The 57,671-nt window shown below is 57.1% G+C and carries 48 protein-coding genes, 1 other RNA gene and 2 pseudogenes (2 of these 51 only partly in view); 28 read left to right on the top strand and 23 right to left on the bottom strand.

From position 1 onward, the window contains the following. The 4 genes from HB393_RS14725 to ppk1 form a co-directional block, all read left to right on the top strand. Window positions 1–1,680: the 3' portion of a sodium:solute symporter family protein gene (locus HB393_RS14725; protein ID WP_255551143.1), read on the top strand. The gene continues 54 nt to the left of window position 1, outside the view; 1,680 of the gene's 1,734 nt are visible here — the last part of the coding sequence; its start codon lies off the left edge, out of view; it ends in the stop codon at window positions 1,678–1,680. Between the two features lie 30 nt (window positions 1,681–1,710). After that, window positions 1,711–1,935 (top strand): hypothetical protein, encoded by a 225-nt coding sequence (locus HB393_RS14720; RefSeq protein WP_213805927.1) that lies wholly within the window; start codon window positions 1,711–1,713, stop codon window positions 1,933–1,935. 57 nt (window positions 1,936–1,992) lie between these two features. Then, window positions 1,993–3,405: an L-fucose/L-arabinose isomerase family protein gene (locus HB393_RS14715; protein WP_213805926.1), complete on the top strand. Its 1,413-nt coding sequence runs from the start codon at window positions 1,993–1,995 to the stop codon at window positions 3,403–3,405. Window positions 3,406–3,499: 94 nt separating this feature from the next. After that, window positions 3,500–5,764: a polyphosphate kinase 1 gene (gene ppk1 / locus HB393_RS14710; protein WP_213805925.1), complete on the top strand. Its 2,265-nt coding sequence runs from the start codon at window positions 3,500–3,502 to the stop codon at window positions 5,762–5,764. An 83-nt stretch (window positions 5,765–5,847) separates the two neighbouring features. Here the strand turns inward: ppk1 and HB393_RS14705 are convergent, their stop codons facing one another. The 5 genes from HB393_RS14705 to HB393_RS14685 form a co-directional block, all read right to left on the bottom strand. Then, the gene (locus HB393_RS14705; protein ID WP_213805924.1) at window positions 5,848–8,733 is read right to left on the bottom strand and encodes a protease pro-enzyme activation domain-containing protein; all 2,886 of its coding nucleotides are present in this window, start codon (window positions 8,731–8,733) and stop codon (window positions 5,848–5,850) included. A 279-nt stretch (window positions 8,734–9,012) separates the two neighbouring features. Then, on the bottom strand, window positions 9,013–11,988 hold the full coding sequence (locus HB393_RS14700; RefSeq protein WP_213805923.1) for an Ig-like domain repeat protein: 2,976 nt from the start codon (window positions 11,986–11,988) through the stop codon (window positions 9,013–9,015). 188 nt (window positions 11,989–12,176) lie between these two features. Beyond that, entirely contained in the window at window positions 12,177–13,970 is a 1,794-nt protein-coding gene (locus HB393_RS14695; RefSeq protein WP_213805922.1) for an acyl-CoA dehydrogenase family protein, read from the bottom strand. Window positions 13,971–13,994: 24 nt separating this feature from the next. After that, window positions 13,995–15,176 carry an acetyl-CoA C-acyltransferase gene (locus HB393_RS14690; protein WP_213805921.1) on the bottom strand — a complete coding sequence of 394 codons (1,182 nt, stop codon included), beginning with the start codon at window positions 15,174–15,176 and terminating at the stop codon, window positions 13,995–13,997. Between the two features lie 13 nt (window positions 15,177–15,189). After that, entirely contained in the window at window positions 15,190–17,658 is a 2,469-nt protein-coding gene (locus HB393_RS14685) for a 3-hydroxyacyl-CoA dehydrogenase/enoyl-CoA hydratase family protein (RefSeq protein ID WP_213805920.1), read from the bottom strand. Window positions 17,659–17,782: 124 nt separating this feature from the next. On the opposite strand from HB393_RS14685, the gene HB393_RS14680 reads away from it, so the two are divergent. The 7 genes from HB393_RS14680 (at window position 17,783) to HB393_RS14650 (ending at window position 25,451) form a co-directional block, all read left to right on the top strand. After that, window positions 17,783–18,403 carry a hypothetical protein gene (locus tag HB393_RS14680; protein ID WP_213805919.1) on the top strand — a complete coding sequence of 207 codons (621 nt, stop codon included), beginning with the start codon at window positions 17,783–17,785 and terminating at the stop codon, window positions 18,401–18,403. 103 nt (window positions 18,404–18,506) lie between these two features. Then, entirely contained in the window at window positions 18,507–20,039 is a 1,533-nt protein-coding gene (locus tag HB393_RS14675; protein ID WP_255551142.1) for a pitrilysin family protein, read from the top strand. Between the two features lie 8 nt (window positions 20,040–20,047). Next, a complete protein-coding gene (locus HB393_RS14670; protein WP_255551141.1) occupies window positions 20,048–21,529 on the top strand; it encodes a pitrilysin family protein in 1,482 nt (493 codons plus the stop codon). Between the two features lie 109 nt (window positions 21,530–21,638). Then, window positions 21,639–23,051: a bifunctional UDP-N-acetylglucosamine diphosphorylase/glucosamine-1-phosphate N-acetyltransferase GlmU gene (gene glmU / locus HB393_RS14665; RefSeq protein ID WP_213805918.1), complete on the top strand. Its 1,413-nt coding sequence runs from the start codon at window positions 21,639–21,641 to the stop codon at window positions 23,049–23,051. Window positions 23,052–23,142: 91 nt separating this feature from the next. Beyond that, window positions 23,143–24,252, top strand: coding sequence for an HD domain-containing phosphohydrolase (locus HB393_RS14660; protein WP_213805917.1), 1,110 nt, complete (start codon window positions 23,143–23,145; stop codon window positions 24,250–24,252). A 33-nt stretch (window positions 24,253–24,285) separates the two neighbouring features. Continuing rightward, window positions 24,286–24,567: a 4a-hydroxytetrahydrobiopterin dehydratase gene (locus HB393_RS14655; RefSeq protein WP_213805916.1), complete on the top strand. Its 282-nt coding sequence runs from the start codon at window positions 24,286–24,288 to the stop codon at window positions 24,565–24,567. Between the two features lie 446 nt (window positions 24,568–25,013). Further along, entirely contained in the window at window positions 25,014–25,451 is a 438-nt protein-coding gene (locus HB393_RS14650) for a CYCXC family (seleno)protein (RefSeq protein ID WP_255551140.1), read from the top strand. A gap of 607 nt (window positions 25,452–26,058) precedes the next feature. Here the strand turns inward: HB393_RS14650 and HB393_RS14645 are convergent. After that, window positions 26,059–26,868, bottom strand: coding sequence for a rhamnogalacturonan acetylesterase (locus HB393_RS14645; RefSeq protein WP_213805915.1), 810 nt, complete (start codon window positions 26,866–26,868; stop codon window positions 26,059–26,061). Window positions 26,869–27,064: 196 nt separating this feature from the next. On the opposite strand from HB393_RS14645, the gene HB393_RS14640 reads away from it, so the two are divergent. The 3 genes from HB393_RS14640 to HB393_RS14630 all read left to right on the top strand — a co-directional run bounded on the left by HB393_RS14640 (window position 27,065) and on the right by HB393_RS14630 (window position 29,234). Next, a complete protein-coding gene (locus tag HB393_RS14640; RefSeq protein ID WP_213805914.1) occupies window positions 27,065–27,484 on the top strand; it encodes an EamA family transporter in 420 nt (139 codons plus the stop codon). Between the two features lie 91 nt (window positions 27,485–27,575). After that, window positions 27,576–27,929, top strand: a transfer-messenger RNA (tmRNA) gene (gene ssrA / locus HB393_RS14635). Window positions 27,930–28,097: 168 nt separating this feature from the next. Next, a complete protein-coding gene (locus HB393_RS14630) occupies window positions 28,098–29,234 on the top strand; it encodes a tyrosine-type recombinase/integrase (RefSeq protein ID WP_213805913.1) in 1,137 nt (378 codons plus the stop codon). A gap of 377 nt (window positions 29,235–29,611) precedes the next feature. Here the strand turns inward: HB393_RS14630 and HB393_RS14625 are convergent, their stop codons facing one another. The 4 genes from HB393_RS14625 to HB393_RS25265 all read right to left on the bottom strand — a co-directional run bounded on the left by HB393_RS14625 (window position 29,612) and on the right by HB393_RS25265 (window position 31,088). After that, a complete protein-coding gene (locus tag HB393_RS14625; RefSeq protein ID WP_213805912.1) occupies window positions 29,612–30,169 on the bottom strand; it encodes an HD domain-containing protein in 558 nt (185 codons plus the stop codon). Between the two features lie 106 nt (window positions 30,170–30,275). After that, on the bottom strand, window positions 30,276–30,542 hold the full coding sequence (locus HB393_RS25275) for a helix-turn-helix domain-containing protein (RefSeq protein ID WP_255551137.1): 267 nt from the start codon (window positions 30,540–30,542) through the stop codon (window positions 30,276–30,278). Continuing rightward, window positions 30,539–30,838, bottom strand: coding sequence for a hypothetical protein (locus HB393_RS25270; RefSeq protein WP_255551135.1), 300 nt, complete (start codon window positions 30,836–30,838; stop codon window positions 30,539–30,541). Before HB393_RS25270 ends, HB393_RS25275 begins: the two co-directional genes overlap by 4 nt. Then, the gene (locus HB393_RS25265; RefSeq protein WP_255551133.1) at window positions 30,819–31,088 is read right to left on the bottom strand and encodes a DJ-1/PfpI family protein; all 270 of its coding nucleotides are present in this window, start codon (window positions 31,086–31,088) and stop codon (window positions 30,819–30,821) included. The genes HB393_RS25270 and HB393_RS25265 overlap by 20 nt, the downstream gene beginning before the upstream one ends. A 609-nt stretch (window positions 31,089–31,697) precedes the next feature. On the opposite strand from HB393_RS25265, the gene HB393_RS14615 reads away from it, so the two are divergent. The 3 genes from HB393_RS14615 to HB393_RS14605 all read left to right on the top strand — a co-directional run bounded on the left by HB393_RS14615 (window position 31,698) and on the right by HB393_RS14605 (window position 33,363). After that, window positions 31,698–32,234 carry a tetratricopeptide repeat protein gene (locus HB393_RS14615; protein WP_213805911.1) on the top strand — a complete coding sequence of 179 codons (537 nt, stop codon included), beginning with the start codon at window positions 31,698–31,700 and terminating at the stop codon, window positions 32,232–32,234. 501 nt (window positions 32,235–32,735) lie between these two features. Next, window positions 32,736–33,065, top strand: coding sequence for a hypothetical protein (locus HB393_RS14610; RefSeq protein ID WP_213805910.1), 330 nt, complete (start codon window positions 32,736–32,738; stop codon window positions 33,063–33,065). Window positions 33,066–33,069: 4 nt separating this feature from the next. Beyond that, window positions 33,070–33,363: a hypothetical protein gene (locus HB393_RS14605; protein WP_213805909.1), complete on the top strand. Its 294-nt coding sequence runs from the start codon at window positions 33,070–33,072 to the stop codon at window positions 33,361–33,363. Between the two features lie 45 nt (window positions 33,364–33,408). Here HB393_RS14605 and HB393_RS14600 read toward each other — a convergent pair whose 3' ends face one another. The 3 genes and pseudogenes from HB393_RS14600 to HB393_RS14595 all read right to left on the bottom strand — a co-directional run bounded on the left by HB393_RS14600 (window position 33,409) and on the right by HB393_RS14595 (window position 34,267). Further along, on the bottom strand, window positions 33,409–33,801 hold the full coding sequence (locus HB393_RS14600) for a hypothetical protein (protein WP_255551131.1): 393 nt from the start codon (window positions 33,799–33,801) through the stop codon (window positions 33,409–33,411). 66 nt (window positions 33,802–33,867) lie between these two features. After that, window positions 33,868–33,957, bottom strand: a pseudogene (locus HB393_RS25700) (type IV toxin-antitoxin system AbiEi family antitoxin domain-containing protein); the annotation flags it as partial. Window positions 33,958–34,078: 121 nt separating this feature from the next. Beyond that, window positions 34,079–34,267: a hypothetical protein gene (locus tag HB393_RS14595; protein WP_213805908.1), complete on the bottom strand. Its 189-nt coding sequence runs from the start codon at window positions 34,265–34,267 to the stop codon at window positions 34,079–34,081. Between the two features lie 249 nt (window positions 34,268–34,516). On the opposite strand from HB393_RS14595, the gene HB393_RS25260 reads away from it, so the two are divergent. Further along, window positions 34,517–35,044 (top strand): helix-turn-helix domain-containing protein, encoded by a 528-nt coding sequence (locus HB393_RS25260; RefSeq protein ID WP_255551130.1) that lies wholly within the window; start codon window positions 34,517–34,519, stop codon window positions 35,042–35,044. Further along, complete coding sequence (locus HB393_RS25255; RefSeq protein ID WP_255551129.1) at window positions 34,960–35,676, top strand: integrase core domain-containing protein; 717 nt, start codon at window positions 34,960–34,962, stop codon at window positions 35,674–35,676. The genes HB393_RS25260 and HB393_RS25255 overlap by 85 nt, the downstream gene beginning before the upstream one ends. A 247-nt stretch (window positions 35,677–35,923) precedes the next feature. Here the strand turns inward: HB393_RS25255 and HB393_RS14585 are convergent. From HB393_RS14585 to HB393_RS14575, 3 genes and pseudogenes are all read right to left on the bottom strand, one after another. After that, a pseudogene (locus HB393_RS14585) lies at window positions 35,924–36,265 on the bottom strand (IS5 family transposase); the annotation flags it as partial. Between the two features lie 172 nt (window positions 36,266–36,437). Continuing rightward, the gene (locus HB393_RS14580) at window positions 36,438–37,058 is read right to left on the bottom strand and encodes an acyloxyacyl hydrolase (RefSeq protein ID WP_213805906.1); all 621 of its coding nucleotides are present in this window, start codon (window positions 37,056–37,058) and stop codon (window positions 36,438–36,440) included. A gap of 16 nt (window positions 37,059–37,074) precedes the next feature. Continuing rightward, window positions 37,075–37,725: an Ig-like domain-containing protein gene (locus HB393_RS14575; protein WP_213805905.1), complete on the bottom strand. Its 651-nt coding sequence runs from the start codon at window positions 37,723–37,725 to the stop codon at window positions 37,075–37,077. Window positions 37,726–37,766: 41 nt separating this feature from the next. On the opposite strand from HB393_RS14575, the gene HB393_RS14570 reads away from it, so the two are divergent. Further along, a complete protein-coding gene (locus HB393_RS14570; protein ID WP_213805904.1) occupies window positions 37,767–38,222 on the top strand; it encodes a PEP-CTERM sorting domain-containing protein in 456 nt (151 codons plus the stop codon). A gap of 424 nt (window positions 38,223–38,646) precedes the next feature. After that, the gene (locus tag HB393_RS14565) at window positions 38,647–40,107 is read left to right on the top strand and encodes an energy transducer TonB (RefSeq protein WP_213805903.1); all 1,461 of its coding nucleotides are present in this window, start codon (window positions 38,647–38,649) and stop codon (window positions 40,105–40,107) included. A 104-nt stretch (window positions 40,108–40,211) separates the two neighbouring features. Here HB393_RS14565 and HB393_RS14560 read toward each other — a convergent pair whose 3' ends face one another. After that, window positions 40,212–40,745 carry a hypothetical protein gene (locus tag HB393_RS14560; protein WP_213805902.1) on the bottom strand — a complete coding sequence of 178 codons (534 nt, stop codon included), beginning with the start codon at window positions 40,743–40,745 and terminating at the stop codon, window positions 40,212–40,214. A gap of 26 nt (window positions 40,746–40,771) precedes the next feature. Beyond that, window positions 40,772–42,304, bottom strand: coding sequence for a di-heme oxidoredictase family protein (locus tag HB393_RS14555; RefSeq protein WP_213805901.1), 1,533 nt, complete (start codon window positions 42,302–42,304; stop codon window positions 40,772–40,774). A 246-nt stretch (window positions 42,305–42,550) separates the two neighbouring features. Between HB393_RS14555 and HB393_RS14550 the strand changes: the two genes are divergently transcribed. Further along, window positions 42,551–44,905 carry a winged helix-turn-helix domain-containing protein gene (locus HB393_RS14550; RefSeq protein ID WP_213805900.1) on the top strand — a complete coding sequence of 785 codons (2,355 nt, stop codon included), beginning with the start codon at window positions 42,551–42,553 and terminating at the stop codon, window positions 44,903–44,905. 105 nt (window positions 44,906–45,010) lie between these two features. Here the strand turns inward: HB393_RS14550 and HB393_RS14545 are convergent, their stop codons facing one another. Next, complete coding sequence (locus tag HB393_RS14545) at window positions 45,011–45,829, bottom strand: glycerophosphodiester phosphodiesterase family protein (RefSeq protein WP_213805899.1); 819 nt, start codon at window positions 45,827–45,829, stop codon at window positions 45,011–45,013. Between the two features lie 48 nt (window positions 45,830–45,877). Next, window positions 45,878–49,255 carry a TonB-dependent receptor gene (locus HB393_RS14540; protein ID WP_255551126.1) on the bottom strand — a complete coding sequence of 1,126 codons (3,378 nt, stop codon included), beginning with the start codon at window positions 49,253–49,255 and terminating at the stop codon, window positions 45,878–45,880. 271 nt (window positions 49,256–49,526) lie between these two features. Here HB393_RS14540 and HB393_RS14535 point away from each other — a divergent pair, with 271 nt between their 5' ends. The 4 genes from HB393_RS14535 to HB393_RS14520 all read left to right on the top strand — a co-directional run bounded on the left by HB393_RS14535 (window position 49,527) and on the right by HB393_RS14520 (window position 53,303). Further along, window positions 49,527–50,294, top strand: coding sequence for a DeoR/GlpR family DNA-binding transcription regulator (locus HB393_RS14535; RefSeq protein ID WP_213805898.1), 768 nt, complete (start codon window positions 49,527–49,529; stop codon window positions 50,292–50,294). A gap of 44 nt (window positions 50,295–50,338) precedes the next feature. Next, entirely contained in the window at window positions 50,339–51,778 is a 1,440-nt protein-coding gene (locus HB393_RS14530) for a galactokinase family protein (RefSeq protein ID WP_255551125.1), read from the top strand. Then, window positions 51,778–52,716: a DMT family transporter gene (locus HB393_RS14525; RefSeq protein WP_345945207.1), complete on the top strand. Its 939-nt coding sequence runs from the start codon at window positions 51,778–51,780 to the stop codon at window positions 52,714–52,716. The genes HB393_RS14530 and HB393_RS14525 overlap by 1 nt, the downstream gene beginning before the upstream one ends. A gap of 113 nt (window positions 52,717–52,829) precedes the next feature. Continuing rightward, window positions 52,830–53,303 carry a GNAT family N-acetyltransferase gene (locus HB393_RS14520; protein ID WP_213805897.1) on the top strand — a complete coding sequence of 158 codons (474 nt, stop codon included), beginning with the start codon at window positions 52,830–52,832 and terminating at the stop codon, window positions 53,301–53,303. Between the two features lie 108 nt (window positions 53,304–53,411). Here the strand turns inward: HB393_RS14520 and HB393_RS14515 are convergent, their stop codons facing one another. Both HB393_RS14515 and HB393_RS14510 read right to left on the bottom strand, forming a co-directional pair. Next, on the bottom strand, window positions 53,412–54,239 hold the full coding sequence (locus tag HB393_RS14515; protein ID WP_213805896.1) for a hypothetical protein: 828 nt from the start codon (window positions 54,237–54,239) through the stop codon (window positions 53,412–53,414). Further along, window positions 54,236–54,835: a sigma-70 family RNA polymerase sigma factor gene (locus HB393_RS14510; RefSeq protein ID WP_213805895.1), complete on the bottom strand. Its 600-nt coding sequence runs from the start codon at window positions 54,833–54,835 to the stop codon at window positions 54,236–54,238. The genes HB393_RS14515 and HB393_RS14510 overlap by 4 nt, the downstream gene beginning before the upstream one ends. Window positions 54,836–54,943: 108 nt before the next feature. Between HB393_RS14510 and HB393_RS14505 the strand changes: the two genes are divergently transcribed. Further along, entirely contained in the window at window positions 54,944–55,969 is a 1,026-nt protein-coding gene (locus tag HB393_RS14505) for a metallophosphoesterase (RefSeq protein WP_213805894.1), read from the top strand. Beyond that, window positions 55,966–56,757, top strand: a complete 792-nt coding sequence (locus tag HB393_RS14500; RefSeq protein ID WP_213805893.1) for a heme-binding domain-containing protein — start codon at window positions 55,966–55,968, stop codon at window positions 56,755–56,757. Before HB393_RS14505 ends, HB393_RS14500 begins: the two co-directional genes overlap by 4 nt. A 158-nt stretch (window positions 56,758–56,915) precedes the next feature. On the opposite strand, the gene HB393_RS14495 is transcribed toward HB393_RS14500, so the two are convergent. Then, window positions 56,916–57,671, bottom strand: partial view of a diguanylate cyclase gene (locus HB393_RS14495; RefSeq protein ID WP_213805892.1) — the end only. Its footprint extends 840 nt past the window's final position; 756 of the gene's 1,596 nt are visible here — the last part of the coding sequence; the start codon falls outside the window, past its right edge; it ends in the stop codon at window positions 56,916–56,918.

Raw genomic sequence — 57,671 nt, 5'->3', positions numbered from 1 at the left:
CTAGCTCCGGTCGATATTCTGATTCTGGTTCTGTACTTCGTTCTGGTGGTCTTCGTTGGCTTCTACGCCAAGGGCAAGGCCAATACTAGCGAGGACTTCTTCCTCGCGGGACGCGAGATGACGGCGTGGATCGCCGGATTGAGCTTCGTCTCGGCCAACCTCGGGTCGCTCGAACTGATGGGCTGGGCGGGAGCCGCCTATCAGTATGGAATTCTCGCCGCACACTGGTACTGGATCGGCGCGATTCCTGCCATGCTCTTCCTGGGCATCGTAATGATGCCCTTCTACTACATCTCCAAGACCCACTCGGTGCCGGGCTACCTGCAACTGCGCTTTGGAGAAGGGGCACGGGCGCTCAGTGCCGTCTCCTTCGCCATCATGACCATCCTCATGAGCGGCGTGAACATGTACGCCATGGCCGTGGTGATGCAGACCGTGCTGGGATGGAATATCACCTTCAGCATCTGGGTCGGCGCAGGCACGGTGGCTCTCTACGTCATGCTGGGCGGTCTGCGGTCGGCGATCATCAACGAGGTTTTGCAGTTCGTGTTGATCTGGGCTGGCGCGGCGCTGATTCCTATCCTGGGGCTGATCGAGGCAGGCGGTTGGACCAACCTCAAGGCGCAGATCGCGACCAATCTCGGAAGCAGCGACTACACCCACATGTGGACGACGCTGGGCAGCTTCAAAGACAACCCGATGGGCGTGCACTGGACCGGCATCGTCTTTGGTCTGGGATTTGTAATCAGCTTCGGATACTGGACAACCGACTTCCTCGTCGTTCAGCGCGTACTCAGCGCGAATAACCTGCGCGCCGCCAAGATGGCCCCGGTGATCGGAGCGGCCTTCAAGATGGCTGTTCCCTTCATCGTCATCCTGCCCGGACTGCTGGCGCTCGCGGTGTTGAAGAACCCCGATGGCAGCACTATGCACCTGGTCGCAGGCAGCGTTGCGAAGGCGACCGGCCAACATGCCTACGATGAAGTGCTGCCGCTGATGCTGATCCGCTACTGTGGACCTGGCCTGCTGGGGCTTGGAATCACGGCTCTGGTGGCAGGCTTTATGAGCGGGATGGCGGGCAACGTGAGCGCCTTCTCCACCGTCTGGACCTACGACATCTACGGCGCCTTCTTCAACAAGACGGCCAGCGATAAGCACTACGTCGCGATGGGCCGGTGGTCGACCGTAATCGGAATGCTGGTGTCGATCGGAACGGCGTACCTGGTCATGAACGCATCCTCCATCATGGACTATGTACAGGCGCTCTTCAGCTTCTTCATAGCGCCGCTGTTCGGTACGGTCATCCTGGGAATGCTCTGGAAACGCGCCACCAAGGCGGGTGGCTTCTGGGGTCTGCTGGCGGGCACGGCTGCATCCATCGGGATGTGGGCGTGGGTGCAGCGGAGTCCCGACGCGCTGCGCTTCATCGCACTGAGTCCGAATGCGCAGAGCATGGCCGAGAATCTGTATCGCGCGCTGTGGAGTTGGCTGATCTGCGTTGTGGTAACGGTCGTCGTAAGCCTGGTGACTAAAGCGACGCCCATTGCGGAGCTCTCCGGGCTGGTCTACGGCGCAACTCCGATTCCCGACGACGGCGCGACCACCCTCTGGCAGAAGCCATTGTTCTGGGCTTGCGTCGTAATCACCGTCTTCTTCGTACTGAATCTGATCTTCTGGTAAAGAGTGGAAATGGATGGGGGCAAAGCTGTTATGAGTGAGAAAACTGAGATATCGATCTGGTTCTTCTGCGGCATCCTGATGCTGGCATACGGAGTCGTATTGATCGCTACGGGCATTATGGAGTTCAATCACCCGCCTGCGAATGAGGTGCTTCTTCCCTTCTTAAAAGAACTCCATCCGACTCTTTGGTGGGGTGTGTTCCTGACGGCGGTAGGTGGCTTTTACTCAGTCGTCTTCAGACCGGGCAAACAATAACTACATTCAGATCTCGCAAGATTGAATCAACAAAGACCCGCAGGGCGATGGAGCGAAATGGCAAAGCAGATGACGATGGGCGTAATTGTTGGCAACCGTGGATTCTTTCCCAGCCACCTGGCGACCAGTGGAAGACTGGAGATGATTGCGGCGTTGGAGGCAGTAGGGATCAAACCGATCGTGCTGACCCCGGAGGAGACGGCGCACGGAGCGGTCGAGACCTACGAAGACGCGAAGAAGTGCGCGGCTCTCTTCAAGGCACATGCAGCCGAAATCGACGGCATCATCATCACGCTGCCGAACTTCGGCGAAGAGCGTGGACTTGCGGATGCGCTCCGGCTGGCCAATCTTCGGGTGCCGGTCTTGATCCAGGCCACTCCGGATAACGCCAGCAAGATGAGCATCGCGTTCCGGCGCGACAGCTTCTGCGGCAAGATGTCCATCTGTAACAACCTGAAGCAGTATGGAATTCCCTACTCGTTGACGCGGCTCCATACTGAGGCGCCGGACTCGCCAGAGTTCAAGGCGGATCTGCAGTGGTTCTCAGCGGTCTGCCGGGTCGTGGACGGACTGAAGAATCTGCGCATCGGCGCAATCGGTGCTCGTCCAACGGCGTTCAACACCGTTCGCTACTCCGAGAAGCTCCTGGAGAAAAGCGGCATCACCGTCGAGACGCTGGACCTGAGCGAAGTAATGGGCCGGATCGGCCGCATGAAGGACAACGACGATGCGGCGCAGGAGAAGCTCGCTGCCATTCGCAAGTACATCCCCGTCGGCGAGACCCCCGAAGCAGCTTTGATGAAGATGGCAAAGCTGGGAGCGGTGATCGACCACTGGATGAAGGCCAGCGAACTGACCGTGAGCGCGGTGCAGTGCTGGACCTCGATCGAGGAGTTCCTGGGCATCGTTCCCTGCACCGTCATGAGCATGATGAGCGAGAACCTGATTCCCTCGGCCTGCGAGGTGGACGTCCTGGGCACCCTCAGCATGTACGCCCTGACCCTCGCCAGCGAGACGCCCTCCGCGCTGCTCGACTGGAACAATAACTACGGCGACAACCCGGACAAGGCGGTCTGCTTTCACTGCTCGAACCTGCCGAAGCACTTCTTCAACGAAGGCGTGAAGATGGACTATCAGTTGATCATCGCCGGAACGGTCGGCAAGGAGAACACGCACGGCACGCTCGACGGAACAGTAAAGGCCGGCGCCATGAGCTATGCGCGCTTCTCGACGGATGACTTTGGTGGGCAGATCACCGGTTACGTCGGAGAAGGAGCCTTCACCAACGATCCGCTGAACACCTTCGGCGGAGCGGGCGTAGTCGAGATCCCCAAGATGCAGGAGCTGCTGCGCTATATCTGCGAGAACGGCTTCGAGCACCACGTCGCGGCTAACTTCTCGACCACCGCGGCGCCCGTATACGAGGCAGCCACCAAGTATCTGGGCTGGAAGATGCACTGGCATAAATAGCGGATGAAGTGAGAGTTAATCAGAGGCGGTCATCCATCCCGGTGGCCGCCTCTTACATCTGTCATTCATAATGAGCAGGTAGTCTCGTTTACCTATGCCAGTGAAACGCGCCACTCCCGTAAAGCGTTCCGCAGCGAAGAGAGCTGCTGTTAAACAGCATCCTGCGCCCATCGTAGAGAACCGCTTCTTCAGCCGGGACGAATCCTGGCTTCGCTTCAATCAACGCGTCCTCGAAGAGGCACAGGATCCGACCAATCCAGTGCTGGAGAGAGTAAAGTTCCTCGCCATTACGGCCAGCAATCTCGACGAGTTCGTCGAGATTCGGGTGGCGAGCTTCCTGCAGCGCATCGAAGACGGCTACGATCAAGCCCAGCCCCTCGACGAGGGCGGCCTGAGACCTCAGGAGCGGTTGGACCGGCTGAGCGAACTCATCGAGGCGTTCGTCGAAGCCCAGTACCGCTGCTGGAACGAACAGCTTCTGCCGGCCATGGCCGCGGAAAAGATCCGTGTCCTCCGTTGGGAGGAACTGGGCGATGCAGCCCACACGCACGCCTTGAAGTTCTTCGAGAACGAGGTCGATCCGTTGCTGACACCGGTCACGATCGATCCATCCCATCCCTTTCCACGGGTCTTGAACAAAGCACTCTGTATCGCGCTTCTGCTCCGCCACAAACGAAGGACGACCGCCGGCACCAAGCCGAATACGATCCTCGGAGTAGTTACGGTGCCTCGATCGCTGCCCCGTCTGGTGTGCTTGCCATCCGAGACGGGCCACTGCGACTTCATCTTCCTGCATGAACTCATCGAGTCGCAGTTAGAGCGGATGTTTCGCGGCTACGAGATTATGTCCCGCTCGGCGTTCCGGGTCACGCGCAACAGCAACCTCTACATGCAGGAGGAGGAGTCGCGGTCGGTCCTCGAGAGCGTCCGCGCCGAGCTGCATAACCGCCGCAAGGGCGATGCCGTGCGGCTGGAGATCGAGAGTTCGGCCACCGAGGAGATCGTCGAAAGACTGCGAACCAACTTCGAGTTAGAGCCATCACAGGTCTTTCGGACCAACGGTCCGGTCAATCTCTCCCGCCTGATGAATTTGTACTCCGAGGTCAAACGTCCGGAGCTGAAGTACGAGCCGTTCGTAGCCAAAGAATACAAGTTGGAAACCAAGTCCGCCGATCTCTTTGAAGAGTTGCGCAAGAAGGACGTGCTGCTGCACCACCCATTCGACTCCTACAAAGCAGTCGAAGACTTCATTGAAGCAGCGGCTGTCGATCCCGCAGTGATCTCGATGCGCCAGACTCTCTACCGGACCAGCAAGGATTCGCCGATCTTCCGCGCTCTGATCGAGGCAGGCCAAAGCAAGGAAGTGACAGTAGTAGTAGAGCTGATGGCGCGCTTCGACGAAGACTCGAACATCCGGTGGGCACGCGAGCTGGAGGACGCCGGAGTGGGGGTCTTCCACGGCATCTTTGGCCTGAAGACGCACTGCAAACTGGCTCTGCTGGTACGCCGCGATCCAGACGGCGTGCTACGTAGATACGCTCATCTCGGCACCGGCAACTACAACCCTGTGACCGCCCGCTTCTACACCGATATCAGCCTGATGACCTCGCGGCCCGAGCTCACCGCCGCCGCGCATCGCGTCTTCAACTACCTTACCGCCGAGACAGATACCGGCTCCTACAGTCCTCTAATGGTCGCGCCATTGACTCTGCTGGATGGCCTATTTAAGTTGATCGAACGCGAAGCAACTCACGCCCGTGCAGGCAAGCCGGCCGCAATCGTCGCCAAGATGAACGGTCTGCTGGACCGCAGGGTCGTAGAGGCTCTCTACGAAGCCTCGCAGGCCGGGGTGGAGATCGATCTGATCATTCGCGGAATGTGCTCGTTGCGGCCCGGGGTCAAGGGGCTCAGCGAACGGATCCGCGTGCGAAGCATCGTAGGCCGCTTCCTCGAGCATAGCCGCATCTTCAGCTTCTACAACGGAGGCGACGAGGAGGTCTACTGTGGCAGCGCAGATTGGATGCCGCGCAACCTCGTCGAGCGCTGCGAGGTCGTCTTCCCGGTGAAACAACCAGAGCTGGCGAAGCGGCTGCGTCACGAGATCCTGGGCGCATATCTGAAGGACAACACCAAGGCCCGGCTGCTACGGCCAAACGGAGAGTACGTACGCGCCCCCCAAACCGGCGCACCGTTCAGCTCGCAGGAGTTCCTGATGGCCGTAGCCACAGGTACCGAAGCCAGCGCGGTAACAGTTGCCCGAACCGTCCCCAAATCTGCTTCTAAAAAGCCAAAGCTGCCGGCGAAGATCGATGATGAGGCAGAGACGGCGGACGCCATCGAAGCAGCCAACGTCGAATAGCCTTACAAAACCCTTTGGAGAGAAGAAACGTTCTTAAACGAAGCAGGCCGAGCCAAATGGCTCGGCCTCTTTCGTTGTAACGACTACTGCACCTTGAAGGTTACATTCGCGCTGTGGACGACAGTCCCTGTAGCAGTGGTCGAGGAGGCAGTAACCCGAATGGTGTAAGTCCCCGCCGTAGCGTTTGTCACCCCACCAGTCCCGGTCCCCGTACCCGTGCCACCCGTGCCCGTACCAGGAGCACTGACCGCCCCCGAACCGCAGCCGAGCGCTCCGAAGGCCGCCACCGAAAGCACTGCCGCTAACAGAGCCCCCCAGCGCCGGCGACGCGGCAACACAAGAAGCAGTGCCGAAGCCAGAGCCGCTCCAGAGCCCGCCACATACCACGGAGCAGGATGAGAAATCTGCTTCGTAGAGTTCACTTGCTTCGAGAAACCACCGGCAGTCGATGCAAAGGCGGTTAGTACAAAGTTAGTCGTGGCGCTGGTGCCCGAACTGACGACGACCGGGGAGACTGAAAACGTATATCCAGCCGCCAGGTCGGAGTCAGCCGTCGATGCACTCAAGGTAACCGTTCCCGTGAATCCATTGACCGGTGCAATCGTGAAGACCACGGCGGGAGCAGTCCCGCCCGACGCGACCGTCGTGGAAGCTACGCAAGGGGTAAAGGAAAAATCAGGCTTAGTCGCGGAGACCACATCGATCCCGCCAAGCAATCCCGCAGCCTCCGAATCCGCTGGGCCAAGCAGCGATGCCTTCGATCCGGCATACACACTATCGCCCGAGTAGACCGCCGAGACAGTATGACCACCCGAAGCCAAACCAGAGGTCGCCAAAGTGTAGCTGGCCGTCCCTCCGGAGAGGGCGACCGGAGAGCCATTCGCCACGCCGTCGACGAAGATCTGTACGGTTCCGGTCGGAACGGTCGCCGACGTCCCGGCAACCTTCACGGCAAGAACGATGTTCGCTGCAGTCCCGCACACGGGATTGGCGGTAGAGAGGGTCGTAACACTAATCCCCTGACCGGCGCCGGCGGTCGCGCTGATAGGAGTGACAACCTTCCAGTTGTTGGCAAGGTTGAAGGCGTCGACCGAACCCCAACCTGTCGCCTGATCGTAACCAGTGCCGGCGCTATAACCGATCGTGCCACCCGTGGGGCAGTTCTGAGTTCCGGCAGTGCAGGCGCTGCTGTTATTTCCGCTCGTGATGTCGTGGAAGACCGTAGCGCTGGAACTGCTGTTCGCCAGCGCATAAAGAACCGGCCCGGCGTTGCCGATGCGAGCTCCGATCTTCTGCTCGACCAGGGCCAGGATGCCGGCAAAAGAAGGCGTGGCAACCGAAGTTCCGCCCACTACCGAGAGGGATTGCCCGTCCGCTGCCCGGAAGCCGGTGACGCAGGAGCCCGAGGAGCAGTAGAGCGAGCCGTCGTGACCAGAGGCCGAGTTGAGCGAGATATCCGGAGTATCACGAGCGGAATCCTGCGGAACGGTAGCGCCGATCTGCCAGTAAGGTTTGCTGAAGAAGGAGCTCGCACCGCCTCCGCCCGCACCCAGACCGTTAGCGGCGCTGGATTCGTTCCAGACCATCTCGGGGATATAGCTCAACGCCGAGCCGCCGTTAGTGTTGTTCGTTGTGCTCCAGAAAGCGCTATCGGCCGCGATAAACATCGAGCCACCCGCCGCGGTGACGTAGGGCGAGCTGGCGGGAAAGTCCACGGCCAAGCCAGCCACGGCCGGATAGTTGCCTGCATCGCAATCGGTCGCGCCCGCATCTCCCGTAGGACCGACGACCGTCAATCCCTGGGCGTTGGCTTGCTGGAAGTATTGGTTCATGGTCGTCATAAGAGACGTCCCCAGAGCGCCCTCGCAGTTGCCGTAGCTGATCGAAAAGATCGGTGCCAGATTATCGCTGATCCCGCTGATCAACGACGTGAAAACATCGGTCGAGTTGACGTAGATAATATTGGCGCCAGGAGCGACCGCACCCGCCCACTCCACGTCGAGCATCGCCTCGGGCACGTCTGGCGTCGAGGTGCCCGGGCTAGTTCCATAGAGTTTAGTGGCAAAGATCGGAAGAGCCTGCCCCGTACAGGAGTTCTGCGAGATCGTCTGCCCAGTCGTAAGGGTCGCAAAACAGTATCCACCCAGGCCCGACGCAGTACGAAACGCGGTAACATCTGCCGTGGCGATATTCGTCTGTCCTACGATCGCGACCGTGACACCCGCTCCGTTAATCGAGCTCGTCAAAAGCGGCTTTACGTCGTAGATCGTGTAGAAGTCCCCTGGGGCGATGTAATGGCTTCCAGAGACCGAGGAGGTAAACTTCGGCTGCAGTCCTGTCGTGTCGGCGGCCTCGGGTGTCACTACCCGTGTGCGCGCGCGAGACTTGAGCTTAAGGTCGTTCAATCCCACGACATCGGTGACGACAGCCGCGATGCCCGTGGGAAGCACTGGATCGGTCATATTCGAGATATGCTGTTCGCCGTCGACCATCAGGCTGTGAATCGTAGTCCCGAAGGCCGTCTGGGCCTGAGCGACGGTCCCCTTGAAGGAGATGAAGTTCGAGCTACGGGACGTCCCCGTCACCGTGAAGCCCTGTGAGGTGAGCCAGGCAGACACCTTGGCAAGATCGGCGGCGCTGAGCCCAAACTGAGCGCCGAACTGCTCTGGGGTGACCCACTCTTTATATCGGGAAGAGCTGGGGTTCTGAAGATCGATCAGAAGCTGGTTCAACGCAGCCTGTTGGGCATCGGTCCTGCTAAAGGTCAGCATCATGGAATCGAGCAGACGGTCGGCTGGAGCCGCGCCAAGATCGCCTCCCGTAAGGGCCCGGGGTGGAATCGTATGCTGTAAGGCGACTTTGGAGCTTCCCACCGAGGAGATCCGGTTTTGAACGGCGGCAAAGGTAAAGGGGGCGGCAAGAAGCAAAAGTGTGGCGAGGACTGGACGAAACGACAAGCGTCGAAGCATGGGGAGTGTTTCCTGCCTTACTGAAAAGTGGAGTCGCAGACCTCGGGCAGGACGCAAGTGGCCCGAAGCAAGTTTGTTACGAATCTTTGGAACAAAACATTCCGACTCGTGAGACGTGCTTTTTCAAATCGAGTGTTACAAACTTGTCTCAATTACAAAGTTGTCTCATTAGACCTGAAACTGGAAAAAAGGTTGCGATTGGACAGGAATAGTCTTGTTGATGGATCGGTTACAAAATCCAGAATAGGAAAATGACATCTTGGGACCTCACTGGATGCACTATTGGATCGTGACTTGGTACTGGTAGGTATGGCGTACCGTGTTCACCCCGTCGCTACCTGCGGTAGTGATATTGAAGACCTGCGTGCCCAGTGGTGTACCGGGATCGCCCGGAGTGGCCGTAGTGGAGCCGGCTGGCGCATTAACGCCATCCCCGCAGCCAAGACCGGGTAAGAGCAACACCACCACGAAAGCAGTCAGGAGGAGCGGCAGGGCCCGGCGCCGGCGGGGCAGCCCAAAGCAGAGTAGGAACGCAAGCGCTGACCCCGCCCCTAGAGACCACGGAACTCCCCCACCTCTCGCACCAGCCTGCTGGACCGGTTTAGCCTTCGCGGCGGTCGTCGTAAGGGTCATGGTGGTCGAGCCTCCCCCCTGTAGCGACGCTGGGCTGAAAGCGCAAGTGATCTCCGTCCCAGCAGGAGGGGTGCAGCCAAAGCTGACCGTGCCGTTGAATCCCCCCAACAGACCCACTAACATCACCGCCTGACCACCCTGTCCAGCCTTCAAGGTCAGCGTCTGGGGAACCATCGTCACGGTGTAGTCGGCCAGGGTCAGTGGCAAAGTGGCGGAGGTCACGGCTGCGAAGTTGGCATCTCCGCTATAGACCGCGTTAACAGCGTGAGTCCCGCCAAGCAGGCCGGTAGTGGTAAACCGGGCGATCCACTGGTTGGGACCGTTGGGGGTAAGACCAACCGCCCCGGTAAGTCCACCCAACTGGACCATGTTCGCGCCATAAGTATCGTAAAAGCTGACCGTCCCGGTGGGGACCACAGCATTCGTCGCTGCAGTAAAGACGGTAGCCGTAAAGATGATATTCACTCCGGCAAGGGCGCTGGAGACGTTCGAAGTGAGCGAAAGCGTCGACAAAAGCAGGGTAGGCGTGACTGCCAGCGGAGTAGAGGTGCTCCCGGCCCAGCTCGCGTCACCGTCGTAGGTGGCAACGATGCTATGCGAGATATTTCCAGCAAGGATGGCACTGGCCGTAGCCCGGTTGGAGCCGACGTCCACAGCGCTAATCACCTTGCCGTTATCGTAGAAGGTCATCGTGCCAGTGAAGCTATAAGGCCCCGGACCGTTTCCCGCGGAGGAGATATTCGCCGTGAGGGTGACCGGTTGACCGGCTAGAGGAACAGCCGGCGTAGCCGTGACATTGACAACGCTCTTCCCCTTGACCGTCACAAGAGAGAGATTGACCGGTGTCTGGCAGACAAAGTTGGAGTTCCCCACACACGTCACCTGAACCGTATAGGTTCCAGGTAGCGGTGCAGCCACAACGATATTGGCAGTCCCGCTATTGCCACCCGAGCTCGCTGTCATGGTCGCACTGTAGACACCCCCAGCGACGCCCTGGACCGAGGCCGTCACCGCCCCCGTCGGAGGAACACTGGCGCCGGTAAGTGTAACCGTGGCGACGACCGTAGCGATGCTGCCATAAGGCACATTTACACCGGGAGAGATGCTGGCGGCGATGGTTCCATTGGCGGCGCTGACCGCAAGGATCACTGCGCTGGCGTTGCTGCTGGAGGCATAGTTCGTGTCGCCTTCGTAGGTCGCCGTAACCGAGTAGGTTCCAACGTTAAGCACCGTGCTGAGGTTCAAGGTAGCCGTGCCCGTACCGTCAATCGTGGCGCTGCCAAGAGTCCCCTGCGTCGCGGAGGTAAAGGTCACCGTCCCCGTCGGACTGGCGTTCGTATACACCGGAGCCAGTACCTTCGCGGTAAGGATCACAGACTGCCCAGAGGTCAGCGTATAGCTGCTCGAAGTGAGCGTGGTGGTCGTCTCGAACGATCCGGTAGCGCGCGGAAAGACCTTCGCCAGCACCCCCAGGTCGACCACCCCGAGCCCCGTAGCAGGCTCCCATGTCCCCGCGGCAGCCGCGTCCGGCTGCGTGTAGAGACCCGGCGTGGTAGCCAACGAGTAGAGGATAGAGTTGATGTTTCCCTGCCGGCTGCCCGTCTCACGGAATAGAGTCGTCAGCGTCTGGGTAAGCCCGGCAACCGAGCCGACAGTGAGATCCGGCTGATGGCGCAGCGTATCCTGCGGCAGGCCGGCAGCCACCTGCCACTCCGGACGTCCCTCTTCCAGTGCAAGACTTGCATCCGGAGCGGCGGCAGCGCTCGCGTTCAGCGCCGTAACCTCCGGAAGGCTCATCAACAAGCCCGGCTGTCCCGTAGTAGCGTCTCCCGACGTGCAAGTGTCCGTAGCAAGAACCGTAATCCCCTGCGCGCTCGCCTGGCGAAAGAGCGCATGATAGGCGTCTACATCGGCGGAAGATAAATCCATCGAGCAGGAGGCCATCGCAAGGCTGAGAAGAGGCGATGCATTCGCGTCAATCGCAGCAGCAGCCGTCGATAAGGGATCGGAGTCGGCCGCAATCACTAGCGCCGAAGCTCCATTCATTGAAGCGGCGATCAAGCTCGTCGGCACAGTGGGAAGATCGTCCAGACCCGAGACACTCGCAATCATCGGCGCAACGGAGACCGGCAGAGAAGGCGCGGAGGAGTTAGAAAAATGTAACTTCCCAGCGACCACATAGCGATGTAACGAAGCGGCAAAAGCACGCTGCACCTGATCCGCCGTCCCGGAGAGCGTCACTCGAGTCTTCGCAGACGACACCGACGCAACGGCAAGCCCCTGCGTCTGCGCCCACGCCGTAAGACTCACCAGTTGCTCGTCCGTAGCCCCATAATCAGCGGCAAACTCCTGCGGCGTAATCCACTTGTGATACCGGTTCGAAGTGCGAGTCGTCTGGCTCGCGAGTAACTCATCGAGCGCGGCAGCACGCTCCGGCGTGAGCGCAATCCGAAGCGTCACAGCGACAGACTGCGAGGCAGGCAACGGCCCGGCATCGGTAATAGCGTCACTATCAAGAGTCGAGACAGCAAAAGCACGGGCCGCAACGACAGATCGTTGTGCCTGGAGAGAACCCGGAGAACAGATGAGCAGCGCGGACAGCAAACAGAGCAGGATCGCCAAGGACGGAAGCTTCCGGTGTCCGCGGAGAAGAGACTGCAAAATCGACATAGGTATGAGCACGATGGTTACAGAGCGATACCTAAAAGGCAATACGAAACGCCATTCTTTAGAGGTACTGTGGCTGGTGCTTTTGTGGGATGGTTCCTTACAAAGCAAGCCTCGCAGAGGCCGAACGAAGAGATATCTCCCTAAAGCGAATACTTCCCTGCCTCGATAAAGTGCCGTGCAACCTGCCGGCGAAGCGCGATAGTATCCTCCCCATCGTGCTTCGAGAGTCGTCGCAGAATCGCCGCCTGCGTCCGCAGCATATCCCCCTCAGCCACCGCCGCAATAATCTTGCGCGCAGCCAACTCGGTCCTCTCAAAAGCTGTAGCCGCATAGACGCGAGCCATAGCCACCGGAACATCCCCGCCCATCTTCTCCGCCCGCAAAACAGCCGACTCCATAGCAAAGACCTCGATGATCATATCCGCAAGAGTGCCCATCACCTCCTGCTCATCGGCGATCTTGGTCATGTATCTCTGCGTAGCCCCTCCAGCAGCAAAGAGGGTAAGCTTCTTCGCCGCAGCCAGCAGATGAAACGCCCCCGCCAACGCGCCATCCAGATCCTCCTTGAGGATAGGACCAGCCATCACCTCATCCATCAGACTCTTGATAGCGGGTATTAAAGCCAGCTTGCCAGACATCGCAGACTTCATCATCCATCCCGTAATAATCAGCCGATTAATCTCGTTCGTCCCCTCAAAAATGCGGTTGATACGCGAATCGCGGTAGGCTCGCTCCGCCGGATACTCCTCGACGTAACCGTAACCTGCAAAGATCTGAAGATTCTCATCTACGACCATGTCGAGCATCTCCGAGGCCCACACCTTCACAATCGAACACTCCACCGCGTAGTCCTCGATGCGCCTCTGAATCTCTCTCGTGTCGTCCTTCTCCACACCCGTCAGCGCTGCGTCGATAAGCCCAACCGTTCGATAGCACACCGCCTCACCGACAAACACCCCGATCGCCATATTGGCCAGCTTCTCTTGAATCAACCCAAACTCGCAGATAGATCTTCCAAACGCCTTGCGATCCTTCGCATAGCGCAGCCCGTTATTGAACGCCCCACGCGCCGCACCAATGGCTGCATTGCCCAACTTATAACGTCCCACATTCAGAATATTGAAGGCAATATGATGCCCCTTCCCAACCTCGCCAAGCAGATTGCCCACAGGAATCTTGCAATCACGAAAGATCAGCGGAGTAGTAGAGCTCCCACGAATGCCGAGCTTATGCTCCTCCTTGCCAGGAGTGAAGCCAGGCGTGCCCTTCTCCACCAGGAAGGCCGTGAGCCTCTCCTTCCCCGCATCCTTGCCTTCCGTCACCAGGCACTTCGCAAAGACGGTGAAGATATCCGCGAACCCACCATTCGTGATCCACATCTTCTCGCCGTTCAAGGTGTAGCTCGTCCCATCGGCCGAGAGCACCGCCCGCGTGCTCGCATTCACAGCGTCCGACCCCGAAGAAGACTCCGAGAGCGCATACGCTCCCACGTAGCTGCCATCCGCCAGCTTGGGAAGATATCTCAGCTTCTGCTTCTCAGTGCCATACCAGACCAGCGGCAGAGTCCCAATACCAGTGTGCGCAGAGAACGACACCGAAAAGCTCCCCTGCTTGGAGATATTCTCCGCAATAATCGCAGAGCTCGCCTTGTCCATCTCCATGCCGCCATACTCCTCCGGAATATCCGCCGCAGTAAGACCCAGCCCCGCGGCCTCCTTGATCAAACGCCGCGTAACGGAGAAGTCCTTCGCCTCAATCGCATCGGAGTTAGGAACGACCTCATGCATCGCAAAGTCAGCCGTAGTCTGCGCGATCTGGCGATGCTCCTGCGTAAAGTCCTCTGGAAAGAAACAATCCGCAGGGCTAGGATTGCTGATGAGAAAACTGCCGCCTGCAATCCGAAGAGCAGCGGTCGGTGCGATGAGTGTTGCCATGGTGTGGCTCCTGACTTCTGAACTTTAGTGAATAGCCTCGAAGATCCCCGCTGCGCCCATCCCCCCACCCACGCACATCGTCACCATCCCATACCTCGCCTTGCGGCGAGGCATCTCGCGTAGCAGAGTCGCCGTAAGCTTCGCCCCCGTGCACCCCAGCGGATGCCCAAGAGCGATAGCTCCTCCATTGACATTCACCTTGGCCGGATCGATCCCCAGCACCTTCAGCACAGCAAGCGACTGCGCGGCAAAGGCCTCATTCAGCTCGAACAGATCAATTTGGTCCAGCGTAAGACCCGCAAGCTTCAGCGCCTTGGGAATCGCATACACCGGCCCAATCCCCATCTCCTCCGGCTCGCAGCCCGCATAGGCAAACGCGACAAACTTCGCCATCGCCGGAATCCCAAGCTGCGCAGCCCGCTCGGCAGACATCACCACCGCAACCGCCGCACCGTCTGAGTTCTGCGAAGAGTTCCCCGCTGTCACCGTCCCCTTGGCATGAAAGACAGCCTTGAGCTTCGCCAACGCATCCAGAGAAGTATCCCTCCGAGGTCCCTCATCCTCCTCGAAGATCGACTCCAAAGACTTTGCCCGATCCTCTCCTTCAACGGTGGTCCTTGTAACAGGAACCGGCACAATCTCATCCTCGAACTTACCCTCCGCGATCGCAGCCAGCGCCTTCTGGTGCGACTCATAGGAGAACTGGTCCTGCTGCTCTCTCGAGATGCCATAGTGAGCCGCCACACGCTCCGCGGTCAGCCCCATCGACATATAGCTACAGGGATGGTTCTCCACCAGCCATGGATTCACCGAGATCTTATTACCACCCATCGGCACATACGACATACTCTCCGTGCCCCCCGCGAGGATGACCTCTGCCCCGCCCCCACGAATGCGGTCCGCCGCAAGTGCGATCGACTGAAGACCCGAAGCGCAGTAGCGGTTGATCGTCATCGCAGACGTCGTAACCGGCAGCCCCGCCCGCAAGCTGGCGATGCGGGCGACGTTCATTCCCTGCTCCGCCTCCGGCATGGCGCAGCCCAGGATTACGTCCTCCACCTCCGCCCGGTCGAGCTGCTGCAGACGCGCAAGCGCTCCATTGATCGCGACCGCCGCAAGATCGTCAGGACGCGTCGTCCGAAGCCTCCCTCGTGGCGCCTTGCCAACAGCAGTACGAACAACGGATGCAATAACGACGTCTCTCATGGATGCAGCCCTTCTAATTCCGCAAAGGTTTACCCGTCTTCAGCGTGAAAGCAATCCGTTCCTGTGTCTTCTTCTCTCCGCAAAGCGACAGAAACGCCTCGCGCTCCAGATCCAGCAGATATCGCTCGCTGACCAGCGTGCCGGCGGTAACCTTGCCTCCACACAACACATGCGCAATCCTGTCGGCAATCTTGGCGTCATGGTCGGAGATGTACTGCCCCTCGCGCATCGTCCACACCGCCAGCTTCAACGTGGCGAGCACCGACTCACCCGGCGCAGCAATATCCGCTCGCACAACCGGCGCGGAGTAACCTCCATCGGCCAGATCGCGAGCCTTATGCTTGGCATCCGTCACCAGCCGTTCGCGGTTCATCGTAATCGCATCACCTGCACAAAGAAATCCAAAGCCCCGAGCCTCTACCGCGGAGGTAGAAACCTTGGCCATCGCAATCGTCTCGAAGTTCTTCTTCAACGCCTCGAAGCTCTCCACCCCTTCGCCCCGCGTGTCCGGCCGAATGCTCGAGCCCGCTGCAATCGAGCGCAGCACCATCTCCTTGCAGCCTCCTCCGGCAGGAATCAAGCCGACACCAGCCTCAACCAGCCCCATATAGAGCTCAGCATGCACCTGCCGGGCTGCGGCATGAATCGCAATCTCAACGCCTCCCCCCAGACACATCCCATACGGAGCAACCACCACCGGCCTGGGGCAAAACTTGATCGCCTGCGTCATGTTCTGGAAACCCCGAACCATCAGGTCGACCTCGTCCCACTCCTCCTCTTGCACAGCAAGCAGCAACTGCATCAGGTTCGCGCCCACCGAGAAGTTCACCGAATCACCAGTAATCACGAAGGCTTCAAAGTTCGCCACCTGCTCACTCGTCGGCCTCAGCGTCTGCGTGATCAGAGAGACGATGTCCTCCCCCAGCGCATTCATCTTGGAGTGAAGCTCAATCGCGGCAACACCATCGCCCAGGTCGATCACCGACGCGCCAGGGTTCTTCCTCACCACACAATGCGTCTTCTTCATCAAGGCAAGTGATGTCACACCCACTACGGCAGGCACAGGTTGATAGCTCCGCGTACCCGGATCGAAGTACCGGCGTCCACTAGGCGTAGTGGAGTCGTCCTGGTACCAGCTCTCCCCCGCTGACAGAAGCGCTTCAACGTTCGCCGATACAGGCGCTCCAGCAGCCCGCATCTTCTCCGTCGTCGTCCGAACACCCGCCGCATCCATCATCTCGAAGGGGCCAAGCTCCCAGTTGAAGCCTGTCTTCATCGCCGTATCGATCTCGACGATGTTGTCGGCAATCTCAGGAATCCGGTTCGCCGCATACGTGAACAGCTCCGTCAACAGAGGCCAGTAGAAGGCCGCAGCCTTATCGCCCTGCGTATCGGCATGGAGCATCTGCGGAATGCGCGTCGCTGTCGAGTCGATGTTCTTCGCCATCTCCAGAGCGGGAAACTTCGGCCGCACGCTGGGCTTATACTCCAGCGTCTGCCAGTCCAGCACTTGGCGAACCTCGCGCCCCTGCTCGTCCTTGCCTTCCTTCTTATAGAAACCCTGCTTCGACTTGTCGCCAAGCCACCCTTTATCGAGCATCTGCCCAATAAAGGCAGGCAACCTCACTTCGGCGCGCTCATCGCCTATCTGCTCTGCCTGCGCAGCAAAATTCTTCGTAACATGCGCCAGAATATCGATCCCCACCATATCGGCGAGCCGAAAGGTCGCCGTCTTCGGCCAGCCCAGGGCAGAGCCCGTTAGCGCGTCCACCTCTTCCACCGTTAGGCCTTGCTCCACCATCAGGCGTACGGCGTTCGTCAGGGTAAAGGTGCCGATGCGATTGGCAATGAAGTTCGGCGTATCGTGCGAGTACACAATCGCCTTACCCAGCCGCCGGTCGCAAAACTGCGCAATCAGCGCGACGTCCGCCGCATCGCTATCCGGAGTAGAGATGATCTCCAGCAGCCGCATATAGCGCGGCGGATTGAAAAAATGCGTGCCGAACCAGTGATGCCGAATCTCGTCCGGCCTGCCTTCAACAATCTTGTGCACAGGCAGGCCGCTGGTATTCGTGGTCAGGATAGAACCCGGACGGCGATGCTTCTGAACTCTATCGAGCAGAGCTCGCTTGATATCCAGATCCTCAGCGACCACCTCGATGGTCCAGTCGCAATCTCCGATCAACGCCAGATCGTCCTCGAAGTTGCCCGGAGTCAGCAGCCTGACCGCGTCGGGAGTATAGAAAGCGGCAGGTTTGGATCTCTTTAACCCCTCGAGCGCTGCCAGGACAAATCTGTTCCGCTCCGCGCGAGGCGCATCGGACGCCACTCCCAGCGGAACCATATCCAGCAGAACCACCGGCACTCCAGAATTAGCGATGTGCGCAGCAATCCTCGAGCCCATCGTTCCGGCTCCCAGCACAGCCACCTTGCGGATCTGCCTCGACGTTCTGGACGGTCTGGAAGTGGTGCTGGGTGGCATCTTGCGAACCCCGGCGGACGATTCTTCTGAACGTCCAGAAGCCTACTGAATGGTTATTCATTTCGTCAAGTTAATGATTGGTGAATCCTCCTCAAGTCATCTCTTCCGTGCTACGTTGAGCTTTATGGCGACATATCTTGAGCAATCGCTAACCAAGTTGAAGCACTTCGAGGGCAGTGTCCCATGGATGTATCGCGACACCGTAGGCAAGGTCACGGTAGGGGTCGGGCTGATGCTGCCGAACGTCGAAGCCGCCCTCGCCCTTCCCTTTACCCTCTCCGGACGGGCAGCCACCGCTGCGGAGATCAGGGCCGACTTTGCCCGTGTAACCGCCATGGTCGAAGGCAAAACCGCTGCATATTACCGAATACCCGAATCCCCTCAACTGGGCGAGGAGACCATCGATACCAAGCTCCTCAACGTACTACGTCAGTTTGAAACCAGGCTCCAGACCGCATTGCACGGCTACGACCAGTTTCCCGATGCCGTAAAACTGGCCCTGCTGGACATGGCGTATAACCTCGGACCCGCGGCGCTACTCTCCGGCTATCCGCACCTGATTGCAGCCGTGGAACAAGGAAACTGGGTGCGAGCCGCCGCGGAATGCACCCGCCAGGGCCCCAGTGCAGAACGCAACACCTGGACTCGCGGGCAGTTCCTCGCTGCCGTCGTCACTACCATCAAGGCCGAAGCGGAGAGCTGGTGGGCAAGGCTCGTCCGCCGTCTGCGCGACCTTTGGCGCTGAACCGCGTCCCAGAAAGACCGGTCTCTTTTCGTGCCGCTCAGGACAAAGCAGCGCACCAGACGAGAATCCGTTATTGTTAAGGCTCTGTGTGGAGGGAAGTCGATTGCGGCTATTTCGTGTAATTCCTTGTTTGATTGCCTTGAGTCTTGCGGCGGTCTCTGTGACGGCGCAGGATCTGGCCAGTTTTGAGAAGCGAACCACGGTCAAGGTGCTTCCCAACGGTCTGACGCTGATCGTGTGCGAGCGCCCTGAAGCTCCTGTCTTCAGCTTCTATACCTTGGTGGACGCTGGCTCCGCGGACGACCCTCAGGGCGACAGCGGCCTCGCCCACATGTTCGAGCACATGGCCTTCAAAGGCACCAACGAGGTAGGCACCACCAACTTCCCCGCCGAGAAGGTCGCGCTGGCCAAGGTAGAGATCGCCTACGCCGCCTACAACGGCGAGCAGCGCAAGCTCGTCGGCCAGGATCCAGCCAAGCTTGCCTCACTCAAAAAGACCTTCGACGAAGCAGTAGAAGCAGCAGGCAAGTACGTCGTGCCCAACCAGTTCTCCGAGATCGCCGAGGAGAACGGCGCAGTCAACCTGAACGCCTCCACCAGCGAAGACTCCACCCAATACTTCTGGAGCATGCCGTCCAATCGTCTCGAACTCTGGGCCTACCTTGAGAGCGGCCGCATCGGCCACCCGGTCGAGCGCGAGTTCTACAAGGAGCGCGACGTGGTACAGGAAGAGCGCCGCATGCGCATCGACTCCGCCCCCATCGGCCGCATGGTCGAGCAGTTCCTCGCCACCGCCTACGTCGCTCACCCCTACGGACGCAGCGGCGTCGGCTGGGAGAGCGAGATCAGCCAGGTCACCGCCACCGAGGCCGAAGCCTTCCACAAGAAGTACTACGTACCCGCAAACATCGTCGTCGCAGTCGTCGGCGACCTCAAGGCCAGCGAAGCCATGCCCGTCCTGACCAAATACTTCTCGGCGATCCCCGCGGGCCCCAAGCCCGAGCCGATGACCACCATCGAGCCCAAGCAGTTCGCCGAAAAGTCCGTCGTCATCACCGAGCAGAGCCAGCCCTTCTACATCGAGGGCTACCACCGCCCCGACTATCGCGACCCCGACGACTCCGTCTACGACGCCATCACCGATATCTTCTCGAACGGCCGTACCGCCCGCCTCTACCGCAGCCTCGTCCGCGACCAGCGCATCGCCGCTGCTGCTGAAGGCTTCAGCGGCTTTCCCGGAGTAAAGTATCCTGGCCTCTTCGCCTTCTACGCGGTCCCCTTACCCGGCCACACCCCTGAAGAGATGCGAGTCGCGATCCAGAAAGAGCTCGAACGCCTCAAGACAGAGGACATCACCGACGAAGAACTGGCCCGCTACAAGACCCGTACCAAGGCCGATCTGCTTCGTGGCCTCGCCGACAACGAGGGCCTCGCCCATCAACTCGCCGAGTACCAGACCCGCTTCGGCGACTGGCGCGAGTTGTTCAACCAACTCAAGAAGGTGGACGCCGTGAGTAAGGCCGACGTAAGGCGCGTAGCAAACCAGACATTCGTCCCAGCCAACCGGACCAGCACGCGAATCGAATTCGCGGACGCCCAACCGAAGACACCCAAGAGCGCTGGGGGTGCGGAATGAGAACCTCCTTGAAAAACTTTGAACTCCTCGCCATGGGATTGCTGCTAAGCGGCCAGATAGCCTTCGCCCAGACCGCCGAAAAGCCCGCCAAGCCAGCCACCACAAAACCTGTAGTAGAACAATCCTGGAAGAAGATTCCCATCCCTCCGCTCCACGCCTTCAAACCCGTCCAGCCACGCCGCATCCAACTGTCCAACGGCATGGTGATCTTCCTTCAGGAAGACCACGAGCTCCCCTTCATCAGCGGAAGCATCCTCATCCGCGGCGGCAGCCGCGACGAGCCCGCAGACAAGGTCGGCCTCGTAGGCCTCTACGGTCAGACCTGGCGCACCAGCGGAACAGCAGCCACCAACGGCGACATCCTCGACGACCGCCTCGAAGCCAAAGCCGCAGGCCTCGAGACCGGCGGCGGCAGCGCATCCACCTCCCTCAGCTGGAACAGCCTCAAGGGTGACTTCGACTCCGTCTTCGCCACCGCCGTCGACCTCCTCTTGCATCCGGCCTTCAGCAAAGACAAGCTGCAGCTCGCCAAGCGTCAGATGGAAGCCGGAATCGCCCGCCGCAACGACGACGCCAACGGCATCGCAGGACGCGAAGCCGCACAAGTCGTCTACGGCAAGAACAGCCCCTACGCCCGCCACGCCGAGTACGCCACCATCGAAGCCGTAACCCTCGACGACCTGAAGTCCTGGCATGATCGCACCGTCGTCCCCAACAACATCATCCTCGCCGTCTCCGGCGACTTCGATGGCGCGACCATGGAAGCCACCCTGCGCAAGACCTTCGAGCCTCTCCAAAAGGGCACGCCCTTCGAGACCTCCAAATCCGAATTCCTCGGCCCCACCCCCGGCGTCTACTTCGTCAATAAGACCGACATCAACCAGTCCAACGTCTTCATCGTCGGCCTCGGCACCGAACGCAGCAACCCCGACTACTACGCCCTCAATGTCATGAACGAGATCTTCTCCGGCGGCTTCGGCTCGCGCCTTACGCAGAGCGTCCGCACCAAACTCGGCCTGGCCTACAGCGTCGGCGGCAGCTACGGCTCAGCCTACGACCATCCCGGCATGTTCCGCGTCGGCGCCGGCACCAAGAGCACGAACACCGTCGCCACAACCCAAGCCATGCTCGACGAGATCGGACGCCTCAAGACCGTCCCTCCCACTGCCGACGAGCTGCGCAACGCAAAAGAGCAAGTCCTCAACTCCTTCATCTTTAATTACGACTCACGCGACAAGACCCTGAACGAACAAGTCACCCTCGCCTTCTACGGATACCCAACCGACTTCCTGGAAAAATATAAGGAAGGTATCGAGAAGGTCACCGCAGCCGACGTCTCCCGCGTCGCCAACAAATACATCGTCCCCTCGAAGCTCGCAATCGTAGTCGTAGGCAACGAGTCCGAGTTGACTCCGCCCTTATCCAAGCTGGGCAAAGTGACCACGCTGGACATCACCATTCCCCCACCGCCCGGCAGAGCCAGCCAATAGCCTCAAAGAGAAGGGCAGGGTTTATTCCCTGCCCTTTTGCTTTGGGATGTACCTTCCTGCACCCAATCGGCAGTCACCTTCGCCCCTCAGGCGTGAGAAGATAGCGACCATGGAAGAGACCGGCTTTGCAATTGCAATCATGGCAGCGGGCAAGGGCACGCGGCTCAAAAGTAAGCGTCCGAAGGTCCTGCACGAGATCGGCGGACAGGCACTCCTCCTGCACGTCATCGCCGCCGCTCGCAAGGTAGTTCCTGCGGATCGAATCTACTGCATCGTCGGTCACGAAGCCGACCGAGTGAAGGCCGCCGTCGAACCCACCGGCGTACGGTTCGTCATGCAGGAGGAGCAGCGCGGCACCGGCCACGCCCTGCGGATGGTTAAGGCCTACTTCGCCATCACCGGCACCGCCGTCCCGAAGCATCTCCTCGTACTCTCCGGCGACGTCCCGCTGATCCGTCCCGAGACGATCACCGCCATCTGCGACCTCCACCTCGCCGAGCATGCCGCGATGACCATCCTCACCGCCGTCCCCACCGATCCCACCGGCTACGGCCGCGTCCTGCGGCTACGCGACGATGGCCCCGAAGTCACCGCCATCGTGGAACAGAAGTCCCTCCAGCCCGAGCAACTCAGCGCACCCGAGATCAACTCCGGCATCTACTGCTTCGAGACGCAGCAGCTCTTCAATAAACTCGACCTCCTCTCCACCGACAACGCCCACGGCGAGTACTACCTCACCGACGTCGCCGCCATGCTCGTAGCCGATGGAAAGCGCGTCGTCGCCGTCAAGGCCGACAGCGTCGACGAGGTCCTCGGCGCAAACACCATCGCCGAGATGATGCACCTCGACGCCGCCATGCGTCTCGCCACCGCGCGTCGCCTCATGGCCCAGGGCGTCACCATCTTCCGCCCCGAGACCTGCGTCATCGACGCCCAGGTAACCATCGGCGCGGACACCGTCATCGAGCCCTACGTGCAACTGTTAGGTACAACACACATCGGCAGCGAGAGCCGCGTGCGCTCCTACTCTGTCGTGCAGAACACCATCCTCGGAGACCGTGTTCTGGTCCGCAACGGCTGCATCTTGGACAGCGCGGAAGTCAGTAACGATGCGGTTCTAGGGCCTTATGCGCACCTGCGCCCCGAAAGCCGCATCGGCGAAGGCGCGCACGTTGGCAACTTCGTCGAGACCAAAAAGGTCACCTTAGGAAAGGGCTCCAAGGCGAATCACCTTAACTATCTCGGTGACGCCATCATCGGAGACGGTGTTAATATTGGTGCCGGCGCAATCACCTGCAACTACGATGGCATCAACAAGCATCTGACCACCATTGGTGACGGGGTCTTCATTGGTTCGGACTCCACCCTCGTCGCCCCGGTGACGATTCAAACCGGCTCCTACGTCGCAGCCGGCAGTTGCATCACCGAGGACGTTCCTGCTGGCGCACTGGCCCTGGGACGAAGCCGTCAGGTAACAAAGCCCGGTTGGGCAGACGCAAAAAGCGCCGCCCGTAAGGAGTAATCGTGCTACGAAAACAGAGCATCTCTACCGACGCAAATCAATCCTCAGCTTCCGCCCGCCAAACAGGTACTAGCCCGGAGCCTTTCTCACCATGCCGCAGCGCATTTTAGTAGTCGACGACGAAGAGGCTGTCCGAAGTATCGTGGCCACGCTCCTCGAACAGAGCGGCTATTCGACCACCCTCGCCAGCGGTGCCGAGGAAGCGCTCATGCGCCTTCAGGAAGGCCCCGAATATGATCTTGTCCTCGCCGACATCATGATGTCCGGCACCGACGGTCTCGCTCTGCTCCACCGTATCGGAGTCGATCATCCTGGAACTCCGGTCGTAATGGTCACCGCGGTACAAGACATCCACATGGCCACCAACGCCTTTCGTGGCGGTGCTATCGACTACCTCCTCAAGCCATTCGCGCGCACACAACTGGAGACCGTAGTACACCGTGCGATGGAACGCGGTCGCCTGTTGAAGCAGAACGTGGCCTATCTGAATAGCCTTGAGGACATCGTCACCTCTCGCACCGCGCAACTCCAGTCCACCATGGAAGAGCTGGAGCGCAGCTACGACACCACGCTCGAAGCCATGGGCAACGCGCTCGACCTGCGCGACGAACAGACCGAAGGCCACTCCAAGCGCGTCACGGCCTATACCATCGCCATCGCGCGCGCCATGGGCGTCGCTGGCGAAGAACTCAAGCTCATCGCCAGGGGAGCCTTCCTCCACGACTTCGGCAAGATCGCCATCCCCGACAGCATCTTGCTGAAGCCCGGCAAGCTCGAGCCCGAAGAGATGGCCATCATGCGCGAACACTGCCGGCATGGCTACGAGATCGTATCCAAGATCCCCTTCCTCAAGGACGCCTCCGAGATCGTCTACTCCCACCAGGAGCGCTTCGACGGCTCCGGCTATCCACGCGGCCTCAGCGGACATCAGATCCCACTCGGAGCTCGCATCTTCGCCATCGCGGACACACTCGACGCAATGACCTCCGACCGGCCCTATCGCAAGAGCACCAGCTTTGAGGTGGCCCGGAACGAGATCGTGCGGAACTCCGGAACCCAGTTCGACCCCAAAATCGTCGACGTATTCCTCCAGATCCCGCTGGAATCATGGTCCGAACTCCGCGAAGAGATCGAGCGCCTCTCCCCCTCAGCCATATCGGATCGGCTCTGCCGGCCTGCAGTTGCGCACCCCGCGCACTAGAGGCTAGCATCCCTAGGCATAGGAGTTCATTCCATGTCGAAGATGACCGAGACCGCACTGCAGGAGTTGCTCGCACAAGAGCCCACATGGCAGCTTGTGGACGGAAAGCTCATCCGTAACTGGACCTTCAAGGACTTCGTAGCCGCGATGCTATTCGTAAACCGAATCGCCGCCGTCGCCGAGGAAATGGGACACCACCCCGATATCGACATACGCTACAACCAGGTGCGCCTGGGACTCATCTCCCACGACGCGGGCGGCATCACCGGTCGCGACGCCCGCATGGCAAAACGCATCAGCAAAGAGTTCGCCTGAGCCGAGCTAAAATAAATTCGCGAATCGAAGCGGGACGAATTCCAAAATGGAACGCACACAGCGGCTCTTCCGGAGCAAGAATCACGCCCAATTCAGTACATCTCTAACGGCTCCCACCGCATCTGATTGTTGAGCCGCATTTGTTTACTAAAGAGTGGCGAGATATTTAGCAGAGGGAATAGACATCGTCTTGCAAAGACGTGTTATTATTTCAACAACGTGAGCGTGAAAATCCGCCCGTGAAATTTTTCAGCAGGAAGACGGGGTAATCATCATTCACCCCCATGCTGACATAAGTTGCGTCACTGGCCTCCCGGCATGTACAAAGCACCGTGCATGCCGCCTTTTTTTTTGCTTTTTATGGCCACATGCGCGCAAAGCTTCCTCAGAAAACTCTTCCCAACCTTCGAATGCACTCTGGAACCGGACGATTTATGATGAAAAACATGAAGCGAATCCTCGGAAGTCTCGCGCTTGGACTGATAACGATGGCCGCCTCGGCCCAGTGGGCCGACCCTGCCCTGGACATCCCCGCCTACAACGCCCGCCCTCCGATCAAGCCGATGAAACCCATCCTCTCCGGCTCGCAGCTAACCGGCGAGTACTTCTCTCACCCCTACCAGGTCGCCGCCTACAAGCTCGCCGAAAAGATCCCCGCCGTGCTCCACCAGCAGCCCTGCTACTGCCACTGCGATCGAGCGATGGGCCACAACAGCCTGCATAGCTGCTTCGAAGGCACCCACGGAGCCACCTGCTCCACCTGCATGAAAGAAGCGATCTTCGCTTACGAACAGACCAAAAAGGGCAAAACCCCCGCCCAGATCCGCACAGCCATCGAGCGCGGCGAGTGGCAAACAATCGACCTGGAAGCCACCACCCTCTAACCCATAGAGAGATCCCGCTCGACCATCCCAACGCAAAGAAGAGCCACAAAAACGGGTGCCCCACCCTTTTTGCAGTCTCATCGCAAATAGGGTGGGGTATCGGGCAAAGCCCGACCGCCTTCTTATCCGAGCCTCATCTCTCAGGTTGAACTAAAAACGATCCATCTACCCACCTCCGTTAGCCGAGATGGGCATTTGTGCGAAAAGCAGAGACACACCCAAATCCATCCAACCCTTAAATCCAATCCCAACAATCAGTTACAACGATTATCCGAGAATTTACCCGAAAAACACCCTGTCAAGCCCCAAATCAACCAAACCCCATCCCAATCAACGAGATACAAGTGGCACTTAAGTTATGGTCAATTTAATAAAATAGAAGGAGAAGGGAAAATGGCGTAAGCCATCCCTAACATCGCCCAGCGCGGATTAATATCAGCTCCTTGCCAACCTCGCCATCCCAAGAAACTCGGGGTCAAAGCCACAACCCCATTGTTTCCCCATATTTACCCATAACCCATCTCGATGGAATATTTTGCGTTGCCTAAAAGCGATAACTCCATTTAAATGTGCGACTTCCGGCAGGGGGGGGGGGGGGGCACGACACCTAAGTCCCACCATAAGGCTTCACCGCAGAGCCCTTGGCCGAGAAGTACCCCGCCACAGGATCATGAGGAAGCGCCTTCAACCCGCTCACCACGGACTCGGCATTGATCTCCGCTCCCGCTCGGCTGGTATGCGTATGCGGATCGGCAAACAGCGGCTCCACAGCCTCCTCCCCCAAAGCGTCATAGCGCCGCGCAATGATCTCGTTCAAGTCGATAAAGGCCACATGCTCCTCCGCCGCGACTTGCGCCGCCCAACCGCCATAGTTCGCCGCATTGCGGACGACCTTACCGTCCTTCCACGTCTTGCGCGGGATTGGCGAACAGATCACCGGAATCGCGCCCTTAGCCAGCGTGTCCGCAATGTACTTCCGCAGATACCAGCCATACGTATGCACCGTCTCATGGATCTTCAGGATAGGATTCTCGATCTCCTTGCTATCCTCCCCAATGCCATGAATCGTCCCTCGAGCACGCGCCGGATCGTCCAACGGACCGTCATCGTTGTGCCCCCATTGGAAGAGAATGACATCGCCCCGCTTCACAAGCGCAAGCGTCTCCTCCCACTGGTTCTCCATAATGTACGAACGGCTGCTCCGCCCCCCAATGGCGCGATTGTCGACGTTGATCTTAGTCGTATCGAAGAAATCGACCAGCGGCTCTCCCCAACCCCATTGTCCACCCGCGCCATCGGCATGCCCATTCCGCACAGTCGAATCGCCCACTAGAAAAAGAGTAGGCAGCTTGGGATCAGCAGGCGGCTTCAAACCGATCTTCGCGTGCGAGCCCGGATCCGTAGTGGAACCTTCCATAGGAACCGCCTTAGCCGGGTCCTGCGCAAGAAGAGAGCTACTGAGACAAATGGAACAGATGAATAAGAGAAGGATGGAGAGAGAACGCAAGGACATCCGCGGCAACAATAGTTTCAGCATGGAAACTATTTACGCTTGCCGCCCGTCCCGAGTCAAGCCACCGCAGCCAAGACGCAGGCAAGATATCCTCAATCCCATGACCTGGGTCTTTTGGGCGCTCCTCTCCGCACTCTTCGCCGCCGCAACCGCGCTCCTCGCAAAGGTCGGCGTAGCCAACGTCGACTCGAACCTCGCGACCGCCATCCGCACCAGTGTCATCCTGGTCTTCACCTGGGCCATCGCATTAGGACTCCAGAAACACCACGGTCTCGCAGAGATCGGTCGCCGCAGTTGGCTCTTTCTCATTCTCTCCGGCATCTGCACCGGTCTGTCGTGGCTCTGCTACTTCCGCGCCCTCCAAATCGGACCAGCCTCCAGCGTCGCGCCGGTCGACAAACTCAGCGTCGTCCTCGTCATCCTCGGCGCATGGATCTTCCTCGGCGAGCACCTGACTCCCATCAAGCTGGTCGGCGGATCGCTCGTAACCTTGGGCGCAATCATCCTCGCCTTCGCCTGACATCCGCAAATCGGCACCAGCCACAATGAAACGCTATAATGAATACAGTTCTTTGAGGGCCCAATGCAATGTTGGTGCCAGTCTCCAAAATGGGGGCGTCACGGCTTCGACGGGATTGCTTGCGGCAGAGAGGCATGCCGGGGTGTGGACACCCGTAATCGCTCACAAAACTATAAGTGCCGAACCAACACTCGCGCTTGCTGCTTAATAATTAAGTAGCCGATCGCTCAAGCTTCGCCTACGGGCCTGTACCGATCGTCGCACAGTAGGCTGGTCTTCCCTGCTCCGTCTGAGCGGGTCGGACGAGATCGATCAGACTGGTCGTCGTCGCGTCTTCGCCCGTTCTAAGCGTCGATGACGAGACAAAGATGAACGCTGGAAAAGCATGAAAGCTCTCTGTTGACAGTAGTTTCGGACGTGGGTTCGACTCCCACCGCCTCCACCATTTCTAAGCTGTTGATTCTAAAGCCACCTTTACGGGTGGCTTTTACTTTTGTGTCAAAAACGTGTCTACTGCGTCTCGTTGGAGCATTCAGAGAGCAGGACTCAATGACTACCACGCCGACGATCACAATTTTTGTCCGGCATTCGAAGGGCTGCAAGTATGCAGGGGATGAGCATCGCCAAGCGATGCGATTGCAGAAAGTGGCTTCGCTGGACGGCAACCGGCGAACCGCGTCAACGGCGTCCGGCAAATACTCGTTCATGGGCGGAGGCCGAACAGGTCAAGCGGGACGTTGAAGACCAGCTGACCGGCAGAACGGTTGTGCCGGACACGCCAGGGGTGAAGAACATGCGAGCCGCCGTCGAGGTCTTCATCGCTGATAAGAAGGTGGAGAACCTCTCCTCTGACCTCATACGGAAGTACGAGCGAGAGCTCGGACGCCTGGCGTCCTTCTGTGAGGGTCGTGGCGTCTACACCCTTGCGGGAATCAACCGCGAACTCATAACCCGATTTTGTTCCGATTGGAAAGACCTGTACCCGTCGAGTCTCACCCGGAACAAACTGGCCGAACGGTACAAGTCTTTTCTAAAGTTCTGCCGCGTCGCTAGGTGGCTGGTCGAGGTTCCAGTCTGGCCGAAGATGAAGGCGGAAGAGGTTCCCACCCTTCCTCTGACGGCTGACGAATATAAGCGCCTGCTCGATGCGGTCTATGTCGTCGTCAAGGCACCGCAGAATCATGTGGTGGAAAATCAAAGCCAAGAGTATTGGATCAAGCGGGTACGCGGTCTGTTCCTGCTCATGAGGTCGAGCGGCCTGTCGATCCAAGATGCTCTGACACTTCCCCGCTCTGCGCTCATTCACGATGCAACTGGTCACCGCGTTGTGACCCAGCGTACCAAGACCGGAACTGATGTCAGCGTCCTTCTTCCACCAAAGATAGCGGCTGAACTGCTCGCGGTGCCGAATGATAATGACCGCTTCTTCTTCTGGAGTGGGGTAGGCTCCCCCAAGTCCATCAGTGGCAATTGGGGCAAACGATTTGTTGCTCCCTGCTTCGTTGAAGCCAAAATCACGGGCGGCTACATGAAGGCACATCGACTCCGCGACACCTTCGCCTGTGAGCTTCTTAAGGCGGGCGTGTCACTGGAGCATGTGAGCAAGCTCCTCGGACACACTTCAATACGCACGACCGAGAAAAGTTATGCCGCATGGGTGCCTTCACGGCAAGAGGTCCTAGACAACGCGGTTATATCGGCCTGGGCAGTTCCCGCCCCGAAACGTTTGGGCAGGAAAAGAGCAGCGTAGCGCTGTTAGCGAAGACAAGGCCACCCCATCACTACGCCGCTCACACAATTCGGAAAAAGCCTTCTGTTTCTTGTCCGCGCAGGATCGTGAGAAACGCATCTCAGCATGCGCAATGCTTTAAATAGGCCAATGCGCGTTTTGAGCACTCGTGCTGGAAACGCGCATTGGCCTGAAGTCACCTATCGAGACTCATGGCATCTGCGATGTAAACAACAACGACAGTTCGTGACTAATGACTTCGTCCGCGCGATCCCTCAATACGGTGCGCAGATCAGCCTTTCCAAGGTGAATTGCGAATGATGGAGCAGAAGTTCGTCCTGCGGAATGCGGGATCTTTATCCGCCAGTACGTCGGCCTTAACATTGCCAAAGGTAGTCTCAGGCTTGTGTCTGATTCCGTCGTAGAAGGCCTGCAGAATGTCTTCCTTGAAGTGTGGCGTGCGCGGAAACCGGTCTACGATAGGCTTTGCGTGTGTCTTCTTCTACATCGCCATAGCCGATACCGAGAACGTCCATCTCGACGCCTGCAGTGACAAGGGCGACGACGGGGTGCATGTGCTGCGGGATACCCGGCGTGGTGTGTAGGGCGATAGCGGTCCAGACATGATCGATCTCGGAAGCTACTATCCCACGCTGGCGGAGGAAATCACGGGCGGCGTTTGCGCCGTCCACCTCGAAACGCTCTGCAGCGCTGCTGTGAGCAGGCACCAGACCGATGTCATGGCACATGGCGGCCGAATAGAGTAGTTCGCAATCAAACTTCAGACCGCGCAGATAGCCTGCGAGAGCCGCAAAGGAGTACACGCGGCTGGAATGGTTAAAGAGAAACTCAGACTCTGGGTCACGGATGAACTCCGTTACCTGTTGCGCAAGTTGGCTATCCGGGATGTTGGTGGCTTCAAGACCAGCGCCACAGGCGAGGGATACGGTCGACATGAGGGAACCTCCATAGAGATGACTTACATTCCCCACGATAGGCCTGTCCCATGACCGACGCCACGACACACTTACTGCAATTTAGGACATCTCGTTCCGTCTCGGGTCAGCGGCGGAAGCGGCTGGCGTACTCCGCAGCGGTGACACCAAGCACGCGTGAGAAGGCGCGACGCATTGCCTCGGGTGAATGAAACCCACATGCATCGGCTACCTCCTTCAAGCCCTTCTTGGAGCTATCGATTATCTGTTGTGCTGCTTCGACTCGCATCCGGTCGATGAACTGCCCGGGGTTCATGCCGGTCTCCCGCAGGCAGACTCGAGTAAAGTGTCGAGCGCTGACGCCTAAACGGTCTGCCAGCGACTCTACCGTCATAGAATCTCGCAGATGTTCAAGCATCCACACCTGGAGTTCGCGTAGTGGCTGCGAAGCGGTCGCCTGGTGCGAGAGCATGTGGCTGTATTGAGCCTGCCCCCAGGACGAACGAGAAACATGACAAGAAAGCGGGCGATTTCAAGTGAGACTTCGTGCCCCTGGTCCTCCTCGACGAGTGCCAGAGAAAGATCGATGCCCGCAGTGATCCCCGCCGAGGTGTAGATTCGGCCGTCTCGCAGATAGATGGGGTCGCGCTTTACCTGCACCTTCGGATATTCAAGCGCCAGGCCGTTCACAGAACTTCCAATGGGTCACTGCTTGCTTGCCGTCCAGAAGTCCTGCTTCCGCAAGCAGGAAGGCTCCTGTGCAGATGGAGGCCACGCGACGGGAACGATCCGCAGCCTCACGAAGCCAGCCAATGAACTTCGGATCGTAGTTCCCGCTCTCGGCGCCCGGGCCACCCACAATGACTAACGTGTCGATGGCGCCACTAATTTCTGAGACTGGAAGTGCATTCCCAAGCTCGATCCCTCGATTGGTTTGCAAGGTAGTTCCGTTATCGGAGTCGCCAGCTGGATCTCGTAGGCATCCGAATTTGAGAAGACTTCGAGAGGGCCTGCAACATCCAGAATCTGTACCGGACGAGGCCCTGTGATGACCACTCTTCTTATAGGGCAAGTCTACCGGCAAAGGAGTGCAATAGGAATGGTCCGAGCTTCTGTACCGGGAACGCTTTTTTCGAATGGAATGGTTCTGGATTGTTGCTAAATCGCCGATTCGCGTTTTGAGCACGGTTTGCCTCGAAACGCGCCTCGGCCTGAAGTCATCAGTTGATCATCGCTACCTGGAAAAATTGCTCACCGCCTTTGTCCGAAATTGAACTTTTGGCCGATCCTTAACATAATTTACTTAGGACATGTCGGACCTTATCAATGCCGCACAATCACTATGGGATATGCCCCTCATGTTGAGCGCGAATTTGGATGAGGTTGCGGACAACCGCGGTCGGGGCTCTTCGAATATGACCGCCGCCACGGGAGTGGCTCAGACATACGCGATCATGGACGACAGAGATTCTTTTCAACGTTTTATAGCCCAAAGCGATCCCGAGCTCCCGAAACCCAGTTCTTTGAAGCAGCCGGTGAACCCATTCTCATGTTGCAGGCAACAGGCAGACCTACCGATGCCAGCCCGCTGCTGAAGAGTGCGCAAACAATGTGGAGAGTCTGGAGCAACACCTCGAATTTGCAGATCAATAGCCTCTGCTTCGCCGGCTATGTCTTCGGCCTTACGGGTCATTCGGCCGACGCGAACGCAGTGTTCAAACAGATGGGCTCTTACAGCCTCTGTGAGGCATTTCGCGGGTCTTTGGCAGAGGGAGCCGGTAGCATTACCGCGGCCGAGGCCATCTGGGCCGAAGCCATCGCGAAGGGTCCTAACGAACCATTTGTGTACATGGAACGCGGGCAGTCCCGGCTCAGGCGTGGCGAGTTGTCCGGTGCGGAAGCAGATTTCGCTGCCGCCCATCAACGCACACCGAAGTTCGCTGATCCGCTCAAGCTTTGGGGCGATCTACTCTCCCAGAAGGGAAACTGGAAAGATGCCGTCGCCAAATACAAAGAGGCACTCAACTACGCTCCCAACTGGCCAGCTCTTCAAGAAGCCCTCGCCACAGCCGTCCGTAGAGATTGAACTTCCATTAGGCACCCTGGTTTTGAGAAGTTTGGCTTGCTAGTCGAGGAAGGCGCCCGTCGTTTAATAGCGCCCGGCTCGCCCGCAATTCGGAAGTTGTATCGCTCCGAATTCAGCTAACGCAAAATCGCCAAAGCGCGTTTCGAGCGGTTGCAGTTCTGGAAACGTGCTTTGGCCTGTTCTCGTCAACTAAGGCTCAATCCAAAAGGGGACTCGGTATTGTCTATATGACTGAGTTACTGTTCCAGCTGCTCGATGCCGAACGCAAAGATCGAAAGCGTTGCATGAGACACCAACGCGCTGCATACAAGAAATTTCTTGCTAATAATACGGGCTGCGTCTAATCTCCAGCTATCCGATTTTCCAAGTAACGGGCCTACGTAGAGCAGTACCGTACCTGATGTATCGACGAACCCACCCAAATTGCCTCCTTTGCAAACGCCTGTGCAAACAGCGGGGAGCTAATTAGTCGAGAGTCGCGAAATCTTACGTAGGAGTTTCATGTCACAAGCCACTGCAGATATTTCAGGAAAGACCGGATCTAACTTTGTTGCGACGCTCGATGCATCCAGTGTTGTCCAGGCGCAACTCGCGGTTGTCGGTAAGTCTCCGATCACACTATCAATTGGGGCCGACAAACGCAGTATTACAGTGCCTAACTTGCCGTCTGGTGACTCCGCCATCTGGCTCGCTCTAGTCTTTGCTCCTGGTGAGCCCAACGCGACGATTGGCGTGGGTAGCGTGACCGGCCGCAGCGCTACACCGCACAACCCACCTGGCATCATTTATGACACCAACGCTTGGGGCGTAATTAAACTGTTTGGGAGCTAATTGAATGAAAAGCGTCATCTGTCTCATAGTTTTGTTTGCTTGCCTTAATTCGGCACTCTTAGCTCAGACCTCTGAGGCGGCCAAGTTTTGCAAAAATGATTCACATGCCGAAGTCAGGGCATTCTGCCCGTGGCTGAGCGAGCCGTTAGAGGGGGGCCAGGCGAAAAAGCCCCAAGCGGCTTTGCAAAATGATTTGAACAATCTCAATCCAGCGGATCCCAAGGCCCTAGCCCATACGGTCAGCGCAATTTCGTCAGCAGCAAACCGAAATCTTCGTTGCGATCACGAGCTACGCTAAGGAGACGCTGCCGGACAGAGGCTGCCACGTTGATGACAGGTTTACTCATGACAGCGATTCCATGTACGGTCGCATGACGTTGGCAACGCGACAGACTTTCGCCGCCTCCCAAAGTTCGTCCATCGTGGCTTTCTGTTCTTGGAAGCATTCGCGAAGAGCATGAAGCGCCAGCTCCGTTCCAATCTTCGACCGGAACTTGAAGCAATCGGCAACGGTCTTGGCAGGGGTGTAAACCTTGATAGCTGTTCCCTCCACGAGGTACTCGACCACCCCGAAGGAGAGGGCCGTTCCCGAGAATCGGACGACGTGGACAGGTGGATATTCCATGCGAGGCGACCATGCCCCTTGCTTGAGTGCGATCCAGACCTCAAACGGATTCTCTGTGGTGAGTTCGTGAAAGCGCAAGGCGGACGAGAGACAAACTACGGCTTGAGGCACCTTCCGGCAGACTTCGACTAGAGTTCGCTTTTCTGATGGCGGATGATCGGTGGACGAATAGAGCCCACGCCCGACCCTCTCCAGCTTCCCTTCCCGAACCAAACGACCGAGGTAATTGCGAGGGAGGGCAAGTCGCTCCAGATCGACAGACCGTATTACATTACGGGCTGCTTATCGGCAAGTCTCCGTAGTTGTTCCATCTGCGTCTTCATACCGGATTGTATCAAATTCAATATAGTTATAGATTTCTATCTCGGTTTCGATACATTGCTGATGCTCAAGCTACTCGAGCAAAACCGGCTGAACCGGTCGCACAAAGGTTGCGGTGAGGAGTGGAATGCTTGCGATGTTGTTTGGCTGTGGTTGCGCCTGGACGACTAGCTTGATACAGGTGCCTGTCTGGAGCAACGATGGTGGCTGAGTTGCTGACGGTACCGAAGAAGGTGATGGTCTGTTGTGTCTGCATGGTGTTTCTCCTGTTTGCCCCGGTCAATCGGGACACATACCAAAAGGGCGCGAAGGTGCGCTGCTCCCAAGTCGCGGCATAGCCGCGTTACCAAGAGATGAAGTTTTTGGAAAGGGTCCCGGAGCCTGCGAGGGGTAGGAGTCCAGTAGGTACCGAGGACATGGTTTACACGAAAGACCTGCGACATCGTTTACAGAGACGGAGGTCTGAGGGTTCTTATGCATTGGTTGAACGCAAGAAGATACGTTCATGCCTTGGAAAGAGAGTCGTATTGTGGATCAGCGCTTGCAGTTCTTATCCAGTTATCAGAAGGAAGAGATGTCAGTCACGGACCTATGCCACGAGTACGGCATCTCTCGCCCAACCGCATATAAGTGGATCAAACGATACAAAGAAGTTGGGCCAGAAGGCTTGTTGGACATTTCGCGCAAGACCCACGGTTGTTCTCACGCAACCTCGCTGGAGATCGAGAACGAGATCCTTGCACTGCGGAAGCGTTTTCCCTCCTGGGGAGCGCGGAAGTTGAAGGCTCGTCTGGAGAAGATGAACCCGAACATTGCATGGCCGGCGGCAAGCACCGTCGGTCAGATTCTGCGCCGGGCGGGACTCACCAACCCTGTTCGCAAGAGACGCAGAACCACCCCGTATTCAGAGCCCTTCGCTGAGGTCACGCTCCGAATCAGCTATGGTGTATGGACTTCAAGGGATGGTTCCGTACCGGGGACGGCAACCGATGCGATCCCTTCACGATCACCGATGCATACAGTCGCTATCTGATCCGTTGTCAGGCGGTGGCCCGCATGGATACAGCGCATGTCCTTGCGATCTGCGAGGCCGCCATGCGCGAGTACGGTGTTCCCGACCGGATTCGCACCGACAACGGCAATCCATTCTCTAGACTTGGTGTGATGGGATTGTCACGGTTGTCCCTGAGCTGGGTAGGGCTTGGGATCGGGCATGAGCGTATTCAGCCAGGCAAGCCACAGCAGAACGGTCGACATGAGCGTATGCATCGCACGCTCAAGCAGGACACGGCCACCCCTTCAGCGAAGACACTCCATGCGCAGCAGAAGCGATTCGATGAGTTCGTTCGTGTCTACAACCATGAGCGTCCTCATGAAGCATTGGGGAACGAAACACCCGGCAGCGTCTATGTCCCGAGCTCCCGGCTCCTGCCAAGGTACACGAAGGCCCATCAGTACCCAGCTCATTTCCAGACTCGGCGCGTGAACGATGCTAGAGACATCAGTTGGCATAAGAGCAGGGTCTTTATCAGCGAGGTTTTCCGCGGTGAAGATATCGCGCTCGAAAAAGTGAAGGATAATTTCTACCGAGTCTTCTTCTGCTCTCTGGAAATCGGCGAGTTCGATGCCAACGACATGCGATTTCGCCCCGGGCTTCGCCCATGAAAGCAAGCGTTGGAAATGCCGAGGAGTGGAAAGCATGGAAAACCATAAAGCCGGTTTCCCACCCTTCCCACTCCTCTTGGAAATCCCTTCGGGATTCCCACATTCCCAACGCTTCGACGGCAACGAGATATCTTATTTAAGACCGGGCCTAGCCAGCCATAACCCTGAACCAGAGCCACTTCCTCCGCAAGGGGCTTGTAAACCATCTCTCCGGTCTAAAACGTAAACAGTGTCCCGCTTCGCTCAGCCTTGTCGCCCCCTTTTTGCGGCCCGTGGCCGCCTGTTGGTGGGCCTTGACGATGGTCGAATCCAGCATCAGGTAGGGGTTCTGCTTGTCGCGCACCAGATCGGCGAAGATGCGGTCCCAGACCCCGGCGTGGGCCCAGCGGACGAACATCTTGTGCACGCTCTTGTACTTGCCATAACGCTCGGGAAGATCGGCCCACCGCATCCCGGACCGAATCACCCACAAGACGCCGTTCACAAACCGCCGATTATCTTCCGCAGGCCGGCCAACCTGACCGGCTCGACCAGGCAACAACGCCTCAATCCGGCGCCACTGCGCCTCGCTCAACTCATACCGCAACACGCCCATCCACTCATCGAAACAAATCTTCAACCATCGCAAAAGTGAATATGTCGATACGGCCTAAATAGCTGGGCAGGTGATTCCATCACTTGCTGCCTGTCGCGGTGGGCGTATGTCGTATCTGCGAAAGCCCATGGAATCCGTCTATTCCGCCCTGCGCTGGTTATATGGTTTAGTGGGTGGGAAAACGAAAGATAATGCCAGCCGCAAGCCTTAAATCGCCCTGAGAATTGCTACCTCCGTTTGGCAGGTGGGTGCGAACGTAACTGGCATCGATCAAGCGGAGACTGACTCGTTTCTTCAAGTCAATTTCGTAGCCGCCTCCGGTTTGCATCGCAAAGGCATTGGCAGACATTCTCGCTCCGTTGACGGCAGGAAAAACTCCATCGAAACCATGCACTCCGCCGAATAGTGCCTCCACAAAGAGGCGGGACTTGTGAAGATCAAAGGTATATCTTGGCCCAGCCACAAATGACACCTTGCTGAAGCCACTATTAGCCGAACTGATGTTCCCTTTGTGAGCGCCTGTTACGTTCATAGCGAGGCTGATGCTCTTGTAGATAGGGAAAGATAGTTCGCCACTCCCTCCCTGCAGCCAGAAGTTGTCCCCGTAGGTAAGTTTGGTCCGCTCCGCAACATATATTAGGCCTACTTCGACGACTGGCGCGGGCGACGTAGGCAAAGGCTTCTGCACCTGTGCCGTGCTCTGCGTCAAAGAAAACCTGACGGTTATAAAAAAAGACAACGATATTGCAACTCCGCGGAGGAGCCTCTTGCGAGTAGTCATTCTCATCTCATCTCCTCCTGTCTTATTGAACATTTAGGTTTACGTTGATGGAGTGCTGGACCAATCCGCTAGTTGCGGTGATGGTAAGGGTATAGTCCTTTGGAGTTTGGCCGAAGATGCCGGTGCTGGTACCACATCCACTGAGCCCGATCACAGCGGTAGAGCCAAGTAAGAGGAGCATCAGCAGCCCGGCACGCCTGAACCGTTTATGTGCCTTCTGTAGTCGCCTGACACCCGCCAAAGGCAACAATAGAAGCGCCCAGACCAGTTGTTGCGAATTCCATTGTCGGGATGCTGTTGCGGGAAGAGGAACCTGGACCGTCAGTGCGACCGCCTCGCCGGTAGAGTTGGCCGGTAGAGTCTGCGGACTGAAGCTAGAGGTTGCTCCAACTGGCAGGCCGCTGACCGCGAAGGTGACGACGCCGGGAAAAGTTCCGGCAGTCGGAGTGAGGTTGAAGGTATACGTTGCCGACTTGCCGGGGATCACGGACTGGACCACTGTTAAATTCGATGTCAATGTGAAGTCGAGGGGACTCACTGTAAGCGTAATGCCAGAGCCTCCAGCGCTGACACCGTTGAAGTTGCTATCTCCGCTGTAGGTGATGGTCAAGCTATGCGCACCCGCGAGCAATGCTGTTGCGGTATATGTGGCCGTTCCATTCACGAGTGCCACCGTCCAAAGCCTTATGTTTCGCAGCCATTGCAGCTACCAGTTTGGTTGCTAAAGCCGATTCCATCGACGGCTTCACCCTTACGGAGTTTGGCCACACCATAACCTGGTTTTTGCCCTCCACTCCCACGCCAGACAACAGTGCAAGTCCTCACTTCTTTACACTCGACAACGTACCCGTTTCCTACGACGGCATTCCGGCAGTGGCAGACATGGAGTTTGCTTCTTCATTAATTGGTGGTGGGGTGAGTATAGAAATCGCCGGTGAAGATTTCAACGGTTCTCCGGATCCATTTTTAGCTTTGGGCACACAACTGTTTAGCGGCCAAACTTCATCGCCGACCTTTTTGACCGGCCAATACTCGCTGATGGGCGAACATGCACAAGAGATTGGCTCCGCAATCCTTGTCATCACGCCTGAACCTTCCACGTTCATGCTTCTGGGCAGCGGCATCCTAGTTGTTGCGGGAGCAGCAAGACGAAAGCTCTCTCGCGTATAGCTGACGCCGAAGTTCAGACTAAAGTGATCTAGGTGACGGAGTTTGTGGGCACGGCGGCTCCGGTCTCGGTGCCAGTCATACCCTCGACGCAGGGCAAACGGCCGCGGAGAAACAATCACAAAAGCAGCCTTTTCGGTAATGTCTCAAGTCCGTTACGCAAAAGAGAGCTTTACTTTCAATAACTTGCACGAGGCTGTTTCGATTCGTAAATCTGCGCGTAACTTAGGGAACTCTCGATTCATGTATAACCGTCACTTCAATCATTTAAGGCAGATCAGTGTCCTGAGGTCGGCTTGTTGGTGGGATAGATTAGGCTGTGCGCATCATCGTGTTGTGTCGTTATACGGGCAACATATGATGGTTTTGCGTGTCAACTCTACTGTAGCCGTGTTTTACTCGAGGTCAGGAAGTGGGGCGCCCTCGCATGCTGCAACCTCTGCAACTCAAAGATGTGTCCGTTCGCTACGCGGAAGAAATCACGGAGTTACGAGATTTTCTGATCAAGGCTAACTGTGCCGTAGAGACCGTCGAGACCCTTGGGAAAATTGTCACGCGATTGCCGCGTGACCGCGCCTTCCACCGTGATCTAACGTCGTATGTTTGGGTGGTGATCGACAGGTGCGACCAGACAATCAGTTACCCCGATCTGCTTGGCGTGCTTGCCATTGCCGCCGCTGGGGTGAGCTTTGCCGCTACGGCGGATGAGGGCGACGCTCACGGTCTGCTTCGCTTCCTGATGGAGGCGCGCCACGCCCTTGGTGCGGCTCCGGGCAGTAGGGACACGGCTCCCACACATTGGACTGCGGAACCTGCGGCCAACCCCTCAATCGAGCCGTTTCAATCGGCGCGCGGTGAGACGCAAGAGATTTCCGATACCTCTGTACAACTTGCACAAAGAGATTTATACGATCTGAAAGGGCCGCAGAACAGTGGCGCTGGGAATAGGCGTGTTTACTGGATGGTTGCTGCCGCATGCGTAATAGTGGCGTTATCCATCGGTCTATGGCTGAAGCCCCGCTCGACTGCGGATGTGAGCAATTCGCCAGCATTGGTCAATCCGGCTGCAGCGGACAATGTGGCATCCACTGCAGCGCCGGAGAGACACGTCAGTCCATCCGCCGTCCACCCCAGTGAGACGGCCATACCTTCTCCGAGCACACTCATAAGGAAATCACCCAGAACGCAGCTCGCTGTTCCCTATAGCCCTGCGCGCCCCGCTGGAGTTCCGTCGCTGGCCACGCACGGCCAAGTTTCCCCACAAACTATGGACGCTGTCCCCACCTCGGCACCGTCCGAACGCCCTTCGGTTTCTTCCACTGCCCCTCCTGCCCTTCGCGCGGCGGGAAGTGCGAGTACTCCGGCAACCACCTTGAGCGGACGTTTAGGGAGACCATCTGTTCCTGTGGACTCCTCGGAGCAAGGGGGCGGTAGTATTGCCAGGACCTCGAAGCCTCCCATTCTCCTTCATAGACGAGCTCCTGGCGCATCGTCTGCATTCCCGGAAGATGGATCGAACCTTGCGTCAGAGGTTCGTCCGGCAGACGTCTCCGTCACACCTGGAAGTCCCGTCGGAGGTGTCGACGCGACTCGCGGAGGCGTCATCCGTCTTACCTCCCTAGGCTCTATGGCGGCAAATATTTTGTACAGTCCTATGCCGACTTATCCAGCGGCAGCTTCAGCCTCTCATGTACAAGGAGAAGTCAAGGTAAAGGCCGATATCGATCGTGACGGGAATGTAGCGTCGGTCCGCATCATCAGCGGGCCGCCTCTGCTGCGGGATGCCGCACTGGACGCAGTGCAGCGCTGGCGTTATCGTCCGTACATGTCCTCTGATGGGCCGACGCCGATGACCGCAATTGCCGTCATGGACTTTCAGTTACCGTAGCCGGCGCCTTAGCTCTTACCGCGCATGCAATCGACGAGGCTGGAGTTCTCCATTGTTAATCTGGTTGACGGTGGTTCGCTTCTACACACCAATTCACTCAGCAACTATTGTAGAACCGTGACAAGGTCAGCTGCATTGACCTTCGAGAGATCAAGTCTTCGCTGTGCCGGAGCCGATCTGTTATAGACACTCACGTTTGTCACCGTACGGCCCTCGCCATCTCGCGAGGTCGTAGTTACAGTCATAACTGTGCCGTTTCTGGAGAGCGCTCTGCGGCTGGTCGCCCTGACCTGAAGGCCGCTTATATAGCTCGCTATGACCACATTCGGCTCAGTTCGTTTCAGTGACACCGGCAAGAGTATCCCTTTGGCTCCCGAGACGATCACTGGCTTTTCATCGTAGTCAGCCGTATAGTCGGCGCTGAAAGAGTTGCCACTTATCATCAGCGTTTCGGAGTGGTAGTGGACTCCATGCTCTGCGGCGGTCATCTCAATAGACATCTGTTTCGGGCAGAATCCCGGAGGATACTTCGAATGCTTTGTATCGAGGTTCCACTTCCCCAGGAAAGGATCCGAAGCATGAAGCAGAGTGGGGCCTATAAACATAAGCACGAGCGGGATTATGCGAAGTACTTTCATTTTGTCCTCCTGCCATTTCGATTGCGTTAGAGTGAGCGTAGAAAATCGAGTACCGCCTGTTTGTCGCTCTCTGGAAGAGTATTGAACCTACGGACTGTCTCGTTTGCCTCTGAAAATCCGTATTTGTAAGAATCCTTATCTTTCGCAGGGTTGTCTCCGCCGTCGTAGCCGGGAAAGGAGAAGTGGTCCTGGATAGCGACCATGAGGTCTTCCGTCCGTCCGTCATGCAGGAAGAAAAGGCGCTGTCCCAAACCCCAGAGAGGTGTGGTGCGGAACTCATCCGGTCCTGCGTCTCCTTGAACGACGTTGTCCGCAAGGGTTGCGCCCATGTGATGAACCAGCAGGTCCGAGTACAGGTTTACGGTTTGTCCGCGGAGGGCCACTGTCCTTGCACCGATCTGATCCGAAGGAGCTCTCGGGTCAGCCATACCGGGCGTCTTGAAGGAAGGAGTATGGCAAAGCGCGCAGCCGACTTCCTTGAATAGACGTTTGCCGCGGGTCGCATTAGCTGTCAGAGGGGCGGGCTGAGGCGCATCGACGAATCGCATGAACTCAGTGAACATCAGCCACGCCGGCATGATCTTCAGTGGATTGTTATAGTCTGCGTCAGCTGTCCGGGGGACGTCGAAGGGCTCATAGGAGAGATTGCAATCGGTGTTCTCGCTTCGGTTGATCGGAAACAGGTCATTGCTGATGCCCATTTCAACGTTGTAGGCTTCTCCCGCAAACATCGTCAGCGACGCATTCTGTGCCTTCCACCCAAAGCGACTGATTGTACTGTTGTTTGGAACAATATTGGGGTGACCCTGAATACCAAACATTCGCTTCAGGTTTTCGTCTGCGTTCATATTCTCTCGAATGGCGGAGTCCTGAATCGACTCAATCAAGCCCAGACCAAAGAGCTGAAGTGGAATCCGAAATGCCACGTTGCGTTTCAAGGTTTCTCGTTCAAAGTTAGGTTGTTTCAGAGTGCAGTTGGGCGCATCGGACCGGCCCTGCAATGTGAACAGGCTGTGCACCCCTCCGTCTCGAGTACTATTTGGATTGAATTTGAACCGCATCTCCCGAAAGGCGCCTCTTGGCTCTTCAAAGCTGGGGACCGTATTCGTTCCGCCGAGTCTGTGCGCAACGATGTGGGCGGCGTTCTCTTTAGTCGCGCTGCCCCCGATGGTTGGATGGAAGTGGCAGATAAAGCATTGGTCCGCATTGAAGACCGGCCCCATGCCGGCGGAGTTCACCAGCCGCAGAGGAGAAAACGGATTCTTTGGGTCGGGGTCCACCGGTGCAGTGCCCTGTGGCTGTTGGACGCAGGTGTCGCATGTCCCCTCCAGTTCCGAGACGCGAAGCAAGCTCTCATTGAAGAGGGCGATCTCGTTCGCATTCAAACCCGGCACCGAATTAGGAATGGTAGAGACCGGGCTTGGACGCGGACCAGGATCCTTTGCTCGCGACGAGGGACGCAGGTTCTGTGCTGTCGACGTGAGAGTCGCCGCAAGGCAGAAGGTAACGATGCAGACCAGATAGTGGCCTATTCGTCGAGAGGTTTGATTTCTCCACATATTGCTCTCCTTTGGTCCAAAACGCCAATTATTCGCAGAACCCCGCTCGCCCCTTCTAAGGGTTCGGCTTGACGAGACACATCCAGAGCAGCCCGATCATTCACAGGCAATCAGGGCTAACTGGACAGCAGGGTTTTCGCGATTGGTTACAAGGAGTAATCTGTCTTTAGCGAGCGAAATTGTCTTGCTTTTCCCATGATGATTTTCTTAGGTTTCTCTTAGGGCAATTCTTTACCCGAGGTGTCCGTGGTCTATCTCTTTGAAAAATTCAGACTTGACGAGAAAAACTTCAGTCTGACGCGTGGGGGGCAGCGCATCTCGGTGGAGCCCAAAGCTCTCCGGGTTCTACTTGTTTTGGCTGCCAGCGGGGGAAGGCTGCTCGAGAAGAGGGTTCTTCTGGAAGCGGTTTGGAAGGATACGTTCGTTGAAGAAACCACCCTCACCCGCGCGATCGCCGTTCTACGCAAGAATTTAGGTGACGATCCTCGCTCCCCAACCTACATCGAGACGATACCTACTCTCGGCTATCGCTTTATTGCTCCGGTTGAACTCGTTGACCGGACGGAAGTGGAACCTCTGGAAACTGAGAGCGCGCAGCTTGGTCACCCCTCTGACCCCATCGCCACTGATCCGGTGGTTGCCAGTGAGAGTGAGGTGGATAGGGTTGCTTACACCAACATCGGAGTTACGCCTAGAAGCTGGGCTGGCTTTTATGTGGGTGGAGCACTAGTCGTGACCCTGATCACAATCTTTGCAGGTGCCCATTTCGTCTATCGCGCGAGACCGTCGCTAGGCGCCAAGGACACCATCGTCCTGGCCGACTTTACCAACACAAGCGGGGATCAACTGTTCGACGATACGTTGAGACAAGGCATGGTCGTCCAGTTGGAGCAATCTCCGATATTGCATCTGGTCAGCGAGCCTCGGATTCGAAGGACTTTACGCCTGATGGGGAGAGCCCCCGATTCTTCTCTTACCCCAGACCTTGCGCGCGAGGTCTGTCAACGGGTAGGTGGAGCGGCAATTCTGGACGGGTCTATCTCGCGTGCTGGTACAGAGTACGTCTTGGGACTAAGAGCGCAGAATTGCGAAACTGGCGAATTATTGGACGTCGAGCAGGTACAAGTTGGCCGGAAAGAGGACGTGCTCGGTGCGCTGAGCCGAATAGCGACTAAGTTCAGGACCAGGGTAGGTGAATCGGTAGCTTCGGTCACTACTTTCGATACTCCGCTTGCTGAAGCGACCACGCCTTCGCTCGACGCGTTGAAGGCATTTAGCCAAGGGATCAAACTCTTCAATACAACAGGGAGCGGTCAAGCCCTCCCGCTCTTCAAACGTGCGACAGAACTCGATCCTGATTTTGCAATGGCCCACGCCTGGCTTGGACGCATGTACGCCGACTTCGGAGAAGAAAGCCTTTCAATCGAAAGCACGCGAAAGTCATATCAACTTCGAGAAAGAGCCAGTGACCGCGAAAGATTTTCGATCGATGCTTCGTACGATCTGTTGGTGTCCGGTAATCTGCTAAAGGCCCGCGATACCTGCGAGGCGTGGGTGCATATGTATCCTCGCGATTCCTTTCCCCATGCTTTTCTTTCGGGAACTATTTATCCAGCCTTTGGCCAATATGAGAAAGCCTTCGATGAAGCGAAAAAGACGATTGAGGTTGATCCTGACTTCGTCGCTGGATATCGAAATCTCGCGCTCAACTCAATTGCTCTCAATCGATTGCAGGATGCAGCGGAAGCCATTCAGCAGGCATCGGACCGCAAGCTCTTCGTCGCCAGCTTTATTACGGACAGGTACTGGATCGCTTTTCTCAAGGGCAACACAATAAATATGAAGCTCGCATTAGAACAAGCCCCGACAAATCCCTGGCTCGTGAATTATGAGGCGTTCTCTCTCGCTCGTTCCGGACATTTGGCTTCTGCGCGCGAGATGTCCAGGAGAGCCGTGAACCTTTCTCGACAGGCGTCGAGGCGCGACACGCAAGCACAGTTGGAGGTTGCCGGCTCTCTGCTCGAAGCATTCTACGGAGACCCTCATGCTGCAAGAAATCTTGCGATGGGCGCTCTTCGCCTTTCGACAGGAAAGAACACCGAATTTGGAGTTGCGTCCGTGCTTGCAATGACGGGGGATGCCTCCCAGGCATTGCGGCTAACGGAAGATCTGGCCGCACGCTTTCAAGAAGACACAATCGTACAGTACAACTACGTCCCACAACTTCGAGCTCTTCTCGCGCTAAAAAATCATGAGCCCAATAGAGCGCTTGATCTTCTTCAAGTCAGCTCTTCCTACGAACTGAGCCAGCCTCTCTATCCCATCTATATCCGTGGTGAAGCCCTCCTGGCGATGGGGCGTGCAAGTGAAGCTGCTGCTGAATTTCAGAAGATTCTCGATCATCCCGGACTCGTCATGAACGATCCCCTCTCCGTAATCGCCAGACTGGAACTGGGGAAATCGTACGCCTTACTAGGCAACAGAGTGGAGGCTAAGACCAATTATGAAAACTTACTAAGCATGCTCAACGATGCAGATGAGACCACCAAGATCGCCACACAAGTGCGAACGGAATACGCTAAGATGATGTCATGGCGGTAAACCCCAGTTCACTCAATCAGTTTGAAGATTTTAATTTCTCCGGATCAGGTGCGAAGAAGATCAGGGGACGGTGTTTCCACCGTCCCCTCTAGTCTTTCTAGCGGCTTAGTGCGTGGCGAGGTTATGGGCACGAAGGTACGCTGCAAGCTCCGCGGGAAGATTCGTCTGGATACCAGCTGCTCCAAGGTCGATAGCCTTTTGCCACGTTTCGGGATTATCAGCATCACCCAAGCGGTCCACGAACATCTTTGCATTTGCAGCCTTGGCGCAATCGATGACAGGATCTTTGAAGTCATTGGCATCGAACGCGATGACCTGCAATTGCATCGCGCGAACGAAGAGTTTACAGATGTCTGGACTTAGAGCTTCGGGCATGACCTTCAGCGTCGGACGAATCTTACGTACGTCATACAGAAAGAACGGATTGCCATAGATGACGACGTGATCCTGCATATCGTGCTTCACGATGGTATCGACTAGTTGTTGGGGATCGGCATACTTTGTGTCGACGTAAACATTGATCTTGCCGTGGGCTAGATCGAAGGCTTCGTCCAGGGTAGGCACCTTGGTCCCGGCAAAAGAAGGGCCGAATTTTGCGCCTGCATCGAGTGCACGGATCTCGTCGAAGGTGTGCTTGTACACTTCGCCGCTGCCGTTGGTGGTGCGGTCCAGGGTGCCGTCGTGCATGATGACGAATTTTCCATCAGAGGTCGTGCGAACGTCGAGTTCGAAGTAGTCTGCCCCCGCATCGATCGCCGCCTGAAAAGCAGCCATCGTGTTCTCCGGATGATGAAGATGCTCGCCGCGGTGGGAGATGATCTTGATGGCTTTTCCGTCTTCCTTCGGGGTCCATGCTGTCTGAGCAAAGGCTACGCCGCTGGCGAGGGTGGAACCGATCAGAAGTTTCAGGATAGAGTTATGCATTTTTCTTTGTCCTTTGTGTTTCCGTTGAAATGTCTTGAGTTGCAGTGCTTAGAATCTGAGACGACCGACGAGGAGCAGAGAGCGTGGGTCTTGCGCGCCGGTGACTGTACCAAATGCAGTGTTAGTAGCGGACAGTGAGGTGTTGAGCCCCGAGAACTGTGGATGGTTGAAGGCATTATGCGCATCGACACGGAGGGTGAAGGCTGCATGTTCCCGGAAGGGAATGTCTCGCATGAGGCTTATATCCCATACATTCTGACCGGGCCCGTAGAAGCTGGCACGCGGGCCAGTGCCCAGGGTGTCAGGAGGGGTGATGGTGAAGGCGGAGGTGTTGAACCACTTTGCTACCGAGCGAGAACCACGAGCAATATTGGGATTGCCTGTCTCGGTTACAAACTGTCCTCCTGAACCGATCTGAAGCTGGTCGGCCTGTGAGACGTTGTACGGGAGACCGACCTGGAACTGAGCCACGGTACTGACCTTCCAGTGTCCGATGGCCTGCGAGACAATCGGCGAGTGAGAAAGGAACCTGCCACCCGACCCCACAGGCAGAGCGTAGACGGCCGAGAGGGAGAAACGCTGGGGAATGCTCAGCTTTGCCGTTCCCCATTGCGCGTGCAGGTTGTAGTAGTTCTGGAGCAGTGGAGTCAGAGTACCGCCATCGACATCGTCCTGTGTACGCGCCCATGTGTAGGCTGCGCGTGTCGAGATACCGTTGCTCCAACGATGGCTCAGTGTGGCAAAGAGAGCCGCATAGGACTGTGCTCCTCCGTTCGTGACGTTAGAGACAGTGAGAAATTGAGGATAGGGACGGAGACTCTGGGCAGTTTTGATATTGAAGCAACAGGTAGAGGAAGGAGCGATCTGGTTAGCTGGAAGCACGACGGGCAGATGTACGCCATGATCTCCCATGTAGTCGAGCTCGGCGATCCAGTTATGACCGAGATCCTGCTGTACACCGACCTGCCACTCCTGGAGATAAGGAAGGACTGCGGTCAACTGCAATTGGACGGGGCTGGAGGTGGGGTTTGTCAGACTCGAGGGAATCAGTGGCTGACCGTTTGGAGCGACGTTGGGAGAGTAAGCAGGGACCCCCTGAGAGAGCTGATAAGCAGGGGTAAAGCTGCCGGTTGGAGTTTGGAATGTGGCGGATACGGTAGAGGCCGAGGTATTGCTCAGCGCGTTGAAGCCGATGCTAGGAAGCTGGTAGATTCCATAGCCTCCGCGCACGACAGTATTGCGAAAGAGATGGTAGTTGAAGCCGACTCTGGGAAGGATGCCGGTGTAGACGTTCGGAGAAAGGCTGTGAGGAGCGCCATTGAAGCCAGCAAACTCAATTCCGCCCGGCTTGCCGGTCGTGGCATCCATCAGGTTGGGATTGAAGCTGTAGTAGTTGTTGTTCTTTTCCGCGGCCGGACCATCGAATTCGTAACGCAGGCCAAGATTGATCGTGAGCCTGGAGGAGATTCTGTAGTCGTCCTGCAGATAGCCGGCAAAGTAATTCAGGTTGTAGTGAAAGACAGTGTTGGTCGTGCTGATGGTGGTCGTCGCAGGCAGACCAAGCAGCAGATCGGCGAAGCCATATCCGCTCTGGCCCGGCACGGCGGTAAAGCCACCGGAGAACGTGTAGCTGCCGGACAGAACACCAGGCTTATAGGAGCTGTAGGCGTAGCGCATATACTCGCCACCGATAGACAGTGTGTGGCGGCCTATCTGCATGACCATCGCGTCATTCAGGATGTAGTGACCGTCTCTAGTCCTGGAGTAGCCGCCTGCGCCAAAGCTGGCGTATTGGTTGGTCTTGATGCTGGGAAACTGGGTTAGAGGCACACCATTCAGGCCAATTGAGCTTGCGTTTGCTGGCAGTGGCGAGGCGAAGTTGACCTCCGAAACATAGCCTACGCGAGCTTCATTGGAGAGGCGAGGCGAGAAGATATGGCTCCATGAGATCTCATCATGGTCGTCCGTCCAGCCGTTATATGTGGAGGTGTTTGCAACGTTGGGGATATCGATGGTGGGCTGATTTCTTGGTCCATCGCGCGCGAACTTTGCCCAAAGGTGATCGTAGTCGGAGGCGTTGTAGTCAACGCGATCAGCGTTATAGAGATAGCTGGTCGCCGAGATGGGATTAGAGCAGTAGTTGAATGGAGAGGTCGGGGTCGGAGTGCAGTTTGCTGCAGGGAAGAACGCTGCTATGTTCTGACCGACCTGGTCGATCCGTGACTTCGGAATGATGTTGCCTGGGAACTGCGTACGCGAGGTCACCTTGCCGGCGGTCATCGTCGTCAGGGGGTCGTAGATAGGGACGGTAGGAGTGCCTACCGGAGATAGTCCGGAGAAGTCCCCGGTCAGCTCCGCTGCGGTAGGCACGGTAGTGGTGAACGGCGCATTGGCGTGGTTGAGTGTGTACTCCCAGTCGGTGAAGAAGTAAAGACGATGCTTGCGGCCATCCAGGAGCTTTGGCAGGATCACGGGGCCTCCGATCGATCCACCGAAGTAGTGGAAGTAAGAAGGCTGAATGATCGTCCCGGGCTTGGTGAAATATCCAAGAGCGTTGAGGCTCTGGGAACTATAGGACTCGAAGGCCGTGCCATGAAATTTTTCTGTACCAGATTTGGTAGTGGTAAGGATGGCACCGCCGCCGCTCTGGCCGTACTGGGCGGAGAAGGGAGCGGTGAGGACCTGGAGTTCTTCTGTGGAGTCGGGTGTGGGGATGAGGCCGTAGGTTCCATCTATACCCATATTGCTAGGCAGACCATCGATGATGATGGGATTGGTACCGGCTCTGCCGCCCCCAAGAGAGAGGTTGTTGACGTTCGAGTAATCTTGGCTGGAACTGGAGGCTCCGGCGAAGGTCTTAGTGATGAGAAACTCGTTCGCTCCCTTTGTCCCGGTGGATTCGGGAAGGTCGATGAGTTCCTGAGTGCTTAGTTCGCCGCCTACCTGGGGATTGTTGGTGTTAAGAGAGCTGGCAACTCCAGAGACGGTCACGATCTCAGAGGTCGCTCCTAACTTTAGCGATCCGTCTACCACGCGCTCCTGGTTGAGCACGATGTTTAGCTCGTCCGTAACATACTGAGCGAAGCCATTTTTTTCAAAGCGTACAGTGTAGCCGCCCGGCTTGAGAAAGGAGATGCGATACGTACCCGACTTGTTGGAGACAGTCTTGTATTCGGTGGTCGTGCCGTTCTCGTGCACCGTCACCGCGACACCTGGAACGACGGCTCCGCTAGGGTCCTTTACCACTCCGCTAATCGAGCCATAGAAGGTCTGGGCCTCGAGTTTGCCACCCAAAGCTAGGAAAGCCAACAAAAAAACGAACCCGCCGAGGACCTGAATAATTTGTTTGCCGCTACTATAGAACCGGCGAGCGACGCCGGATCGCATGCGACTGTCGAGATGGGAGGCAAAGGCGAGGCAATTCATAGAAACTCCAAGATTGGCGTTTAAGTGGAAGCTGCAATACCGGGAAGAAAACCTTGACTGCTCAAAGCGAACAGGCTGGACGATCAAGGTGCGAATGATCAGAAAATAACAAGCAATTGTTAATAAGTGACAAATAGACACACGTAGATGATAAAAAATTACAAGTCTGCTTTCTTTACGTTTCCGTGAAGAGAAAACGACTAGGTAAATATCTGGATTTTCTCCATAAAAAGGAACTTTGGCCAAAGAATAACTATGAGAACGAATTGTAATGAATGAATCAGCTGAGAGTTCCAGACTTAAGTCCATTGTCGAAATGTTAAAAATAAACACATCCGCCTCAATTGCAGAGATTGCAGAGGCATGCCGCGTCTCGCAGATGACTATCCGACGGGATCTGCAAAAGCTAGTCGAAGCCGGTCAAGTGATTCGCATTCCCGGCGGAGCGCGTATCGAGCACTGGCGCGGCGCAGAGCGAAGCTTCTTCGAGCGGTTGCAGAAGATGGCCCATGCCAAGCGGAGCATCGGAACCGCCGCATCGGCGCTAGTGAAAGATGGAGAGTCCGTCGTTCTCGACTCTGGCACAACCACACTCTACGTCGCGAGGGAGCTACGAGCCCGAAAGAACGTAGTCGTCTTTACTTTCTCCCTCTCTGTCCTAGAGGAGCTGACCTCGGCGGAAAATATTCGCGTGGAACTCACCGGCGGGGTCTACCGATCCAGCAGCCATGATCTGATCGGACACGCTGTCGCGAAGAGCCTGACTTCGATCTACGCCGACACCGTGATCTTTGGAGCGGCGGCTGTCTCATTGAGCCGCGGCGTCATGGTTCACGATCCAGACGCACAACACGAGCTCCTACAAGCTGGCAAACGGAAGGTGCTGGTCGTCGATAGCAGCAAGATCGGGACCGAAGCGACCTATCGGCTATGCGGAATAGAGGATTGCGACCTCATTTTGACGGACAAAGGGATCTCAAATGACGATTTGGCACGGCTGCGCCGCATGACAGAGGTTCAGGTCGCCGATCTGAGGTGAATATTAACGCTCCTTGTACAGCACTTCGATAGCCTGAATGAGAAATGTCGTTTCCTGCTCAGACGCTGTCGAACATGCAGTCCTTCGAAGATCAGATCGCAACCGCCGTCGTGGCCCACGGTCTGTTCCCGACCGAGAAGCCTATTTATGTTTCTCGGGCGCCCGGCCGGTTGGATGTGATGGGCGGGAACGTCGACTACACGGGCGGCAACGTATTGCAAGGGCTTTTGCGCGAAGCCATATGGGTTGCGGCACAAGCGCGAACCGACGAAGCGATCCGTATCGTAAACCCCGGTGCTGAACAGTTCGGATGGAACACCGAATTCGAAGCGCAGATGAGCGATCTATGCGACGTCGAGAGTGTGCGAGCCCTCTGTCAGTCGCAACCCGGTTCACTCTGGGTCTGTTATGTACTGGGGGCGCTCTATTTCCTAAAGAACCTTCGCGGCTGCGGTGAAGCAGGTGGTGTTGACTTGTTTCTTGCTTCGGATCTGCCTCCAAATAAGGGAGTCAGTTCCTCGGCGGCCCTGGGAATTGCTACCCTGAAAGCGGCATCAGCCGCATGGGGAGTCACGCTCGAGGGCACTGATTTGGCAACCGCCGGACAATGGGTGGAGAACGTCGTCGTAGGCGCAGCCTGCGGAATCATGGATCAGGCAGCGATCGTGCTGGGGAGGGAAGGTTATCTTCTGCCCATGCTCTGCCAGCCCTGCCAACCGTCTCCTTTGGTGACTCTGCCTGCTGGAGTTCGTATTATAGGGATCGATTCGATGGCTGCACGCTCGACGACCAGCACCGCATACGAGACAGCCAGAGCCGCTGCGTTTATGGGGTACAAGCTAATCTGTCAAAGGGAAGGAATCGAAATTACTCCCGAGCAAGGCGCCGAGATACCGCGATGGACAGAGGAACGATGGCATGGGCATCTCTCGAACCTTGCTCCATCGGAGTTCCGCGCAAGATATGAACGACTATTGCCCAAGTCAATCAAAGGAAGCGAGTTTCTTGCCTCTACCGGAGAACACGTCGACCCCTTCACTAGGGTCGATCCCGAGACGCAATACCCTGTCCGCGCTGCCGTGCGATACGCCACCGAGGAGAATCTTCGCGTGCAGACGGTGCGAACACTTCTTGAAGCCATGGCATTCGGTCGAATGGAGAACGCCTTGCCGTTGCTCGGTGAGATCCTTTGCCAGTCCCATGTGGCCTATAGTGAGTGTGGCTTGGGCAACGAAGCGTGTGATGATCTGGTCAGACGCGTCCTAACGCACGGCCTCGCTGGGGCAAAGATGACCGGCGGCGGCGGCGGCGGGGTGGTTGCCATTGTTTGCCGTTCGGAGGATGAACATTCCGTACGCGCCATCGCCGAAGCATATGGCAAAGAGCGAGGAGCGATGCCCCACATCTTCGAAGGCAGCTCTGACGGCGTCGATGCCTTCGGTGTCCGAGTGCTACAACCCGCTCCTCTTCGGAGAAGACAGTAGTGCTATCGGCGCGGCGTGTTCGCGTCGCCTTAGCAGTTCTGCTTCTGATCGCTGCCAACCTTCTTTGGGCAGGCCAAGGAGTCGCGATCAAAATCCTCGCTGTAAACGACAATCCGCTCGCGATTGCCCTTCTTCCTCTTTACTGCATTACCCTAGTTGGCTTGGGCCTTCTCACCCTGCGCCGTGGCGTCGTCCAGAAGTTTAAAGAAGCGTGGAGATTCAATCGCGAGTTCTTTCTCGCCGGCATCTGCGGTCAACTGATGGCTCAGGTGGGCATGACACTCGGCGTAGACTGGTCTACCGCCTCCAATGGAGCGATCCTCAGCCTGCTCATTCCAGTCTTCGGCGCCTTGATCGCCGTGTGGCTGCTGCGCGAGCGCCTATCATCGCTTCGCATCAGTTCCCTTTCGCTAGGACTGACTGGAGTCTTTATCCTGTCCCCGCTACATGGCTTGTCCATCACGAGAAGCGGGCGCCATGAACTTGCAGGAGACCTCCTGATTATCGCCGGATGTCTCGGTTCAGCCTTCTACAATGTTTATTCCAAACGGCTGCTGAACTCCTTCTCTGGCATCGAGACGCTATTCTTCAGTTATCTGCCGGCGACCGTCTTCAGCCTACCTGTACTCTTTCTGGTCGAGCCCAATTGTCTTGGTAGACTTGCACACCTCACTCTCGTGCAGTGGGGCGCGTTCGGGTATCTTGCAGTATTCTTCTACGGGCTTGCGATGGTGTTCTTCCTAAAAGCTCTAGAGACTGTCGACGTTATCATCGCCTCGGCATCACTCTATTTCACACCACTCGCCGGAGTGGTACTAGCCTTTTGCATATTGAAGGAACGCTTGTCACACCGAACAATTGCTGGTTCAGCGATCGTATTATTCGCCACCTGCATACTGTTCCTCTTTGACGCCTCCAGTAGAACGGAGGTTCTTTAAAAATGAGAAGCTCGTTAACTATTAACAGAACTACCGCAGATGACATTTACAGATTTACAAGGGGAAAAATGACGCAATCTGCCATCAAGTAATGTTCACAATGAACATGTATAGTGCCTGATGTGAATTATTTTCTACGAGAGCAAGCCGGCTTTTTGATCACTACGAACCCGAAACTTCTGGATCGCGACGCGGTATTTGGGTTCCTTGCGCAGACAAAGTGGTGGAGTGATCTCACTCCAGATTCCTTGGATCGGGCACTGCGCAACTCGCTCTGCTTTTCCCTGCTGGAAGAGCATCGGCAGATCGGGATGGCCAGAGTTATCACGGACTACATCACCTATGCTTACCTATGTGATGTCTTCATCGTGGCAGAGCGGAGGCGACAGGGATTAGGATCTTGGATGGTTCGTTGTGTCCTAGAACACCCTGACATCAAGGTTCTTAAGCGAGTAGCTCTCCTAACACATGATGCCCAGACATTCTATCTGGGACTGGACTTTCAATTTGCCGCGCATCCAAATAACTACATGGAACACCTGACAAATAGGCATATTGAGCGAGCAGTGGTATCCGTAGATGTTTAACCTCGTCAACCCAATTGTCAGACTGCGAACGGGGTGCGAATTTTGTTCGATCGTACGGTCTTGAGGATTCATCTCCAATAGGCACCTGTTGGTTAAACGGTCGCTTCCCTAATCGACCTGTGCGCGTTCGAATAAGTTCATTAACTCTGTCAGCTTCCCCGGCGCCACATCGCTAATTGCCACCACGTTAAGCTCATTCGTGTGGAAGGTGACCAGTCGAAATCCCAAATGCTCCTCCATCGGAAAGCCTAGCCCGCTCCCAGCCGTTTTCTCTTCAACAAATACCGAAACGCGATGTTTGCCGATGCTGTAGAGGAGCTGTGCCACCGGGCGGTTGTGCAGATATGCCAGGTTAGCGCCCTCCAACTTCGTATCCTCCGAGAGCCCTTCCGGAAGGTTGAAGCTGAAGGGTATCTTCCCCTGAAACCACGGCTTCACAGTGTGACGATCCGAAGAGAGCACCTGGGGAGGCAGATTCGCCGCCAGCGTGGCGAAGTGTTGATCGCTTACCTCTGTCACCAACGCGGCGCGCTCCACGCCTGCAGCGTGCACTCTGCTATCGTTCCGCCTCACGAAGGTCAACCCAGCGCCTAATACTAGAACCATCGCCGCCATCGCCCATCCCAGCCATTCCGTACGCCGTATCGAAGCCGGACGTTGGACTGCGGGGCGGATCGCCGCTTCGCTTCCTTCGGTAACATGAGACGGCGAATCCTGTACAGCCAGAAGATGTTCCATCCGCTGCCGCATATCGTCAGGCAGCGCATATCTCTGCCCGGCTCTCGCCGTGCCCGTCTTCAGTAACGACTGTTCCAGCGCATGCGAGGTGCAGCCAGGACAGCTGTGTAGATGCTCCGTCACGGAGGCAAGCTCTTCGGCTATAAGCTCTCCGTCGACAAGTGCGTTCCATGTTGCAGATGAAAGATGATCGCTCATGCGTGGAACTCCCTGGTAAACGTGTTACCTTCAAGCGATTTGCGCAGATGAGCCCGTGCGCGTGCAAGGCGTGACATCACCGTGCCGATTGGCACCTCAAGAATCGAGGCGATCTCTTTGTACTTCAACTCTTCCACATCGCATAGCAGAACGATCTCGAGCAGCGGCGGAGGCAACTTTTCCATGGCGCTTTGCAGCGTAGCGCGATCGGCCAGCCGAATCAGATTTAACTCCGGTGTCTCCCGGTCGATCGCAGCCTCCGGATAAGCCCCTGGCCCCAACTTACCGCCTTCGTCTAGTTCCTCTTCCAGTGCAACTGTGCGCCGTGCCGCTAGTCCGCTACGCGATGTCAGATAGGTGTTACGAAGGATCCGAAAGATCCACGCCTTAAAGTTCGAGTCTGCCTCGAAGCCCTCAAATCCACGCAACGACTTGAGGAGCGTCTCTTGCACCAGGTCTTCCGCGTCGGTTGCGTTGCGCGTTAGCCAATATGCAACGTTGTACAACGCAGGGAGCAACGGCAGCGCCAGGTCCTCGAATAGCGAGGACCGTCCGCTTGTCTCTTTGCCCGTATGTCTCCATGGCAGCAACGTCATCGTCTCCGACTCTCTTCTGAAGATGAAAACCAGCCTACCTAAATTTTATTCGCATTGAGACCGAATAAATCCTGTAGTCCCCAGTTTGCATCTGCGGAGGATCTATCCATGAAGAATATTCAAGATCGCAATCGCGCACACGAACCCGCGCCAACCGATGCATTGCCCACAGAATCCACCCCCACCAGCGTCCCTGCGAATGACGGCATCGACCGACGTAACTTCCTCAGTTGCATGGCCTGGGCTGGAACCGGTCTACTCTGGACCGTCGCCGGAGGTGTACCCACATCGAAGCTCTTCGCCGCCAGCGCCGACACCCCAAACAGCAAAGCTTCGTCAGCGTCTTCTTTCAGTTTTGTGCAGATCAGCGACAGCCACATCGGCTTCAACAAGGCCGCGAACCAGGATGTAACCGGAACGTTGAGGTTAGCCATCGACAAGATCAACCACCTTCCCAACACGCCTGACCTTCTGCTACACACCGGTGACGTTACGCAGTCCTCGAAACCCGGCGAGTTCGATACCGCCCAGCAGATCGTAAAGACCGCCCGCGTCGGCGGGACCTTTTATGTGCCGGGCGAACACGACACCGCATCCGACGATGGAGTTCTCTATCGCGAGCGCTTCGGCAAGGGCATCCTAGGCAGCGGCTGGTACAGCTTCAACCACAAGGACGTCCACTTCATCGGACTCAACAATGTGCTGCAGATAGACGCCATGGGCAGGCTCGGACCCGACCAGTTGAGCTGGCTTAAACAAGATCTGGCCGCGCTCTCCGCCTCGACGCCCATTGTCGTCTTTGCTCACATCCCTCTCTGGATGGTCTACCCACAGTGGGGATGGGGTACGCAGGACGGCGCAGAGGCGCTCTCCTCCCTCAAACGCTTCGGCTCCGTCACCGTCCTCAACGGACACATCCACCAGGTCGTGCAGAAGGTCGAAGGCAACGTCGCCTTTCATACCGCAGCCTCGACTGCGTTTCCGCAGCCTGCTCCCGGCGCGGCTCCCAACGCAGGCCCAATGGTAGTTCCGGCAGGAAGACTTCAGAGCGTCCTCGGCGTCACCAAGGTGAACTACATCGCCCGCCACAGCCATCTCGCTATCGTCGACTCCTCGCTGGAGGAAAAGGCATGAGCAGCGCCCGCTCCATGGTCATCGTCTGTACGATCGGTATTGCATCTTCGTTGTTGTTCGCCCGCGCTCACCCCTTCGGTGACGCGGGCCTCTACGCCCAGTCGCATAGCGGCTCCATCCTGCAGCACACCGACATACCGCCAGATGCCCGCGAGACGCTCTTGACCAAGTGCGCGGACTGTCACTCTACCCAGACACGCTCACCACTGTACGGGCGCTTTGCTCCAGTTTCGTGGTTGATGGAGCGTGACATCGTGGAAGCGCGCGAGGCAATGAATCTCTCGCGATGGGATAGCTATTCTGCCGAGGAACAGCAAGCCTTCAAGACAAAGATACTTCTCGAAACAAAATCGCACCACATGCCCTTGCCGCAGTACCGCGTCATCCACTGGAATACCCGCATCACCGAACGCGACATCAACGTCCTCACGCAATGGGCCCGTCAATCTCAGAGTATCTCTGTCTCTCAGGCTGCATCCGTCACAACCGAAGGCGACGCTGCCCGCGGTAAGGACGTCTTCGAACGCCGCTGCACCGGCTGTCACTCACTGGATCAGAATCGCGAAGGGCCTCGTCTGAATGGAGTCTTCGGACGCGTCTCCGGCTCCGTCTCTGATTTCGGCTACTCTACCGTCATCAAACAGGCTCACATCACCTGGAACGAGACCACACTGGAGAAATGGCTCACCGATCCCGACGCTCTCGTACCCGGGAACAACATGGAGTTCCGAGTTGCCAAACCGCAAGAACGCAAAGACCTCGTCCGATTTCTCGAGGTCAGTAATTGAGTCGACGGCTACCGAGTGCGAGAGTGACAGCCGCAAATGCCTCTTTGAACATTAACTCCAGTCTAATTACTGGCCGCAAATTGTTGAAGGTCGCGTACGATAGCGCGCGAGATGTTAACTCCATATCCCGCGTTTATGTACGCCCTAACGCTGCTGGTCTAGAGGAGCGTCTTCGCACGTATAGAGAGACCACTCCACACCCCGACGCGGTTGCGCCCATCCGATTTAGCGGAGTAAAGGGCTTGATCTGCTTGTTCCAGCAATTCTCGGGCATCGGCAGGATCTTCGGGCGTATATACCGTAAGACCTACGCTGAGAGTGACTCGTATCCCTTGTTCTCCAATCTCAGCCGCTGCGATGCCCACTTCGTCTCGAATACGATCAGCTAGTTGTGAGGCTTCATGCAATGTCGTTTCGGGTAACAGAATTGCAAATTCATCTCCGCCGAAACGGCCCGGCAGATCAGTGGAGCGCAGGCAATGGGTGATGCGTCGGGCTACTAAGTGCAACACCTGATCTCCCATGGCGTGACCCGAACCGTCGTTGATCGTCTTGAAATGATCCACATCAATGAGCATGACGGCAAAGTGGGAGTGATAGCGTGATGCGCGCACACACTCACGCTCCAGAGCGGCATCGAAGGCCCGGCGATTTGCAATCTCGGTTAGGGAGTCGGTTACGGCGTGATATTGCAACTGCCGCACAAGCTCAATCTGGGCTGTAATATTCGATACGATCACAGCCCAGCCTAAGTGTTGTGCCCCCCGATTGAGTGGGAAGACACGCAGCTCAAAATGCTGTTCTTCACCGTTCACCAGTAGAGTCAACTCTTTAACACTGTCCGAAGTGCTAAATGTCTTCAAGAAGCCCGAGTGTTCGGGAAATATCTTGGAGAGCTCCAGCCCAAGGCGGGA

Origin of the sequence: Granulicella sp. dw_53, from assembly GCF_018449545.1 — a bacterium.
Lineage (GTDB): Bacteria > Acidobacteriota > Terriglobia > Terriglobales > Acidobacteriaceae > Edaphobacter.
This window is presented reverse-complemented; position numbering and strand designations above follow the sequence as displayed.

Coding starts and splice junctions, on each gene's coding strand:
- HB393_RS14535 (WP_213805898.1), top strand. CDS start 49,527: ATGAATGAATCAGCTGAGAGTTCCAGACTTAAGTCCATTGTCGAAATG.
- HB393_RS14685 (WP_213805920.1), bottom strand. CDS start 17,658: ATGCCACCCAGCACCACTTCCAGACCGTCCAGAACGTCGAGGCAGATC.
- HB393_RS14580 (WP_213805906.1), bottom strand. CDS start 37,058: ATGAGAATGACTACTCGCAAGAGGCTCCTCCGCGGAGTTGCAATATCG.
- HB393_RS14655 (WP_213805916.1), top strand. CDS start 24,286: ATGTCGAAGATGACCGAGACCGCACTGCAGGAGTTGCTCGCACAAGAG.
- HB393_RS14645 (WP_213805915.1), bottom strand. CDS start 26,868: ATGGAAGGTTCCACTACGGATCCGGGCTCGCACGCGAAGATCGGTTTG.
- HB393_RS14690 (WP_213805921.1), bottom strand. CDS start 15,176: ATGAGAGACGTCGTTATTGCATCCGTTGTTCGTACTGCTGTTGGCAAG.
- glmU (WP_213805918.1), top strand. CDS start 21,639: ATGGAAGAGACCGGCTTTGCAATTGCAATCATGGCAGCGGGCAAGGGC.
- ppk1 (WP_213805925.1), top strand. CDS start 3,500: ATGCCAGTGAAACGCGCCACTCCCGTAAAGCGTTCCGCAGCGAAGAGA.
- HB393_RS14500 (WP_213805893.1), top strand. CDS start 55,966: ATGAGCAGCGCCCGCTCCATGGTCATCGTCTGTACGATCGGTATTGCA.
- HB393_RS14540 (WP_255551126.1), bottom strand. CDS start 49,255: ATGAATTGCCTCGCCTTTGCCTCCCATCTCGACAGTCGCATGCGATCC.
- HB393_RS14630 (WP_213805913.1), top strand. CDS start 28,098: ATGAGCATCGCCAAGCGATGCGATTGCAGAAAGTGGCTTCGCTGGACG.
- HB393_RS14660 (WP_213805917.1), top strand. CDS start 23,143: ATGCCGCAGCGCATTTTAGTAGTCGACGACGAAGAGGCTGTCCGAAGT.
- HB393_RS14515 (WP_213805896.1), bottom strand. CDS start 54,239: ATGAGCGATCATCTTTCATCTGCAACATGGAACGCACTTGTCGACGGA.
- HB393_RS14565 (WP_213805903.1), top strand. CDS start 38,647: ATGCTGCAACCTCTGCAACTCAAAGATGTGTCCGTTCGCTACGCGGAA.
- HB393_RS25255 (WP_255551129.1), top strand. CDS start 34,960: ATGGACTTCAAGGGATGGTTCCGTACCGGGGACGGCAACCGATGCGAT.
- HB393_RS14510 (WP_213805895.1), bottom strand. CDS start 54,835: ATGACGTTGCTGCCATGGAGACATACGGGCAAAGAGACAAGCGGACGG.
- HB393_RS14555 (WP_213805901.1), bottom strand. CDS start 42,304: ATGTGGAGAAATCAAACCTCTCGACGAATAGGCCACTATCTGGTCTGC.
- HB393_RS14720 (WP_213805927.1), top strand. CDS start 1,711: ATGAGTGAGAAAACTGAGATATCGATCTGGTTCTTCTGCGGCATCCTG.
- HB393_RS14715 (WP_213805926.1), top strand. CDS start 1,993: ATGGCAAAGCAGATGACGATGGGCGTAATTGTTGGCAACCGTGGATTC.
- HB393_RS14610 (WP_213805910.1), top strand. CDS start 32,736: ATGTCACAAGCCACTGCAGATATTTCAGGAAAGACCGGATCTAACTTT.
- HB393_RS14615 (WP_213805911.1), top strand. CDS start 31,698: ATGTTGCAGGCAACAGGCAGACCTACCGATGCCAGCCCGCTGCTGAAG.
- HB393_RS14680 (WP_213805919.1), top strand. CDS start 17,783: ATGGCGACATATCTTGAGCAATCGCTAACCAAGTTGAAGCACTTCGAG.
- HB393_RS25260 (WP_255551130.1), top strand. CDS start 34,517: ATGCCTTGGAAAGAGAGTCGTATTGTGGATCAGCGCTTGCAGTTCTTA.
- HB393_RS14695 (WP_213805922.1), bottom strand. CDS start 13,970: ATGGCAACACTCATCGCACCGACCGCTGCTCTTCGGATTGCAGGCGGC.
- HB393_RS14505 (WP_213805894.1), top strand. CDS start 54,944: ATGAAGAATATTCAAGATCGCAATCGCGCACACGAACCCGCGCCAACC.
- HB393_RS14530 (WP_255551125.1), top strand. CDS start 50,339: ATGTCGTTTCCTGCTCAGACGCTGTCGAACATGCAGTCCTTCGAAGAT.
- HB393_RS14595 (WP_213805908.1), bottom strand. CDS start 34,267: ATGCAGACACAACAGACCATCACCTTCTTCGGTACCGTCAGCAACTCA.
- HB393_RS14625 (WP_213805912.1), bottom strand. CDS start 30,169: ATGTCGACCGTATCCCTCGCCTGTGGCGCTGGTCTTGAAGCCACCAAC.
- HB393_RS25275 (WP_255551137.1), bottom strand. CDS start 30,542: ATGACGGTAGAGTCGCTGGCAGACCGTTTAGGCGTCAGCGCTCGACAC.
- HB393_RS14560 (WP_213805902.1), bottom strand. CDS start 40,745: ATGAAAGTACTTCGCATAATCCCGCTCGTGCTTATGTTTATAGGCCCC.
- HB393_RS14650 (WP_255551140.1), top strand. CDS start 25,014: ATGAAGCGAATCCTCGGAAGTCTCGCGCTTGGACTGATAACGATGGCC.
- HB393_RS14605 (WP_213805909.1), top strand. CDS start 33,070: ATGAAAAGCGTCATCTGTCTCATAGTTTTGTTTGCTTGCCTTAATTCG.
- HB393_RS14545 (WP_213805899.1), bottom strand. CDS start 45,829: ATGCATAACTCTATCCTGAAACTTCTGATCGGTTCCACCCTCGCCAGC.
- HB393_RS14705 (WP_213805924.1), bottom strand. CDS start 8,733: ATGCTTCGACGCTTGTCGTTTCGTCCAGTCCTCGCCACACTTTTGCTT.
- HB393_RS14640 (WP_213805914.1), top strand. CDS start 27,065: ATGACCTGGGTCTTTTGGGCGCTCCTCTCCGCACTCTTCGCCGCCGCA.